The organism is Kribbella sp. CWNU-51 (genome assembly GCF_054073265.1).
Genome location: NZ_JBSXMZ010000057.1, coordinates 1 through 53,408, shown reverse-complemented (window position 1 = coordinate 53,408; position 53,408 = coordinate 1). Strand labels below are relative to the sequence as shown.

At 69.2% G+C, this 53,408-nt stretch carries 61 protein-coding genes; 24 read left to right on the top strand and 37 right to left on the bottom strand.

Annotation, left to right across the window (positions count from 1 at the left end):
- The first annotated feature begins 232 nt into the window (after positions 1-232).
- Together ACXC9Q_RS39245 and ACXC9Q_RS39240 are read left to right on the top strand one after the other, a co-directional pair.
- Positions 233-427, top strand: a complete 195-nt coding sequence (locus tag ACXC9Q_RS39245; RefSeq protein ID WP_328523292.1) for a hypothetical protein — start codon at positions 233-235, stop codon at positions 425-427.
- Between the two features lie 29 nt (positions 428-456).
- The gene (locus tag ACXC9Q_RS39240) at positions 457-642 is read left to right on the top strand and encodes a hypothetical protein (RefSeq protein WP_130383591.1); all 186 of its coding nucleotides are present in this window, start codon (positions 457-459) and stop codon (positions 640-642) included.
- A 228-nt stretch (positions 643-870) separates the two neighbouring features.
- Here ACXC9Q_RS39240 and ACXC9Q_RS39235 read toward each other — a convergent pair whose 3' ends face one another.
- Positions 871-1,104 (bottom strand): DUF397 domain-containing protein, encoded by a 234-nt coding sequence (locus tag ACXC9Q_RS39235; RefSeq protein WP_457061890.1) that lies wholly within the window; start codon positions 1,102-1,104, stop codon positions 871-873.
- A 298-nt stretch (positions 1,105-1,402) separates the two neighbouring features.
- Here ACXC9Q_RS39235 and ACXC9Q_RS39230 point away from each other — a divergent pair, with 298 nt between their 5' ends.
- Positions 1,403-2,251 carry a SigB/SigF/SigG family RNA polymerase sigma factor gene (locus ACXC9Q_RS39230; RefSeq protein WP_457061888.1) on the top strand — a complete coding sequence of 283 codons (849 nt, stop codon included), beginning with the start codon at positions 1,403-1,405 and terminating at the stop codon, positions 2,249-2,251.
- Here the strand turns inward: ACXC9Q_RS39230 and ACXC9Q_RS39225 are convergent.
- The gene (locus tag ACXC9Q_RS39225) at positions 2,248-2,619 is read right to left on the bottom strand and encodes a nuclear transport factor 2 family protein (RefSeq protein WP_457061886.1); all 372 of its coding nucleotides are present in this window, start codon (positions 2,617-2,619) and stop codon (positions 2,248-2,250) included. The two genes, ACXC9Q_RS39230 and ACXC9Q_RS39225, sit on opposite strands and share 4 nt — an antisense overlap.
- A 108-nt stretch (positions 2,620-2,727) precedes the next feature.
- Here ACXC9Q_RS39225 and ACXC9Q_RS39220 point away from each other — a divergent pair, with 108 nt between their 5' ends.
- The 8 genes from ACXC9Q_RS39220 (at position 2,728) to ACXC9Q_RS39185 (ending at position 8,475) form a co-directional block, all read left to right on the top strand.
- A complete protein-coding gene (locus tag ACXC9Q_RS39220; RefSeq protein WP_457061884.1) occupies positions 2,728-3,468 on the top strand; it encodes a hypothetical protein in 741 nt (246 codons plus the stop codon).
- Between the two features lie 41 nt (positions 3,469-3,509).
- Positions 3,510-4,628, top strand: coding sequence for an NAD(P)/FAD-dependent oxidoreductase (locus ACXC9Q_RS39215; RefSeq protein WP_457061882.1), 1,119 nt, complete (start codon positions 3,510-3,512; stop codon positions 4,626-4,628).
- Positions 4,629-4,718: 90 nt separating this feature from the next.
- Complete coding sequence (locus ACXC9Q_RS39210; RefSeq protein ID WP_457061881.1) at positions 4,719-5,087, top strand: YciI family protein; 369 nt, start codon at positions 4,719-4,721, stop codon at positions 5,085-5,087.
- A complete protein-coding gene (locus ACXC9Q_RS39205) occupies positions 5,084-5,926 on the top strand; it encodes an RNA polymerase sigma factor (RefSeq protein WP_457061879.1) in 843 nt (280 codons plus the stop codon). The genes ACXC9Q_RS39210 and ACXC9Q_RS39205 overlap by 4 nt, the downstream gene beginning before the upstream one ends.
- Positions 5,923-6,090, top strand: coding sequence for a hypothetical protein (locus tag ACXC9Q_RS39200; RefSeq protein ID WP_457061877.1), 168 nt, complete (start codon positions 5,923-5,925; stop codon positions 6,088-6,090). The genes ACXC9Q_RS39205 and ACXC9Q_RS39200 overlap by 4 nt, the downstream gene beginning before the upstream one ends.
- Positions 6,091-6,121: 31 nt before the next feature.
- Positions 6,122-7,138, top strand: a complete 1,017-nt coding sequence (locus ACXC9Q_RS39195) for a zinc-dependent alcohol dehydrogenase family protein (RefSeq protein WP_457061876.1) — start codon at positions 6,122-6,124, stop codon at positions 7,136-7,138.
- Positions 7,139-7,336: 198 nt separating this feature from the next.
- Entirely contained in the window at positions 7,337-7,600 is a 264-nt protein-coding gene (locus ACXC9Q_RS39190) for a hypothetical protein (protein WP_457061875.1), read from the top strand.
- A 56-nt stretch (positions 7,601-7,656) separates the two neighbouring features.
- A complete protein-coding gene (locus tag ACXC9Q_RS39185) occupies positions 7,657-8,475 on the top strand; it encodes a MerR family transcriptional regulator (RefSeq protein ID WP_457061874.1) in 819 nt (272 codons plus the stop codon).
- On the opposite strand, the gene ACXC9Q_RS39180 is transcribed toward ACXC9Q_RS39185, so the two are convergent.
- Positions 8,472-9,995 (bottom strand): alpha-N-arabinofuranosidase, encoded by a 1,524-nt coding sequence (locus ACXC9Q_RS39180; protein ID WP_457061872.1) that lies wholly within the window; start codon positions 9,993-9,995, stop codon positions 8,472-8,474. The genes ACXC9Q_RS39185 and ACXC9Q_RS39180 overlap by 4 nt on opposite strands.
- A gap of 33 nt (positions 9,996-10,028) precedes the next feature.
- Between ACXC9Q_RS39180 and ACXC9Q_RS39175 the strand changes: the two genes are divergently transcribed.
- Positions 10,029-11,078, top strand: a complete 1,050-nt coding sequence (locus tag ACXC9Q_RS39175; protein ID WP_457061871.1) for a LacI family DNA-binding transcriptional regulator — start codon at positions 10,029-10,031, stop codon at positions 11,076-11,078.
- Between the two features lie 106 nt (positions 11,079-11,184).
- Here ACXC9Q_RS39175 and ACXC9Q_RS39170 read toward each other — a convergent pair whose 3' ends face one another.
- The 3 genes from ACXC9Q_RS39170 to ACXC9Q_RS39160 all read right to left on the bottom strand — a co-directional run bounded on the left by ACXC9Q_RS39170 (position 11,185) and on the right by ACXC9Q_RS39160 (position 13,327).
- The gene (locus ACXC9Q_RS39170; RefSeq protein ID WP_457061869.1) at positions 11,185-12,162 is read right to left on the bottom strand and encodes an aldo/keto reductase; all 978 of its coding nucleotides are present in this window, start codon (positions 12,160-12,162) and stop codon (positions 11,185-11,187) included.
- Between the two features lie 77 nt (positions 12,163-12,239).
- Positions 12,240-12,758, bottom strand: a complete 519-nt coding sequence (locus tag ACXC9Q_RS39165) for an SRPBCC family protein (protein WP_457061868.1) — start codon at positions 12,756-12,758, stop codon at positions 12,240-12,242.
- Positions 12,755-13,327, bottom strand: a complete 573-nt coding sequence (locus tag ACXC9Q_RS39160; RefSeq protein WP_457061867.1) for a TetR/AcrR family transcriptional regulator — start codon at positions 13,325-13,327, stop codon at positions 12,755-12,757. Before ACXC9Q_RS39160 ends, ACXC9Q_RS39165 begins: the two co-directional genes overlap by 4 nt.
- 127 nt (positions 13,328-13,454) lie before the next feature.
- On the opposite strand from ACXC9Q_RS39160, the gene ACXC9Q_RS39155 reads away from it, so the two are divergent.
- The 3 genes from ACXC9Q_RS39155 to ACXC9Q_RS39145 are packed head-to-tail and all read left to right on the top strand — an operon-like array spanning position 13,455 to position 16,377.
- Entirely contained in the window at positions 13,455-14,759 is a 1,305-nt protein-coding gene (locus ACXC9Q_RS39155; protein WP_457061866.1) for an MFS transporter, read from the top strand.
- Entirely contained in the window at positions 14,708-15,136 is a 429-nt protein-coding gene (locus tag ACXC9Q_RS39150; RefSeq protein ID WP_457061865.1) for a MarR family winged helix-turn-helix transcriptional regulator, read from the top strand. Before ACXC9Q_RS39155 ends, ACXC9Q_RS39150 begins: the two co-directional genes overlap by 52 nt.
- Positions 15,133-16,377, top strand: a complete 1,245-nt coding sequence (locus ACXC9Q_RS39145; RefSeq protein WP_457061864.1) for an MFS transporter — start codon at positions 15,133-15,135, stop codon at positions 16,375-16,377. Before ACXC9Q_RS39150 ends, ACXC9Q_RS39145 begins: the two co-directional genes overlap by 4 nt.
- Here ACXC9Q_RS39145 and ACXC9Q_RS39140 read toward each other — a convergent pair.
- From ACXC9Q_RS39140 to ACXC9Q_RS39125, 4 genes are all read right to left on the bottom strand, one after another.
- Positions 16,374-17,324, bottom strand: coding sequence for a formylglycine-generating enzyme family protein (locus ACXC9Q_RS39140; RefSeq protein ID WP_457061862.1), 951 nt, complete (start codon positions 17,322-17,324; stop codon positions 16,374-16,376). The genes ACXC9Q_RS39145 and ACXC9Q_RS39140 overlap by 4 nt on opposite strands.
- Positions 17,325-17,429: 105 nt before the next feature.
- Positions 17,430-18,299 (bottom strand): LLM class flavin-dependent oxidoreductase, encoded by an 870-nt coding sequence (locus tag ACXC9Q_RS39135; RefSeq protein ID WP_457061860.1) that lies wholly within the window; start codon positions 18,297-18,299, stop codon positions 17,430-17,432.
- 70 nt (positions 18,300-18,369) lie between these two features.
- Positions 18,370-19,095, bottom strand: a complete 726-nt coding sequence (locus ACXC9Q_RS39130) for a phosphatase PAP2 family protein (protein ID WP_457061858.1) — start codon at positions 19,093-19,095, stop codon at positions 18,370-18,372.
- A 7-nt stretch (positions 19,096-19,102) separates the two neighbouring features.
- Positions 19,103-19,543: an N-acetyltransferase family protein gene (locus ACXC9Q_RS39125; RefSeq protein WP_457061857.1), complete on the bottom strand. Its 441-nt coding sequence runs from the start codon at positions 19,541-19,543 to the stop codon at positions 19,103-19,105.
- A gap of 25 nt (positions 19,544-19,568) precedes the next feature.
- Between ACXC9Q_RS39125 and ACXC9Q_RS39120 the strand changes: the two genes are divergently transcribed.
- Positions 19,569-20,207, top strand: a complete 639-nt coding sequence (locus ACXC9Q_RS39120) for a hypothetical protein (protein ID WP_457061856.1) — start codon at positions 19,569-19,571, stop codon at positions 20,205-20,207.
- A gap of 323 nt (positions 20,208-20,530) precedes the next feature.
- Here the strand turns inward: ACXC9Q_RS39120 and ACXC9Q_RS39115 are convergent, their stop codons facing one another.
- The 3 genes from ACXC9Q_RS39115 to ACXC9Q_RS39105 all read right to left on the bottom strand — a co-directional run bounded on the left by ACXC9Q_RS39115 (position 20,531) and on the right by ACXC9Q_RS39105 (position 22,465).
- Entirely contained in the window at positions 20,531-21,220 is a 690-nt protein-coding gene (locus tag ACXC9Q_RS39115; RefSeq protein ID WP_457061854.1) for a 2OG-Fe(II) oxygenase, read from the bottom strand.
- Between the two features lie 96 nt (positions 21,221-21,316).
- Positions 21,317-21,946 (bottom strand): HAD family hydrolase, encoded by a 630-nt coding sequence (locus ACXC9Q_RS39110; protein ID WP_457061853.1) that lies wholly within the window; start codon positions 21,944-21,946, stop codon positions 21,317-21,319.
- Positions 21,947-22,465, bottom strand: coding sequence for a dihydrofolate reductase family protein (locus ACXC9Q_RS39105; protein ID WP_457061852.1), 519 nt, complete (start codon positions 22,463-22,465; stop codon positions 21,947-21,949). It lies immediately after the preceding gene.
- A 94-nt stretch (positions 22,466-22,559) separates the two neighbouring features.
- On the opposite strand from ACXC9Q_RS39105, the gene ACXC9Q_RS39100 reads away from it, so the two are divergent.
- Both ACXC9Q_RS39100 and ACXC9Q_RS39095 read left to right on the top strand, forming a co-directional pair.
- Positions 22,560-23,456, top strand: coding sequence for a LysR family transcriptional regulator (locus ACXC9Q_RS39100; RefSeq protein WP_457061851.1), 897 nt, complete (start codon positions 22,560-22,562; stop codon positions 23,454-23,456).
- On the top strand, positions 23,441-24,106 hold the full coding sequence (locus ACXC9Q_RS39095; RefSeq protein WP_457061850.1) for a hypothetical protein: 666 nt from the start codon (positions 23,441-23,443) through the stop codon (positions 24,104-24,106). Before ACXC9Q_RS39100 ends, ACXC9Q_RS39095 begins: the two co-directional genes overlap by 16 nt.
- Before the next feature lie 40 nt (positions 24,107-24,146).
- Here the strand turns inward: ACXC9Q_RS39095 and ACXC9Q_RS39090 are convergent, their stop codons facing one another.
- The 3 genes from ACXC9Q_RS39090 to ACXC9Q_RS39080 are packed head-to-tail and all read right to left on the bottom strand — an operon-like array spanning position 24,147 to position 26,214.
- Positions 24,147-25,103 carry an alpha/beta hydrolase gene (locus tag ACXC9Q_RS39090; protein ID WP_457061849.1) on the bottom strand — a complete coding sequence of 319 codons (957 nt, stop codon included), beginning with the start codon at positions 25,101-25,103 and terminating at the stop codon, positions 24,147-24,149.
- A complete protein-coding gene (locus tag ACXC9Q_RS39085) occupies positions 25,100-25,633 on the bottom strand; it encodes a hypothetical protein (protein WP_457061848.1) in 534 nt (177 codons plus the stop codon). Before ACXC9Q_RS39085 ends, ACXC9Q_RS39090 begins: the two co-directional genes overlap by 4 nt.
- Before the next feature lie 53 nt (positions 25,634-25,686).
- Positions 25,687-26,214 (bottom strand): CGNR zinc finger domain-containing protein, encoded by a 528-nt coding sequence (locus ACXC9Q_RS39080; RefSeq protein WP_457061846.1) that lies wholly within the window; start codon positions 26,212-26,214, stop codon positions 25,687-25,689.
- A gap of 55 nt (positions 26,215-26,269) precedes the next feature.
- Here ACXC9Q_RS39080 and ACXC9Q_RS39075 point away from each other — a divergent pair, with 55 nt between their 5' ends.
- A complete protein-coding gene (locus tag ACXC9Q_RS39075) occupies positions 26,270-27,184 on the top strand; it encodes a 2-dehydropantoate 2-reductase (RefSeq protein ID WP_457061845.1) in 915 nt (304 codons plus the stop codon).
- On the opposite strand, the gene ACXC9Q_RS39070 is transcribed toward ACXC9Q_RS39075, so the two are convergent.
- Positions 27,178-27,795 (bottom strand): hypothetical protein, encoded by a 618-nt coding sequence (locus ACXC9Q_RS39070; RefSeq protein ID WP_457061843.1) that lies wholly within the window; start codon positions 27,793-27,795, stop codon positions 27,178-27,180. The two genes, ACXC9Q_RS39075 and ACXC9Q_RS39070, sit on opposite strands and share 7 nt — an antisense overlap.
- Positions 27,796-27,937: 142 nt before the next feature.
- Here ACXC9Q_RS39070 and ACXC9Q_RS39065 point away from each other — a divergent pair, with 142 nt between their 5' ends.
- Complete coding sequence (locus tag ACXC9Q_RS39065) at positions 27,938-29,899, top strand: histidine kinase (RefSeq protein WP_457061841.1); 1,962 nt, start codon at positions 27,938-27,940, stop codon at positions 29,897-29,899.
- A complete protein-coding gene (locus ACXC9Q_RS39060; RefSeq protein ID WP_457061840.1) occupies positions 29,887-30,546 on the top strand; it encodes a response regulator transcription factor in 660 nt (219 codons plus the stop codon). Before ACXC9Q_RS39065 ends, ACXC9Q_RS39060 begins: the two co-directional genes overlap by 13 nt.
- A 180-nt stretch (positions 30,547-30,726) precedes the next feature.
- Here the strand turns inward: ACXC9Q_RS39060 and ACXC9Q_RS39055 are convergent, their stop codons facing one another.
- Entirely contained in the window at positions 30,727-31,152 is a 426-nt protein-coding gene (locus tag ACXC9Q_RS39055; protein WP_329474636.1) for a MarR family winged helix-turn-helix transcriptional regulator, read from the bottom strand.
- Positions 31,153-31,240: 88 nt separating this feature from the next.
- On the opposite strand from ACXC9Q_RS39055, the gene ACXC9Q_RS39050 reads away from it, so the two are divergent.
- Both ACXC9Q_RS39050 and ACXC9Q_RS39045 read left to right on the top strand, forming a co-directional pair.
- Positions 31,241-33,133 carry an ABC transporter ATP-binding protein gene (locus tag ACXC9Q_RS39050; protein ID WP_457061838.1) on the top strand — a complete coding sequence of 631 codons (1,893 nt, stop codon included), beginning with the start codon at positions 31,241-31,243 and terminating at the stop codon, positions 33,131-33,133.
- 24 nt (positions 33,134-33,157) lie between these two features.
- Complete coding sequence (locus ACXC9Q_RS39045) at positions 33,158-34,648, top strand: FGGY-family carbohydrate kinase (protein ID WP_457061836.1); 1,491 nt, start codon at positions 33,158-33,160, stop codon at positions 34,646-34,648.
- On the opposite strand, the gene ACXC9Q_RS39040 is transcribed toward ACXC9Q_RS39045, so the two are convergent.
- Together ACXC9Q_RS39040 and ACXC9Q_RS39035 are read right to left on the bottom strand one after the other, a co-directional pair.
- Complete coding sequence (locus ACXC9Q_RS39040; protein WP_457061835.1) at positions 34,625-35,359, bottom strand: SDR family NAD(P)-dependent oxidoreductase; 735 nt, start codon at positions 35,357-35,359, stop codon at positions 34,625-34,627. The genes ACXC9Q_RS39045 and ACXC9Q_RS39040 overlap by 24 nt on opposite strands.
- 330 nt (positions 35,360-35,689) lie before the next feature.
- The gene (locus ACXC9Q_RS39035) at positions 35,690-36,454 is read right to left on the bottom strand and encodes a maleate cis-trans isomerase family protein (RefSeq protein ID WP_457061834.1); all 765 of its coding nucleotides are present in this window, start codon (positions 36,452-36,454) and stop codon (positions 35,690-35,692) included.
- A 79-nt stretch (positions 36,455-36,533) separates the two neighbouring features.
- Between ACXC9Q_RS39035 and ACXC9Q_RS39030 the strand changes: the two genes are divergently transcribed.
- Positions 36,534-37,364 carry a class I SAM-dependent methyltransferase gene (locus ACXC9Q_RS39030; protein ID WP_457061833.1) on the top strand — a complete coding sequence of 277 codons (831 nt, stop codon included), beginning with the start codon at positions 36,534-36,536 and terminating at the stop codon, positions 37,362-37,364.
- Positions 37,365-37,429: 65 nt separating this feature from the next.
- Here the strand turns inward: ACXC9Q_RS39030 and ACXC9Q_RS39025 are convergent, their stop codons facing one another.
- The 17 genes from ACXC9Q_RS39025 to ACXC9Q_RS38945 form a co-directional block, all read right to left on the bottom strand.
- Positions 37,430-38,563, bottom strand: a complete 1,134-nt coding sequence (locus ACXC9Q_RS39025) for an FAD-dependent oxidoreductase (protein ID WP_457061831.1) — start codon at positions 38,561-38,563, stop codon at positions 37,430-37,432.
- On the bottom strand, positions 38,556-38,732 hold the full coding sequence (locus ACXC9Q_RS39020; RefSeq protein ID WP_457061830.1) for a hypothetical protein: 177 nt from the start codon (positions 38,730-38,732) through the stop codon (positions 38,556-38,558). Before ACXC9Q_RS39020 ends, ACXC9Q_RS39025 begins: the two co-directional genes overlap by 8 nt.
- A 67-nt stretch (positions 38,733-38,799) precedes the next feature.
- On the bottom strand, positions 38,800-39,681 hold the full coding sequence (locus tag ACXC9Q_RS39015) for a TIGR03619 family F420-dependent LLM class oxidoreductase (RefSeq protein ID WP_457061828.1): 882 nt from the start codon (positions 39,679-39,681) through the stop codon (positions 38,800-38,802).
- Positions 39,678-40,139 (bottom strand): nucleoside deaminase, encoded by a 462-nt coding sequence (locus ACXC9Q_RS39010; RefSeq protein ID WP_457061827.1) that lies wholly within the window; start codon positions 40,137-40,139, stop codon positions 39,678-39,680. Before ACXC9Q_RS39010 ends, ACXC9Q_RS39015 begins: the two co-directional genes overlap by 4 nt.
- 91 nt (positions 40,140-40,230) lie before the next feature.
- A complete protein-coding gene (locus ACXC9Q_RS39005; protein ID WP_457061826.1) occupies positions 40,231-40,365 on the bottom strand; it encodes an Rv0909 family putative TA system antitoxin in 135 nt (44 codons plus the stop codon).
- Positions 40,355-41,110, bottom strand: coding sequence for an isocitrate lyase/PEP mutase family protein (locus ACXC9Q_RS39000; protein ID WP_457061825.1), 756 nt, complete (start codon positions 41,108-41,110; stop codon positions 40,355-40,357). Before ACXC9Q_RS39000 ends, ACXC9Q_RS39005 begins: the two co-directional genes overlap by 11 nt.
- Before the next feature lie 13 nt (positions 41,111-41,123).
- Complete coding sequence (locus tag ACXC9Q_RS38995; protein WP_457061824.1) at positions 41,124-42,071, bottom strand: sigma-70 family RNA polymerase sigma factor; 948 nt, start codon at positions 42,069-42,071, stop codon at positions 41,124-41,126.
- Positions 42,068-43,453 carry a DHA2 family efflux MFS transporter permease subunit gene (locus ACXC9Q_RS38990; RefSeq protein WP_457061822.1) on the bottom strand — a complete coding sequence of 462 codons (1,386 nt, stop codon included), beginning with the start codon at positions 43,451-43,453 and terminating at the stop codon, positions 42,068-42,070. The genes ACXC9Q_RS38995 and ACXC9Q_RS38990 overlap by 4 nt, the downstream gene beginning before the upstream one ends.
- A 94-nt stretch (positions 43,454-43,547) precedes the next feature.
- Positions 43,548-44,558: a zinc-binding dehydrogenase gene (locus ACXC9Q_RS38985; protein ID WP_457061820.1), complete on the bottom strand. Its 1,011-nt coding sequence runs from the start codon at positions 44,556-44,558 to the stop codon at positions 43,548-43,550.
- 8 nt (positions 44,559-44,566) lie between these two features.
- The gene (locus tag ACXC9Q_RS38980) at positions 44,567-45,289 is read right to left on the bottom strand and encodes an anti-sigma factor (RefSeq protein WP_457061818.1); all 723 of its coding nucleotides are present in this window, start codon (positions 45,287-45,289) and stop codon (positions 44,567-44,569) included.
- Positions 45,282-45,899 carry an ECF RNA polymerase sigma factor SigK gene (sigK, locus tag ACXC9Q_RS38975; protein WP_457061816.1) on the bottom strand — a complete coding sequence of 206 codons (618 nt, stop codon included), beginning with the start codon at positions 45,897-45,899 and terminating at the stop codon, positions 45,282-45,284. Before sigK ends, ACXC9Q_RS38980 begins: the two co-directional genes overlap by 8 nt.
- Before the next feature lie 2 nt (positions 45,900-45,901).
- A complete protein-coding gene (locus ACXC9Q_RS38970) occupies positions 45,902-46,549 on the bottom strand; it encodes a fasciclin domain-containing protein (RefSeq protein WP_457061815.1) in 648 nt (215 codons plus the stop codon).
- Between the two features lie 72 nt (positions 46,550-46,621).
- Positions 46,622-47,617, bottom strand: a complete 996-nt coding sequence (locus ACXC9Q_RS38965) for a hydroxyacid dehydrogenase (RefSeq protein WP_457061814.1) — start codon at positions 47,615-47,617, stop codon at positions 46,622-46,624.
- Positions 47,614-48,966, bottom strand: coding sequence for a glycoside hydrolase family 32 protein (locus ACXC9Q_RS38960; RefSeq protein WP_457061813.1), 1,353 nt, complete (start codon positions 48,964-48,966; stop codon positions 47,614-47,616). The genes ACXC9Q_RS38965 and ACXC9Q_RS38960 overlap by 4 nt, the downstream gene beginning before the upstream one ends.
- A 9-nt stretch (positions 48,967-48,975) precedes the next feature.
- Entirely contained in the window at positions 48,976-50,076 is a 1,101-nt protein-coding gene (locus ACXC9Q_RS38955) for a glycoside hydrolase family 172 protein (protein ID WP_457061811.1), read from the bottom strand.
- 88 nt (positions 50,077-50,164) lie between these two features.
- A complete protein-coding gene (locus ACXC9Q_RS38950; protein WP_457061810.1) occupies positions 50,165-52,084 on the bottom strand; it encodes a putative Ig domain-containing protein in 1,920 nt (639 codons plus the stop codon).
- A 34-nt stretch (positions 52,085-52,118) separates the two neighbouring features.
- Positions 52,119-53,246, bottom strand: coding sequence for a hypothetical protein (locus ACXC9Q_RS38945; RefSeq protein WP_457061808.1), 1,128 nt, complete (start codon positions 53,244-53,246; stop codon positions 52,119-52,121).
- Positions 53,247-53,408: the final 162 nt, after the last annotated feature.

Sequence of the window (53,408 nt, the reverse complement as noted above, 5' to 3'; positions counted from 1 at the left end):
TCGATCCAGCCCTCGGCAGGCGGAAACCGCGGCTTTGTGGTCTCGATATGGAAAACGTGCGGATGCACGTGCATCTGACGCTTGCATTCGAAGCGTGCTGACGCCATGATTGATTCATACACAGAAGGTGAGCCAGATCTCGCGATACGTAACATTGCGTGATCTGGCAGGCCGGTCCTACAGGCCGCCGACGGCCCTCCCGTTGGCTTGACTGGTTGGGGAACCCGAGTCGATGAACGACGACGACAGTGAAACAGCCGAGCGCACCGCCCAGCTGGCCGGCGGCCGCGCGCCCGACGAACTGACGGAGCGGGAGATCCAGGCACTGGTCGCGCGTTGCCCTGAGCAACAGCGCTGGGCCTTCGAGGGCTGGCTGCGCGGTGTCCGCCACCTCGACGGAGACCCGATCGTGAGTCTCGCCCCATGACCACCGACAGAGCAGTAGGAGGCCGAAAGATGGTGCGGATCTGGCTGGGAGACCACCTGATCGCCGAGTATGTCGCCGAGCCGGACCGCGCGTCGCGGTACCAGCGGGTGATGACGCCGAAGTTCACCGGATTGCGTATCACCGTTGACAATGCGGCCACCGGCAAGGCTTCCGAACTGCCCAGCGAACAACTCTGGCCGCTCACCGTCCAGTAGCCCGTTCGACCCCTCCCGGTAACACGAAGGCCGGCCCTCGTCCGAGGGTCGGCCTTCGTCGTTCCTTGGTGCGGCGTTCACCCGATGCCCGCCCGCTCGGGTGGGGCGGCCGGCCGCACGTGAGGTTTTGCTGCCGACCGCCGTACTCGGCTTTCGCCGTCGCAGCGGACAACGGAAGAGGCCCCTTCGTCACTCGCCTGGCGAAGGGGCCTCTTGCTTCCGGTTCCGTCAGGCGAGGTAGTCGAACTCGCCGTCGTGAACGCCGCCGAGGAACGCCTCGATCTCGGCCTTGGTGAACACCAGTGCCGGGCCGCCGGTGTGACGCGAGTTCCGCATCGCCACGCCACCGTCCGCCAGTTTCGCTACCTCGACACAGTTGCCGTTGGGGCCACTCCGCTGGCTCTTGCGCCAGATCAGCTCGCTGATCGAGTCGCCGGGCATGCCGTTGTAGACAGCAGTCATCAGCTGCACCTTCCGTACGTCTTTGGCATATGCACGTGCATTTGGCCTTGCATTTGCATCGTACACGTTTCGGGGCCGGGTGTCCGCCCCCTTACGTGTAGTGATCAGGACAGGCTCAAACGCGCGTTGCAAACCATCCCGAGGTCGCGATCGGTGACAGGAATCCCCGGTACGACGCCGGCTGGGCAGGCGGACCCGGGATGCATGGAATCGCCGCAGATGGGTACCAACCAGACGCAGGCATGACCGTGGTTCAGCGAAGTGCCACGCCGTGACAAGAGTCGCGAGGTCATACCAAATGAATACGAGCACCGTGTTGTTCGCCACCGCCCCGTCCCGGTCAGGACGGACCTCCACCAGCTGCACGACCCCGGCCGATCGGGCCGCCCGGGAAGCAGCCACCAGGGAACTGATGGAACGCAGGGCTACCTGCACCGACGAAGCCGAGCGGCAACGCCTGCTCGAGGAAGTCGTCGAACTCAACCTCGAGATGGCCCGGGGGATCGCGCGCCGGTTCCGCGGCCGCGGCGCCGAGGCCGACGATCTGGAGCAGGTCGCCTACCTGGGTCTGGTCAAGGCCGCGCATCACTACCGGCTCGACGCGGACACCCCGTTCATCGGGTTCGCCATTCCGACCATCCGCGGCGAGGTCAAGCGGTACTTCCGCGACTGCGCCTGGACGGTCCGGATCCCGCGCCGGCTGCAGGAGATGCAGGGCACGATCGCGACCAAGCTGCCGGAGCTCGAGCAGGAGCTGAACCGGGAGCCGACGCCGAGCGAGATCGCCGAGCACCTCGAGGTCGACGTCACCGAGGTCGAGCAGGCGCTCGCCGCCAAGGGCTGCTTCAACGTGCTCTCGCTGGACCGGCCGGCCGAGGTCGACGCCGAACTGACGCTGGCCGACGTGGTCGCCGATGTCGATGACGGAAGCATCGATCAGCTGGAGACGGTCGAGATGTTGCAGCCGGTGCTGGCAGATCTCGGTGAGCGCGAGCGGCGGATCCTGCAACTGCGCTTCGTCGAGGGCTGGACCCAGTCGGAGATCGGGAACGACATCGGCGTCAGCCAGATGCAGGTCTCCCGGGTGCTGCGCAAGATTCTCGACGACCTGCGCGACAAGCTCGCTCCGCTGCCGGCTGCCGCCTAACCGTTGCCCGAGGCGACATCTGCCGGAGTGCCTTGGTGGTAGTAGAGGCGCCAGGTGCCGTCGGTCCGCCGCCACAGTGAACTGCGGCGGACCGGGGTGCCGCCGGTACGGCGGGACACATAGGTGACGTGGACGAGGTCGTCGGCCAACTGGACGCCGGCGACCTCGGTCGCGTGGATCGGTTCGGGGTCGGTGATCTCACCGCTGCCGAGCGCGGCCACCATCGCCGCCCGGTCCCAGCGGCGACCGGACGCGCCCACCTCGACGAAATCCGGATCCAGCAACGCTTCGACCGCCTGCGCCGACGACCGGACGTCCGGCCGCAACAGACTCAGCTCCGCCTCGACAACCATCCCCACCTGGTCCATTCCACCCACCCTATGGCGACTCGCCCGCAGTGGATGGTTACCGAGGGTGCAGGGTAGCGGCACAATGGGGGAAAACGAGGGGATGAGTCGTTGTTCCTGGCGTTGCGGATGATCAGGACGGTGCCCGCGGACGCGGTCGCCGTGGTCCGCGCGTACCCGCGCATTGTGGTGTGCTTCGCGGCCGCCCTGACCGGCACCGCGCTGGTGTTCGACGTTTTCTATCTCGTTGCGAGTCCCGGTCTCACGTTGGCGCTGGTCTATACGGTGCCGGTTCTGGCGGGTCTGATCGCCGGGCTGGTGGCGGCGGCTGACGATGTCGGCCTCGACCGGGCAGTGCTGCTCCGCACGACCGGCCTGGCCGTTGCCCTCGGCATCACCAACGCGATCGTGGTCGCGATGATCGCCGCGATGCGTCGTACCGATCCGTCGAACTGGGCGTCCGGTGGTCAGTCGGTGCTGTTCGCCGGTTGCACGGTGTTGGCGGTCGCGGTGTCGATCGTTGCCTGCCGCAAGCTGATCGATGCGCTCGGCATCGAGTTGCGGACGAAGTTGCCGCGTCGCCCGGTCCGGGTCCCGATCGCCGCGGTGCGGGTGGCGGCGCCGGTGTCGCGCGCGAGCAAGGAGTCGGCGGCCCGGGCCAAGCCGGTCCAGGTGGTCGCGCCGCCGCCGGTCGATGAGGAGACCATCGAGGTCTTCGTCCCGCCGCCACCGCGGGTGGTCGATCTCGACGAGGCCCGCCCGGTCGGTTCGTTGGGTCAGTCCAGTGGTCACGCGGATCGGCCGGTCCCGCGCCCGCGCCGGACCGGCTCCCGCGGTCCCAACAAGCCAGGCAGGCGTCCCGGCAGCTAGCAGGTCGTGCCCGCTGCCACACTGGGAGGGATCTGCGGGAGGTGCCTGTGTGGGATCTGGTGGTCGTCGGAGCCGGCCCGGCGGGGGCTTCGGCTGCGCTCGGCGCGCTGGCGGCCGACCCGAGCCTCTCGGTGCTGATGCTCGATCGGCACGACTTCCCGCGGGACAAGGCCTGTGGTGACGGGATCGCTCCGCACGTGCTCGATCTACTGGCGGGAGTCGGCGTCACCGGCATCGTCGACGACTGGACGCCGGTACGACGGTTCGCCCTGACCCGGGGCGACGTCGGAGTCGACCGGGACATGGCCCGGCCGAACTGGGTGGTGCCACGGGCCGTCTTCGATCATCGACTGGCGGACGCGGCCCAGACAGCCGGTGCGCAGCTCGTCCGCCGACGGGTCCGTGGTCTCGAGATCCAAGGGCAGGCGGTGCTGGTGGATGGCGAGGTCGACGCCCGGTTCGTCGTCGGCGCTGATGGTGCGCATTCCGTCGTACGGCGGGATCTCGGAGTGAAGCCGGGTCCGGTGGCGCTGGCGATCCGCGGGTATGCGCCGACGCCGACTGCGCGGGAAGCGAGTCAGGTGATCGCGTACGGCCCGGGGCGGCAGCCGTCGTACGCGTGGTCCTTCGACCGTGGCGACGGCTGGTCGAACGTCGGGTACGGCGAACAGCTGACCAGCGACCGGCCCCGTCCGACCCGGGCCGACCTACTTGCGCACCTGGAAGCCCTGCTGCCAGGCGCGTCCGACGGCGGGAAGTCCTGGTGGGGACACCATCTACCACTGTCCGGATGGACCTGGCGTCCGACGGCGGGCCGGGTGATGCTGGCGGGCGACGCCGCCGGGTTGATCAACCCGATGACGGGCGAGGGCATCTACTACGCCGTCGCGACCGGTCTGCTTGCCGGCCGCGCGGTCGCCAATGCTCTGCGGGCAGACAGTGCCGATGCGGGTACGTCGTACCGTCGCCGAACGGCTCGCCTTCTCGCCAGGCATCTCCGGCACACCGCCCTCACCGCCCAACTCACCCGCTCCGGCCGGGTCCTCGACGCAGGCATCCGCGCGGCCGCCGCCGACCAGCGCATCTTCGACGACCTGGTCGAGCTGGGCCTGGCCGACGGCCTGATCACCCGCCGCCTGTTGCGCGGCCTGATGTCGTAGAAAAGAAGTCCGCGGATCATGTCGAAACGGCTCCGAGAGCTTCGAGGTGTCGGTGCAAGCAGGTGACCGACTACTGAAGGGAAGAGCGTCATGAAGTATCTGTTGCTGGCCTACACCAAGCAGGCCGACTGGGACACGGTGGACGTGACGAGCCCGGAGTTCCTGGCGGCGTGTGCGTTCTACGAGGAGCTGGGTGCCGAGCTGACCGCATCCGGTGAGCTGTTGTCGACCGAGGGCCTGGCCCATCCGGCCCTGTCGCACACCGTCCGCAGGGGTGTGGACGGGCCGATCGCCAGCGAGGGGCCGTTCGCCGAGTCCAAGGAGGTGCTGGTCAGCTTCGCGGTCGTGGACTGTGACAGCCACGACCGGGTGATGGCCATCGCCACCCGAATCACCGGCGCCGTCGGCGACGCCGTCGAGGTCCGGCCGATCATGGCAGGCCCGCCCGAACAACCATGATCGAGCAGATCTGGCGAGATCTGACCCCGCAGGTCCTGGGCGCGCTGGTGCGGCGGTACGGGCACTTCGAGTCCTGTGAGGACGCGGTCCAGGAGGCGTTGCTGGTGGCCGCCACGCAGTGGCCGGAGCAAGGTGTCCCGGATGAGCCGAAGACGTGGCTCATCCGGGTCGCCTCCCGGCGGCTGATCGACATCCTCCGCAACGAGGAAGCACGCCGGCACCGGGAGGACGCCGTACGCGTTCCGGATATCGCTCCCGAGCCGGCCGCGGGGCCGGACGACTCGCTGACCTTGCTGTTCCTGTGTTGCCATCCCACCTTGTCGACCGCGTCGCAGATCGCGCTGACGCTGCGCGCGGTCGGTGGTCTGACGACGACCGAGATCGCCGCCGCGTTGCTCACGCCGGAGGCAACGATGGGGCAGCGGATCAGCCGGGCCAAGCAGGAGGTCCGCGGTACGCCGTTCCGCTTGCCGGCCGAGTACGTCGAGCGGTTGGCCGCCGTACTCCAGGTGCTCTATCTGATCTTCAATGAGGGCTACACGGGTACGGCGGGGGAGCGGCTGAGCCGGGTCGAGTTGGCGCAGGAGGCGATCCGGCTGACCCGGATGCTGCACGCGATCCTGCCCGACGATGGCGAGGTCGCCGGTCTGCTCGCGCTGATGCTGCTGACCGATGCGCGGCGTGCTGCTCGTACGACGGCGGACGGGTTGCTGGTGCCGCTCGACGACCAGGACCGCGGGCTGTGGGATCAGCAGGCGATCGGGTCGCGGTCGCGAAGGTGCGCGGTCCGGCCGCGGGTCTCGCGTTGCTCGACACGTTGCGGGACGACGATCGCGTGACCCGGTCGCATCGCTATCCCGCCGTACGGGCGCATCTGCTCGATCTGCAGGGTGACGCCGACGCGGCGAAGGAGCTGTATTTGGCGGCCGCGAAGCTCGCCACGAATACCTCGGAGCAGCGCTATCTCAGGAATCGCGCAGCGCGTGGGGCTGCGTCGGGGTGAGGCGGCGCGCGTCGCCTGGGATGGTTGTTCTATGGGCGAGCTGATGGATGCATGGGCAGTGGAGCGGCCCGGCCCGATCGACGACGGGCCGTTGCGGAAGGTACGCCGTACCGTCCCGGAAGCCGGACCTGGTGAAGTGCTGGTGAAGGTGGAGGTCTGCGGGGTCTGCCGCACCGATCTGCACCTCTGCGAAGGCGACCTCGAGCCGCGGCGGCCCGGCGTCGTACCAGGGCATCAGGTCGTGGGTGCGGTGGTGGATCGCGGACCGCGGGCCGACCGGTTCGAGATCGGAGATCGGGTCGGGATCGCGTGGCTGCGGCGCACCTGTGGGGTCTGCGAGTTCTGCCGCGCCGGAGCCGAGAACCTCTGCCCGCTGTCGTCGTACACGGGCTGGGACGCGGACGGCGGATTCGCCGAGTACGCCGTCGTACCGCAGGACTACGCGTACGCGCTGCCGGCCGACCGTCCCGCGGAGGAACTCGCGCCGTTCCTGTGCGCCGGGATCATCGGCTACCGGTCACTCCTGCGGGCGAACCTCCCGCCGGGCGGCCGCCTCGGGATCTACGGCTTCGGCTCCAGCGCCCACCTCACCGCCCAGATCGCAACCGCCCAGGGCGCGGAGCTGTTCGTCATGACCCGCGGCGAACAGAACCGGGAGCTGGCCCGCTCCCTAGGTGCCGCGTACGTCGGGGAGACCGTCGACCGACCGCCCGTGCCACTGGACTCGGCGATCGTGTTCGCTCCGGCCGGCGACGTGGTCCCGTACGCCCTCGAAGCGCTCAAGCCTGGTGGAACTGTCGCGGTCGCCGGGATCTACCTGAGCGACGTACCGGTGCTGAACTACGAGCGCTATCTCTTCCACGAACGCGACCTGCGCAGCGTCACCTCCAACACCCGCCGCGACGGCGAGGAACTCTTCCGCCTCGTCGCCCGGCTGCCCGTCAGAGCCCACACCACCGCGGTGCCGTTCGGAGCGGTCGATCGGGCGCTGGCCGACGTCGCCCACGGCCGGGCCAGTGGTTCGCTGGTGGCTGTGCTCCCGGGGTGAACGGTTCCGGCCCGGAGATCGTTAGAACTGAGTGAAGATTCGATCGGGGGCCGGTTCCTGGCTTCAGCGGTAGCTGCTAGCTGCGTTAGATTTGATCAAATCTTGCCGAGCTACCAGGGAGCGTGAGTGCCGTATGCGGGATCTGACCAGGCAGGTGTGGTCGGTCCTTGCGGCTGGCGTCGCGCTGCGAGACGGGCAGTGCTGAGCAAGGTTCTCGGCGCAGTGGGTGTGGTCCTGCTGATCGCCGGGGCGGTGTTCGCCGTACGGCCGGTCCACGTCAACGGCGAGGCCTGCGGTTCGGTCTTCCAGCCCGAGAAGGGCATCACGCCGATGCAATGCGACGCCCGGCTGGGCAGTCGCAGCGACCTCGTCACCGGCCTCGGCGCCGGCGGCATCGCGGTCCTGCTCACCGGTTTCGCCGTCGTCGCCGTCCGCGACCGCCGGGCCCGCGTCACCTCCTGACCGTTCGCGGCAGGCAGGCTTGACCTTCACACAGTGTCAAGCCGGAAGGTGGGGGCATGTTCACCATCGGAGACTTCGCGGCGTTCGGGCAGGTATCGGCCCGGATGTTGCGGCACTACGACGCGATCGGACTGCTCCGGCCGGCGGTGGTCGACCCGGAGAGCGGGTACCGCTTCTACTCGGCCGACCAGCTGCGCAGGCTGAACCGGATCATCGCCCTGAAGGATCTGGGCTTCAGCCTGCAGCAGGTCGCGGAGATCGTCGACGCCAAGCTGTCCGCCGAGGAGTTGCGCGGCATGCTGCGATTGCGGCAGGCCCAGCTCGAGGCGGAGCTGGAGCGGAGCGCGTCGCGGTTGGTCAGTGTCGAGGCGAGGCTCCGGCTGATCGAGAAGGAAGGCCACATGCCCACTGACGACGTCGTTCTGAAACGCATCGCCCCGACCCGGGTCGCGGAGCTGTCCGCGATCTCACCCAGCTACGACGGCGAGGACATCGGACCGGTGCTGCAGCCGTTGTTCGGCCAGCTGTTCGAGCGCCTCGGCGAGGCCGGCGTGAACCCGTGCGGTTCGCCGGTCGCGTACTACGAGGACGCCGACGGGGACACGGTCCGTGTCCACGCCGCCGTACCCGTCGACACCGGGACAGCCGCCGGCGTCGACCTCGTCGATCTTCCCGAACTCACGCAGGCAGCGACCATCGTGCACAAGGGCGACATGATGGAGGCCGACCGCAGCATGCAGACGCTGGCCCGCTGGATCGAGGACAACGGCTACCGCAGTCAGGGGTACGCCCGGGAGGTCACACTCCAGTTCGACATGGACAACCCGGCCAACTGGGTGCACGAGTTCCAGATCCCGGTCACCAAGCCGAACTAGACGGCCGCACTGACCGTCGCGAAGGAGTGCGGCGGCAGCGTGACCCGCAGGCCGCGGGGCTCCGGTTCCACTCTGAGCCGAGCCGGAGCCACCGCGCCGGGTTCGCCGACCGTGTTGAAAGCCTGCGGCTTCGATGCCGTCAGCAACCGTCCGGACGGCTCCCGGATCTCGGCACCACGCAGATCCAGTACGACGTCCAGCGACGCAACTGGATCCAGATTGCTGATGGAGATCAGGGCCCGCCCGTCCTTCACCGAAGCCGAGGCCGACACCAACTCCATCGTCTCGCCATCCAGTTCGTACGGCGCCGGCTGCTCGACCACGTGCACCGGCACGGACACCGCGTCGTGGTGCCCCTTGTTCATCTCGAAGACGTGGTACGTCGGGGTCCGCACCAGACCGCCGTCGTCGTCGGTGAGGAGCATCGCCTGCAGCACGTTGACCGTCTGCGCGATGTTCGCCATCACCAGCCGCTCCGCGTGCCGGTGGAACACATCGAAGTGCAGGCTCGCCACCAGCGCGTCGCGCATCGCGTTCTGCTGGAACAGGAATCCGGGGTTCGTGCGCGGCTCGACATCCCACCAGGTGCCCCACTCGTCCAGCACCAGGCCGACCTTGCGCTCGGGGTCGTACGCGTCCATCACCGCGGAGTGGCCGCGGATGACCCGCTCGATGTCCTGCGCCTTGATGATGGTCCGGTAGTAGTCGGCGAGGTCGAAGTCGGTGGCGCTGCCCTTGTGCTCCCAGGTCCCGGCCACGGTGTAGTAGTGGAACGAGATCGCCTGGAAGATGTTCTTCGGGTCACGCCTGCAGCCCAGGCAGCTGATTGCCTTCATCAACGTTTCGGTCCACGCGAGGTTGTCATCGGCCGCACCCGCCGCGATGCGGTAGAGCTTGTTGTCGCCGTGGTCCCGGCAGAACGTCGCGTACCTTCGGGCGAGATCGGCGTACGCCTCGGCGCGCATGTTCCCGCCGCAGCCCCAGGCCTCGTTGCCGATACCCCAGAACGGGACCCTCCACGGTTCGTCGCGACCGTTGGCCTTGCGCCGGCGGACCATCGGGCTGTCGCCGTCGCGGGTCAGGTACTCGACCCACTCGCTCATCTCCTGCACGGTCCCACTGCCGACGTTCCCGTTCACGTACGGATCCGCGCCGAGCAACTCGCACAGGGCCATGAACTCATGGGTGCCGAAGTGGTTGTTCTCCTCGACGTTGCCCCAGTGGGTGTTGATCATCGACGGCCGCTCCGCCTTCGGCCCGATCCCGTCCTGCCAGTGGTATTCATCGGCGAAGCAGCCGCCCGGCCAGCGCAGGTTCGGGATCTGCAACGCCCGCAGCGCCTCGACCACGTCGAGCCGGATGCCGCCCTCGTGCGGGAGCTCTGAATCCTCACCGACGTAAAAGCCGCCGTAGATGCACCGGCCGAGGTGCTCGGCAAAGTGCCCGTACAGATGCCGGCTGATGGTCGGTCCTGGTACGTCGAGGTCGATCACGACGCGGGTCGACGATGTCGTGGACAAGGCTCAGCTCCTCGGTCTGTTTACAGTGTCGGCATGAAGCGAGCTTCCGCCGTGGTGACGATGGCCGATGTGGCGCGGTCCGCGGGGGTGTCCACGATGACCGTGTCGAACGTGATCAACGGGCGGCCGCGGGTCGGTGCGGCGACCCGGGAGCGGGTGCTGGCCACGATCAGCGACCTCGGGTACCAGGTCAACCTGGCCGCCCGGCACCTGCGCGCCGGCCGCACCGGCGTGGTCGGCCTCGCGGTCCCCGAGCTCGAGCGCCCGTACTTCGCCCAGCTGGCCGCGCGGCTCGCTGACCGGTTCGAGGGGCACGGGCTGCGGATCGTGATGGAGCGCACCGGCGCCAGCCGCGAGGGCGAGCTGGACGCGGTCGCCTTCTCCCGGCTGCGGATGTACGACGGCCTCATCCTCAGCGTGGTCGACATCGACCCGGCCGAGCTGGCCCAGATCCGCACCGACGCACCGGTGGTGATGATCGGCGAGCGGGCGCAGCCGTCGCGCTTCGACCACGTGATGATGGACAACGTCGACGGCGCTCGGCAGGCGACCGCGCACCTGCTCGCCACCGGCGCCCGGCGGGTCGCCATGCTCGGCGGCAACCCCGACTCGACCGCGAACATGCCGGCCCTGCGGGCCGAGGGCTACGCGCTCGCGCACACCGAGGCCGGCGTACCGATGGATCCGGAGCTGACGGTCCGGTGCCAGTTCACGCTTGAAGCGGGGTACGGCGCGATCGGGTCGTTGCTCGATCGCGGCATCACTTTCGATGCCGTCTTCGCGCTGACCGACGTGACCGCGATGGGTGCGCTCCGGGCGCTGGCCGATGCCGGGCTGCGGGTGCCGGACGAGGTCCAGGTGGTGGGTTTCGACGACATCGACGAAGCGCCGTACCTGGTCCCGTCGCTGTCCAGCATCAATCCCGGCCACGAGGAGATGGCCGACGCGATCGTCGCACTGCTGATCGCTCAGCTCGGCGACGACCCGACCGGCGACTCGGGCGGTGGCGCGACCGGCGATCCGACCGAGCTGGTCGTGCCGGCCCGCCTGGTATTGCGCGGCACGACCAAACCCGCCGACTGACACCCGCGGCCCACCCATGTGGGTAGGTATATCGATAAACTCGGTCGACGACAAGACCTCGGCGCGACACCGTGGCCTGGACGGTGTCGCGCCGAGGGGTTCGGACCTAGGCCGCCAGCAGCTTGGCGATGTCGGTCATCTGGTCATCACTGAGCGGGCCGAGCTCCATCGCACCGGCGTTCTCCTCGGCCTGCGCGACCGTGCGGAAGCCCGGGATCGGCACCGTCCGCGGGCTCCGCGCCCACAGCCAGGCCAGCGCGCCCTGCGCCAGCGTCCGCCCGTCGCTCTCCAGTACGTCGCGGATCGCCGACACCTTGTCCCACCACTCCGGCGCCGGTACGCCGCCCTCGTCGAAGAACCGGAGCCACGACGGCGGCAGCGTGCGGATGTCCGCACCGGTCGCCGGCCGGTCCGCGGTCCGCCGACCGAGGATACCCATCCCCAACGGCGTCCGGTTGACGCTCGCCAGGTCGGCCTGCTCGCACAGCGCGAAGAAGTCCGAAGCGTCGTGCAGAACGCTGGCCTCGTGCTGGACCGCCGAGCAGTGCTCGCCTGCGGCGAAGAGCTCCGCGCTGTGCAGGGTATCGGTGCTCCAGGCGTAGCTGCGGATCAGTCCTTCGCGGACGAGGTCTTCACAGGCCTCGCGCAACGGCAGCGCGATCTCGTCGGCGGTGTCGAAGTGCAACTGGTAGAGATCGAGGTAGTCGGTGCCGAGCCGGTCCAGGGAGGCCCGGACGGCCTTGTGGACGTACTCGACCGAGGTGTCCTGGTGGTGCATGACCCGGGTCGACTCGTCGAACGTGTTGCCCCACTTGGTCGCGATGACCACCTGGTCACGGATCCCGGCCAGTGCCTTGCCGAGCACGCGTTCGCTGTGGCCGGCGCCGTACACATCAGCGGTGTCGAAGAACGTCACCCCGAGCTCGACGGCCCGCCGGATCGCCCGCACCGACTCGTCGTCGTCGACCTCGCCCCATCCCAACGGCTCGCCGGCCGGATTGCTGAACGGACCGCCGATCGCCCAGCACCCGAATCCGACCGGGCTGACCTCGATCCCTACTCGTCCCAACGTGCGCATCTCCATGCCCCAACCCAACCAGCGACTCGCTCATCCGTCCAATGCATCTTTCACCGGCATTCGATGCGTACGGCGTATGAGCTTCAGTAGCCGGTGGCACGGGCGGCCAGGGCGTGGTTCATCGCGACGAACTGCGGCTCGATGGTCTTGGTGAGCCACGACCGCGTGAACGGGATCGCCACGCCGCGGAACTTCTCCTCCTGGATCAGGCGGGTGTGGCCGTCCGGGAGCGCCTCGAGGCGGAAGGAATGCTCACCGTCGAAGATCCCGCCGGGCGGGACCTTACCGATCCAGCGGAGCTCCTTGTTCGGCTCGACCGCGAGCAACTTGGGGCTGAAGGTGGTCTCCGAGCCCTTCGTGTCGCGGAGCACGTTGGTGATCGTGCCGCCCTGGGTCAGGTCGCCGGTCGAGGAGACGATGAACGGATTCCACTCCGGGTAGGCCTGCCGGTCGGCGAGCACCTTCCAGACCTGCTCGGGGGTCGCGTCGACGACGAGCTCGGTGTGCAGGACGAGCGGCCGGACGATCGTGACGACCGTATAGCCGGCCAGCAGCACCACGAAGGTGCCGAGGGCAATGAAAAGCTTCTTTCTCTTCTTCATGACTGCTCCAGATCGGGGCCGAGGACGCTGTCGACCAGCTCCCTCGCGTAGACGGACGTGATCGGCTCGCCGGTGACGAGGAGTCGGTAGTACAGCGGCCCGATGAGCTGGTCGACCAGCACGGCGGGCGACGCGTGGCTGCGGACACGGCCGTCCGCCTGGGCCTGCGCAAGGACCGCGGTGACGGCGCGATGCCGCTCGGTCCAGAGGGCCCGGACACTCTCTCCGACTCGCGGCTCCCGGGCCGCGGCGGCGACGAGGTCGGCGATGAGTGTGACCGGCAGCGCGGTGAGGGTTGCGACGATCGCGGTGACCAGATCGGTCAGGTCGCGCCGCGTGTCCGCGGTCGGCTCGAACGGCACGGTGTCACGCAGACCGGCGATCATCGCGATCACCAGCTCGGCTTTGGTCGGCCAGCGCCGGTAGATCGTGGTCTTCGCCACCCCGGCCCGCTCCGCGACCCGGTCGACCGACATCCCGTCGTACCCGCGGGCCCGCATCTCGGCCATGGCGGCCTGCAGCACTCGTCCCTCCACCCCGGCATCCCGCGGCCGCCCTCGTCCCACCATCGCCGTCCTCTTTTCGCTACTGCGGTGTCGGAAAGAACGGTAGCGCGGGCGGGCGGATTTACGCAACTGCGGTAGCGGAAGGAAATCGCTGACATGGATTGTCAGTGTTCGCTGCGACCGTGGTGGGATGCGCAGACACAAGCTGCTGTTGCCGGCAGCCTTCATCACGTCCCTCGGAAACAACATCCAGCTGATCGGCGCCGCGCTGCTGCTCGTCCGCGCGCAGGGATCGATGCTGGACGTCGGCTGGCTGTTCATCGCGGTCGCGGTGCCGCAGGCGGTGCTCTCGCCGTACTTCGGTCGGCTCGCGGACCGGTTCGATCGGCGCCGGCTGTGGATCGGGTGTGATGTGGTGAGTGCCGTCGCGGCGCTGTGTCTGCCGGTCGGGTTGGCGGTCGGTGGACCGCAGCAGGTGCTCGTGTACGGGAGCAACTTCGCGCTCGCGGTCGTTGCCGCGCTGTTCGTGCCGACGAGTGCGGCGCTGGTGCGGGAGCGCGTGCCGGTGGCGGACTTGCGGCGGTTCAACGGGAACTACGAGATCGCGCTGCAGAGCGGGATGTTGCTGTCGGCATCGGTTGGCGGTTTCGCCTTGCAGTACTTCGGTTCTACGCCGCTGTTCGTGTTCAACGGGATCACGTTCGTTGCCTCCGCGCTGTTTGTCGCCGCTGTCGGCGGGCGCCGCCGGCCCGTGGCGGACGCCGGCGGTGATCCTGTCCCGACTGTGCGGTCCGTGGGGGGAACGGTTCTGCCGCTCGGTCCGCTGGCCCTGCTCTTCGGGCAACGGCTTGTGGTGGTCACGGTGTTCAACGCGTTGCTGCCGGTGCTCCTCGTCGGTGAGTGGCATCGTGGTCCGGCCGTCCTTGGTGTTGTGGACGCGCTCGGGGGTGCCGGGTTCCTGCTCGCCGCGGTCGCCTATCGGCGGTCCGCCGTACGGTTCGGTGATCTTCGGGTTGCCGTGGTGGGGTTCCTGGCCTGCAACGCGTTACTCGTCCTGCAGCCGCTGTTCGGGGTCGGTGCGCTGATGGGGTTGGTGCTGGTCGGCGCGTTCGTGTTCGGGCAGGCGCGGATCGCGGCCCGGTCCTTGCTGATGACATCGGTCGACGAGTCGCGGGTCGGGCACGCGTTCGGGGTCGCCAACGGCTACGGTCTCGCGGCCACCGTCGTCGTCATGCTGGTGACCTCGATCGTCACCGGACGCACCGACACCCGGTACGGCTTCGCGACCCTCGTCACCATCAGCGTGTTGGCCGCCGTACTGGCCCTCGGCTGGATCCGCCGAGCCCAGCTCGACAGGACTTATATAAGTACTGTTATGATTTTGCCATGGACGATCCGACGGAGCAGAGTCAGTGGCGAGGCCTGCACCAGTTGCAGACCCGGATGGACGCCGACATCGGGCGCATCTACACCGACCGGCAGATCAAGGGGCTGAAGCCGAGCTTCGTGATGGAGCTGCTGCGGCTGCACGCCAAGGGCCCGATGACGATCACCGAGCTGGCCGAGTCGGTCGGGCGGACGCATTCCGCGCTCAGTCAGAAGGTGTCGGCGATGCGGACCGCGGGGCTGGTGCGGACCGTGCCGGGGACCGATGCCCGGAGCAAGAAGGTCGCGCTGACCGCGAAGGCGAAGAAGATCGTCGAGCTGCTGGCGGCCGAGTGGCGGGCAACCGAGGCCGCGATCACTGAGCTGGAGGCAGAGCTTCCGTATCCGATGACGCAGGTGGTCCGGGATGTCGAGGAAGCCCTGGCCCGCAAGAGCTTCCACGACCGGATCGCGGCGAAGCTCGACCGCGTCGAGCCGGAGCGGTGAGCGTCAAGCAGGCGCTGATCGACCTGGAGCCATTGCGAGCCGCTCCGGTGTTCCGGCGGTTGTGGGTCGGGCAGCTGTTGTCGACGTTCGGCGGCCAGTTGGCGTTCGTCGCGGTGATGTTCCAGGTGTGGGATCAGACGCAGAGTACGGCGTGGACCGGTGCGGTCGGGTTGTCGCAGGCGTTGCCGTTGATCCTGCTCGGCCTGTTCGCGGGTGCGCTCGTCGATAGGGTCGAGCGGCGGCGGTTCTATCTGATCACCACGTGCGGGCAGTTGATCACCTCGGCCGTGATGGCGAGCCAATTGGTGATCGGTGCGGTGCCGGTCGGCGTACTGCTCGGGCTCGTCGCGGCGCAGGCGTCGTTCGCGGCCGCGGCCGGGCCGGTGGCGCGGACCGTCCTGCCGCAGTTGCTGCCCCGGGAGCTCCTCGCCGCCGGGATCGCCCTCAACCGGATCGCCTTCCAGGCAGCGATGCTGCTCGGTCCCGCCATCGGCGGTGTGGTGGTGAGTGCCTGGGGCGCGGGGGCCTGCTACCTGATCGACTGTCTCAGTTTCCTGGCCGCGCTGTACGGCGTACTCGGACTCCCCCGCCTGCGGGTCGAGGCGGTCGCCAAGCCGGGGCTGCGGGGAGTGCGGGACGGGCTGGCGTTCGTCGTCGCGACGCCGGTGATCCGTGGTGCGTTGATCACCGATCTCGCGGCGACCGTGCTGTCGATGCCGATCAGCCTGTTCCCGGTGATCAACGCGGAGCGATTCGGCAACGATCCGCGGACGCTCGGCCTGTTCCTGACCGCGATCGCGGTGGGCGGCGTCACCGCGTCCGTGCTGTCCGGTGCGTTCACCCGGTTGCCGCGACACGGCGTGGTCATGCTCGCTGGATCGGCTGGGTGGGGGATCGCGCTTGTCTTGTTCACGTTCTCGCCGGTGCCGTGGCTGGCGTTGGTGTTCCTCGCGGTGGCCGGCGCCGCGGACACGGTGGCGGTCGTCTCCCGGAGCACGATCATCCAGCTTCACACGCCGAGCGAACTCCTCGGCCGGGTGAGCGCCGCCGAGCAGATCGTCGGTCAGGCCGGCCCCGATCTGGGCAACCTCCGCGGCGGTCTGGTCGCCCAGATCACCTCGCCGGTCACCGCTCTCGCCTCAGGTGCCTTGCTCTGCATCGCCGCCGTCGCCGCCGTAGCAGTCACCACCCCAGGCCTCAGGTCTGCCGAGGTGTCTAACACCAGGGATGTCTGTCCTTAGCTGCCGATCGAGGCGACGGTGCGGAAGCCGGTGTTGCCCATCGACGACTCGGGGGTGTTGGAGGAGCGGGCGGAGTTGCGGTAGCGGTTGCAGTACGAGTCGTGGCACAGGTACGAGCCACCGCGCATGACCCGGGCCGCGCCGAGCGACGGGCCCTGCGGGTCCGCGTCGGGGGAGAACTTGTAGTAGCGCGGGCCGAACCAGTCGGCGCACCACTCCCAGACGTTGCCGACCGTCTGCCACAGGCCGAATCCGTTCGGCTCGAAGCTGCGGACAGGCGCAGTGGTGAGGTAGCCGTCGTCTTCTGTGTTCACGCCCGGGAACTGGCCCTGCCAGATGTTGCAGCGCCAAACCCCGTCGTCACGAAGGTCGTTGCCCCACGGATACCGCGCGCCCTCGAGCCCGCCGCGGGACGCGAACTCCCACTCGGCCTCTGTCGGCAGGCGGCGACCGGCCCACCGGCAGTACGCGACGGCGTCGTTCCAGCTCACGTGTACGACGGGATGGTCGTCGAGTCCGTCGAGATCGGACCGGGACCCACCCGGGTGACGCCAGTCCGCGCCCCGCACCCCGGCCCACCACGGTGTACCCGCGGCCGGCCCCATCACCTCGTCCGGCTCGGCCGCCAACGCGAGGTGGAAGACGGCGGAGAAGCCGAAGATCTCCGCCTCCGTCCGATAGCCGGTCGCCTCGACGAATCGGTCGAAGTCAGCATTCGTCACGCTCGACGCATCGATGCTGTACGGCGCCAGCCGGACCCGATGAACCGGTGTCTCGCCATCTCCGGCGTTCCCGTCCCCGGTCCCGTCACCCATGGCGAACTCGCCACCTTCGACCACAACCTGTTCCACTCCGTGCTGCCCGGTCTCCGAAGACACGGGCGGCGGAGTGGAGGCCTCGGTCACCGGTCGCGGTGGCGCACAACAGGACGGATGCTCGTCGCTCATACCTCCAGGATCTCTCACGTCACGCTGACGCGAGTGACCGCAGGTCCTGGTGGTTGAGGTAGACGACGATCCGCCAGTCGCAGGGCCTGGCGTGATGCCGGTAGGTCATCCGAGGCTGGGCGGGCCCTGCTCGATGCGGCGGAGGACCGGCTCCAGGCGGTAGAAGTCGGTCCCGGTGATCAGTTGGCGTTCGTCCCACCACGTCGCGCCGGCTTCCGCGAGCGGCTCGACCAGCGCCCGGGACTTCGCAGGGTTGCCCGGACTGATGCCGCCGACGATCACGTCGTACGGCGTACTCCGGGCGACACCCTGGTCACGGAGAAAGCCGACGAGGTCACGCAGTTCGTCGACCGGCGGAGCCTCGCCGTGGTTGGCATTCTGGAACAGCGGTACGGCGCCGTCCCACCGCGCGGCCCGGCGCATCGGTGCCTTCCGCGGCCAGTAGCCCGCGATCCACACCGGCGGCCGCGGCCGCTGAACCGTGGCCGGCAGCAACGTCACGTCGTCGACCCGATAATGCTTGCCGGTGTGATTCACGGTGTCACCGGACCAGTACGCCGCCAGCAGGTCGAGCCCTTCGTCGAGCTTCTCGGCCAGCACCTTCGGATCGGTCACGTCCCCGAAGCTGCCGAACTCGTCCGCGATCGGCCCACCGAGCCCCGCGCTGAAGATGACCCGTCCACCGCTGAGCGCATCCAGCGTCGCCACCTGGCGCGCCAGCTGCTCCGGCCGCCGCCGCGCCACCGGCGTCACCAACGGCCCCACCGTGATCCGCGACGTCGCCAGCGCGGCCGCGGTCAGCAACATCCACGGATCGCCGAACGCCTGCCCCCGCCGCTGCTCCTTGCTGTGCACGACGTGATCCCACACGAACAGCCCGTCCCACCCCGCCTCCTCAGCCGCGGCAGCCACCCGCGCGACCGTACGAGCGTCGGCGAAGTCCCCAAAGTTCGGCACATTGATCGAAAAGCGCACCCCAGCATCCTCACCCATCGCGCCGGGCCCGGGCAATCGACTTGCCACCGCGGGAGCCGGGCGACTGCGGTCAGTGTGGGGGTGAACCTTCCGCCGTGGGCGCAGGCCCGTCGCGGCGTTGGTCGAGACGGTTGCGGATGAAGGCGGCGGCATTCAGGACGATCACCAGCCAGACGATCGCGACGGTCCAGCCGGCGACTACGTCGGTGGCCCAGTGGTAGCCGAGGTAGACACGGCTCAGGCCGATGCCGATGCTCAGCACCACCGCGGCCGCGAGAATCGCCGTCCGGGTCCGGCGTGACCTGATTCTCGTGCAGACCAGGGCGGCCAGGGTGAGGTAGAAGACCGTGGAGTTCAGGGTGTGACCGGACGGGAACGCGAACGTCTCGGAGACGGGACCCAGTACGTCCACGGCATCCGGTCGAGCACGCCCGATCAGCGACTTCAACACACTCGTCAAGATTGTCGAGCCGATCATCGCCACGAGCAGCACGACCGGGGCTCGCAACGATCGGGTCCAACGCCACAGGACCAGCGCTGCGACAACCGTCAGGGGCACGAGGACCACCGCGCTGCCGATGAAGGTCAACACGCGGGCGATCGCCGTGAGGACGGTCGTCCGGTGTGACACCGCGTCTGCCGTCAGCTCGGGATCGAACGCCGCCAACCCGTCGGATTCGGTCGCCGCGTCGGCCAGGACGATCAACCCGAGCGTGCCGGCCACGACCACGGCCGCGCTCGCGGCGAGCACGCCGTACCGGTGTCCGGTCTCGCTGGTCCTGCCGCTTGACGTCATTTCACACTCAGGCGAGGTGGAGTTCGATGAACGGGATCGTGTCGCCGGGCAGGAGGTAGGTCTCGACCTCGGTGAAGCCGTGGGACTTGGCGAACCGCAGGCCGTCCTCGTTGGTGGCGAGGATGTGGGTCTCGATGCCCTTCCCGCCGAGCTCTCGGCCCTTCGCGAGACAGTGTTGGTAGAGCGTCTCGCCGTACCCCTTCCTCCGGTGCTCGGGCAGGATGCGGGCGATCACCGTGACAGCCTCGGTCTCCTCCGAGGGTGGCCGCACTGTCGAGCAGCCGACCAGTACGTCGCCGTCGTACGCGACCTCGAGCACGTTGCGGCTGGCGCGCTCGCGGATGTCGTCCACCGACAGCGGCGCGGTCGGGATGATCTCGTTGTGCACCCGCTGCCAGTCCAGCACCGCCGCGTCGTCCGTCACCGGCACGATCCGAAGTTCAGTCACTTCCCCAGCGTAGTAGCGTCCGGGTGTGCGGATTCTCTTTGTCGGTAACAGCTTCACGGCCCGGAACAACCTGCCCGGCCTGCTCAAGGGTCTGGCCGGCGCCCGGGGGATCGATCTCGAGCACAAGCTGATCTCGGCCGGCGGTGCGTCCCTGCGTCAGCACCTCAACGCCGGGAAGGCCCTCGAGGCGATCGCGACCGGCGACTTCGACACCGTCGTACTGCAGGAGCAGAGCACGCTCCCGATCAAGAGCCCGGCGCGTTTCCGGGAGGGCGCCCGCGACTTCCACACCGCGATCTCGGCCGCCGGCGCCCGGACCGCGCTCTACCAGACCTGGGCGAGGCGGAACGCCCCCGAGACCCAACAGGCCCTCACCGACGCGTATGCCGCTAGCGCGGTGGAGCTGGGTGCGACGCTCGTACCGGTCGGGATGGTCTGGCAACGCTTCCTGGCGCAGTACGACGAACCCGTCCTCCACGACGCTGACAACAGTCACCCCGCACTCGCCGGCAGCTACCTCGCGGCCTGCGTCTTCCTCATCGCCTTGCTGAACGAGGACCCAGTCGGCACCGACGTACCAGTCAAGGGCCTGCCCGCTGACACAGCAGCCCTCCTCCGCCGATCCGCCTGGAACATCTGCGAACAACTGGCCTCCGCCGAGTAGAAGGACACCGCCTTCGCAGCGTCAAGCAAGGTTGGGGGAATCCGGAGTGCCACCCGCCCCGGAGCCGGCCCCGGCGGCCAGATCAGGGGTTCACCCCTGATCTGGCCCCTTCACCACGGGGATGCGGGGGGTAGAAGGGTGCAGCTGCGAGGTTCTCCCCTGAAGTTGCCCCACCGGCTGGCTCTGCCCAGCGCAGGCCCGCCGGTGCGGAAGCTAAGCGCGGTGATGCCCTCAACCGTTCTTGGCGAGGCACTGGCTTTGTCGTCAGGTGCTCGCATCTGCGTTCGCGCCCCCACAGCACGCGCTGCCGGGGGTGGTGTTGTCTACTTCGCGTCGTGGAAGACGAGGCCGAGGGTGTGGCGGTGGCCGGTGCGGATGGTGGAGACGCCGTGGCGGACGGGGGAGGCGGACCAGCCTCGGGTTGAGGGGACGGGGCGGTCTCGGGTGGTGAAGACGAGGCCGTGGCCTTGGGGGATCAGGGTGGAGGTGCCGCGGGACTGGGCCCGGGGGCGTTGTTCGACCAGCAGGAATTCGCCGCCGGTGTGGTCGACGCCGGGGTCGTTGAGGTTGATCACGACCTGGAGTGGGAACACCTTGTCGCCGTACAGGTCCCGATGCAGTGCGTTCCAGTCGCCCGCGCCGTACCGCAGGAGGATCGGCGTGGGGCGTGTCTGGCCGGCGCGGTGACACATGTCGAGCCACTCGTCGAGCGTGTCCGGCCACTCCGCGTCGCGGCCGAGCTTGGCGTACCAATCGCGTGCTATCGGCAACAATCGTGGGTAGAGCGCCTGCCGCAACGCCTCGATCGCCTCGGGGAACGGGCGATCGAAGTACCGGTACTGTCCCTCGCCGAAGCGATGCCGGGCCATGTCGATCGTGGCCCGGAACCGGCTCACGTCGTCATAGAGCCGGGCGATGCCGGCCGCCTCGGTGGGCGTGAGCAGCCGGGGCAGCAGCGCGCACCCGAGATCGTTCACCTCGGTGGTCACGGCGTCCCAGTCGGCTTTCGCCACTCGCTGCGCGTATCTGTCCATACCCAGGGAACGCGCCGGCCCCCAACTGTGTGAGTCCACCCCGCGAGACAGACGCCGTCGCCCGCACGCTGGGGGTCAGCCGTGCGCGAGCAGAAGTTTGAGCAGCTCCGGCATGTTGCGGGCACCGGCCACGTCGAGGTCGGGAGCCGGATTGGCGGCGGTGTCCTCGCTGTGGAAGAGAACAGGACACAACCCCGCGGCCCGGGCTGCGGCGAGGTTGGTCGGCCGGTCGTCGACCATGACCGTGTGCGCCGGGTCGAGGCCGGGGTGCGCCAGTACGGCGTCGTACGCGGCCGGGTCGGGTTTGCGGGCACCGATCTCGGCGCTGACGTACCAGTGGTCGACGTACGGCTCGAGGTCGAAGCGTCGCCGCAGGTGGGCGGACCATGGCCCGGCATCGTTGGTGAGCACCAACACCGTGACACCGGCTTCGTGGAGACCCCGCAGCATGTCGACTGTGCCGACCGTCAACTGGTGGTTGCGGCAGTAGTCGCTGTCGGACGCTGTCCGGCCGACGCCTACCGCCGCCCAGAAGTCGTCGGTGGACAGTTGGCCGAGGGTGCAACGGCGGTACGCGTCGCGGATCTGGGCCTCGGTGCACGGGCAGTCGTGCCTCCGGAGGTAGGGGAGGAGGACGCCGCTCACCACGTTGCCGTGCCGGTACAGGACGCCCATGGCATCGAGGACGACGAAGCGCTGGGCCATCTACTTGATCACCTCGAAGCGGAAGTTGGTGCGTTCGGTGGTCAGGACCTTGAGGCTGGCCGGATGGACGCCGGGGCTGTCGTAGAAGCGGACGCCTTCGCCGAGGAGGACGGGGACGATGTGCAGGACGATCTCGTCGACCAGGCCGGCGTCCAGGGTCAGGCGGGGTACGGCTCCGCCGGTGACGACGAGGTTCTTGCCGTCGGCGGCTTTCAGGCCGTTCGCGATGACGTCGCGGATGTCGCCGGAGACGTAGGTGAACTCCGGGACCGGATTGGTCGCCGGGTCCTTGTGGGTGTAGATGAGGACCGGGCCTGTCCACGCACCGCCGTACGGTCGGTTGTCGCCGACCGCGTCGACGAGTCGCCCGCCGCACAGGAACGCGCCCGTGGTCCGGATGACCTCGGCCGCCAGCTCGGACGGCTCGTTCACGCCGAAGCTCCAGTCCAGCTTGTCGTCCCGGTCGCCGATGAAGCCGTCGAGGGACATCGTCATGTGCCAGACAACCTTGCCGGTCATGCTGTTCTCCTCTCGTTCGGCCACCACCCTGCCGGTCCGGAAGTGCATGCGTCTAATGCCAATCCCGGCGCGAAAGCATAGATAGCATCGATCCATGCTCGATCTCGTCCGGCTGCGCGTGCTGGCCGCGGTCGCCGCCCACGGATCGGTGACCGCGGCGGCCGAGGCCTTGCACTACACCCAGCCCACCGTCAGCCATCACCTCGCCCGGCTGGAGGCCGCGACCGGCGCGAAACTGGTCCAGCGGGTCGGCCGTGGCATCCGGCTCACGCCCGAAGGCGAGGTGCTCGCGCGCCGGGCCGCCGAGATCGTCGGCCGGGTCGATGCGGCCGACGCGGAGCTCGCCGCGTTGGTCGGTCTGCAGTCCGGGCGCGTCCGGGTCGGGGCGTTCTCCTCGGCGCTCAGCGTCCTGGTGCCGCCGGCCGCCGCGGAGCTGCGCCGCGAGCATCCGAACCTCGAGCTCGAGCTGGCCGACGCCCACCCGGTCGTCGCGGCGCGACAGCTGCGCGCGGGCGACATCGACCTTGCGATCTTGTTTCGGTACGACGACGACATCCCGGACGACGGACTTCGGTACACCTATCTCCTCGACGATCCTGTGCAGCTGCTGAGTCGCCGGACGGGGGAGACCCTCACCGACCACCGGGACTCGGATTGGATCGCGGGGTGCGTGAACTGCCGGCAGGAACTGCTCCAGCACTGCGCGGACGCCGGGTTCACGCCGCGCATCGCCTACACCAGTGACGACATCATCGTGAAGCAGGCCTTCGTCGCGGCTGGTCTCGGAGTCACCACGATGCCTGGCCTGGCGCTGCGTTCACACCATCTGGACGGAGTGCGGGCGACCGAGCTGTCCGTCGTACGCCGGATCTACCTCGCGACGTACGGCGAACCACCGGACCCGCCGGCCACCACGGCCTTCGTCGGGGCGTTGCAGGGCGTGTTGAGATCCGGTGCAGTGGGCACTGGGTCCGCATGCGGGAGCGCCTAGCGTCGCGTTACGACCGGATCTGGCGAGCGGCCGTCGTGTTGCTGGCCACGATCGGGCTGGCCTCGGCGATCGTGTTCGTCGGCCTGTCGACCAACCTGGTGGCCTTCCTGGTCGCGGCCGCCGTGGCTGGGGCCGCCGCTCTGCAGGTCGGCCTCGCGCGGGAGTTGCCGTCGGCGGATTTGATCCGATCGACACCTCGTTTGGCCGTTCTCGGCGGTCTGCTGGTGCTGGCGATCTGTGGGTTCGCCGCGGCGGTGGGCCTGGAGACGCTGGTCCTGGTCGGGCTGATCATCACCTTGTCGCCGCCGGTGCTCGCCCGGCTGCGGCCTGCCGCCCGCCAGCCGGCCGAGCCGATGCGTCAGCCGCAGGATGTGCCTCCACCATCGCTACCCACACCTCGCTATCTGTCCGCGGTGGCGCGCAGCCTGTGCGAGCTGAGTGACGAGGAGATCTGCCTGGCGTGGCGGCGGAGCTTCACCCGGCTGCAGACTTCCTCGACCGCCGAGCATCGGTCCGCGATGGCCGACGTCCGCCGCGCGTACCTCGACGAGCTCGAGCGACGGAGTCCGGAGGCGTTCGCCGCCTGGATCCACTCCGGCGCCCGAGCCGCCGGCGATCCGGCCAGGTTCTTCATCCCGCACACCAGCTGAGGTGGGGCGCTCGCCCTTGCGGCCCCGGCGATCGGCAGGCTCATGGGCGGGGTCCGCTGAACGTCGTCCGGAGGTCGGCGCCGATCAGCTCGACTGCGTGCCGACCGGCCGACAGGGCCGCGGGAAAGTTGAGGAACGCGTGCATCGTGTCCGCGTACTCGACCAGCCGCGCCGGTACGCCGTCCTGCCCGAGCCGGCTCGCGTAGGTGCGCGCGTCGTCGCGCAGCGGATCACGTCCGGCGGCGAGGACGAGCGCGGGCGGCAGGCCGGCGAGCGTGGCTGCCCGTAGCGGTACGGCCGCGGCGGGGAGGTCGCCGTCGGGGAAGTATTGCGTCGACGACCAACTACCCGGCGCGATGCTCAGAAATGTGCCGTCGAACGAACGGTACGACTCGGTGTCCTGGTCCAGGTCGAGGGATGGGTAGCAGAGTATCTGGCGGTCGGGGAGGGGAGTGCCCTCGTCGCGCGCGAGCAGGCAGGCGCCGGCGGCGAGCGCGGCACCAGCACTCTGGCCGCCAATCACGATCCTGCCGTCACCGTTGAGCTCTGCCTTGTACTCGCGGAGCCAATCGAGACTGTCGCGAACATCGTGAAGCCCCGCTGGATAAGGGTCTTCGGGCGCGAGTCGGTAGTTGAGCGAGACAACGATAACGTTGCCTGCGGCAGCGATCCCCGAGGTTGCGTACTCGATGTCGCGGAGATCCCCACCGATGAAACCACCACCATGCAACCAGAGCACAACTGGCCTCGGCCCGGAGGTGAGCGGACGATAGACGCGCGCCTGGAGGCGGCGGTCCGGCAAGGTGATGGTGAGGTCTTCGGGGTGAGTCCGCGGATCGCACTCGCCGGCCAGCTCCGGGTCCGGGAGTTCCTCGCGATCGAGCAACAGGGCCTGATAGGGGTCGAGGTCGGGGCCTTCGGGCTGGTTCGCGAAGAATTTCAGCAGCTGGTCGGTCTCGGCCGCGAACTGCGGACTGTCGACGATCTCGGCCTTCATGCGGAGACCGCCGCGGGCTGGAGGTGGCGGGCGGCGTGGCCGAACACGATGCCGTCGGGCGGAGTGGAGGCGTACTCGGCCAGCGCGCCGATGCCACCGTCGAACCCGCCGCCCGTCGACGGGTCCGACCACGACTTCTCGTCGTACTGCTCGATCTCGGCGACGAGTGCCGCGCCGACGCTGTCGAAGCGGTGCCGGAGCAGGTCGGACGGGATGTGGCGACCGGCCTCGACGCCGCCGACGTTGAGAGCGCTGCCGACCTCGGCCGTCTCCCAGCGCGGGTCGATGCTCCAGTGCAGGCGGCCGGCCTTGGCGTCCCGGAGTACGGCGAGGGTGATCTCGTCCCACATCAGGATGTGCGCGACCAGGTCGTGCAACGAGTCGCAGAAGTGGCCGAGCGGACCGGCCGTCACCCGGTACGGCGCTCGCAGCTCAGCCTCGGTCCGTCCGTCGATGCGGGTCAGCAGGAGCTCCTGGTCGGTTCGGAGCAGATGTGCCGCCTCGACCGGAGAAGTCTTCGGTGTACGCATGCGCCCACTGAACCATGCCGCGGGTTGTCTACCAGTTGGACTGCAGAATGTCTTCAATCCACCCGGCCCGCGCGATAGTGCGCCATCTTCGCGCGGGCGCCGCAAGAGTTCATCGAGCACCAGCGCCGTCGGCCGGCCCGGCTCTCGTCGACGAAGAGCAGCGAGCAATCGTCGGCGGCGCAGGTGTGGATCCGGTCCGCAAGCGGTCCGGTCAGCAGGTCGACCGCGTCCCGCGCGAGCACACTGAGGAGACCGGCCGCGTCCGTCGTGATCCTCTCGGCCTGACGGTCCCGGGTGAGCCGAGGGCCGGGGATCGGCCGGGCGCTCCAGCGGTTGACCAGGTCGACGTCCGCGGCGAGCGTCGTACCGGTGAAGAGGCGGTAGAAGGCTTCGCGCAGCGCCAGGGCCTGGGGGAAGGTGCGGGGAGACACGGCGACGGGGCGATCGGCGAGGCCGGCGTCGTGGAACCAGCGGCCCAGGTCGGCCGCGGCCGGGATCCGCTCGAACGGGGTCTGCAGGCGCTTGCCGAGGGTCGCGGTGAAGTCGACCGACGGCCGGCCGCCCACCCAGGTGAAACTCATGCGACTAGTCTATCCTCGGTGTTACCAGTTGAACAGGTAACAGAGGAGTGGGGCTGTGAAGATCGCGATCGTCGGAGCGGGTGGCGTCGGCGGGTACTTCGGTGCCCGGCTGGCCGCGGCCGGGCAGGACGTCAGTTTTGTTGCGCGCGGCAAACACCTGGAGGCGCTGCAGTCCACTGGGCTCGTCGTGCGGAGTCCGGCCGGTGACCTGGAGCTCTCGCCCGTGCGAGCGACCGCGGACCCGGCTGAGCTCGGCGAGGCCGACTATGTGCTCGTCTGTGTGAAGACCTGGCAACTGGCCGAGGTGATCACGGCGATCGCACCGCTCGTCGGCGATGCGACGGCGATCGTCACCGTGCAGAACGGCGTCGAGGCGCCGGACCAGGTTGCGGCGGTCTACGGCCGCGAGGCGGTCCTGCCAGGTGCTGCGGAGGTGATCGCGTACGTCGACGGTCCGGGGATCATCCGCCACCTTGGCAACGGGAAGCTGACCTTCGGCGAGTGGGACAACCAGCCGACAGTCCGCACCGGCCGGCTGCGGGAAGCCTTCGTCGACGCCGGCCTGCAAGCGACCGTCCCGGACGACATCTGGGCGGGCCTGTGGACCAAGTTCCTTTCCGTCGTGCCGAGCGGCGGCCTCGGTACGGCGACCGGCGCCGGGTACGGCGTCCTCCGGACGAGACCTGGTACCCGCCGGCTGCTCACCGAGGCGACCACGGAGATCCGCGACGTCGCCCTGGCACGCGGGGTCGCTCTCGCGGCGGACGTCGTACCCAGAACTCTCGCCTTGATCGACCAGTTGCCGGCTGACGGCACCACGTCTCTCCAACGGGACCTGATCGCCGGCCGGCCCTCCGAGTTGGAGGCGTGGACCGGAGCGGTAGTACGCCTTGGACGCGAGTCCGGCGTTCCCACTCCGGTCAACACCTTCCTCTACGAACTCGCCGCCGCTCGGACGACCCCTCAGTGATCGATCCGGGCCCGCACGCGGGGTTCGGCTGAGACAGCCTGGCGCGGGTAGACGGCTGCGAACAGCACGCACAGGGTGACTCCGTAGATGGCGACGCCCAGTGCGAGGGCGCTGGTCACGCTCACGCCGATCAACAGGAAGGCCCAGATGCCCGCGGCCAGCGGCGCGTAACGACGCCACCCCGTCCAGTCACCTGAGCGCAGGACCGCCACGCCCGCGATGAGCAACCCGACCGCGGTGAGCGCTACCCCGAGGCCGAACACCGGGCCGACGATCTTGGGCCCGGTGTCGTCCATCCGCTGGTCGGCGATCGGGATCGACGCGAGCTCCGCGACGAGCAGGACGAACGTCCCCGCCACCGCGAGCATCGCGCCGATCCGGCCGCCGCGGCTCCCCATCGCGCGGACGACGGCCAGCATGCCGAGCAGAACGAGCAGGTGGAACCCGGCGTACAGGACGGAGACACCGAGGATGGCGTCACTGCTCCAGGGGTAGCTCCACATCGTGTCGGAGACGTCGGAGGCCGGCTTCACCAGCACCTCCACGGCGATGCCGGACAGCGTCGTCAGGACGGCGCCGACGAGACCGAAGACTGCGAGTTTGCGGTTCATGATTCCCACCTTTCGAAGTGTGCTTCGACGCTAGGTTTCGGCGGTTGCCCGGCGCATCGGCGTCAGTACGCCGATCGGCGCGCGAAACCGCGTCAGTGCCAGCACTGTTGGCGGGATCATCCGGCGCTGCCACGATGGTGGCGTGGGTGGGCGCCGGCCGTTACCGACCGTGTTGTTCGGAGTGACCGTGGTCGCGGAGATCGCCGCGATCGCCCTGTCGTGGCGGCTCGAACCCGTCTACGACACGCTGCTGTACGGTGCGTTCGCGCTCACCACCGTCGGCGCGGGAGCGTTGATCGCCCGGCGGCATCCGGAGAACGCGATCGGCTGGCTGTTCTGCGGCTTCGGACTGCTCAACGCACTCGCCGCGGATCTCGCCCAGGGCTGGGGACTCCGGGCCGCCGCCGAAGGCTGGGCCGGCGGTCCGATCGGCGAGGGGATCTCCGCTGTCAGCTGGTTGCCGAGCGGCTTCGGCTGGACACTCACCTTCCTGCTCTTCCCGACCGGCCATCTGCCGAGCCGGCGCTGGCGTCCGCTGCCGTGGATCGCCGCGGCCGGTCTGGTGCTCAGCATGCTCGCCTGGTCGCTGAGTCCGGCCAGGGGCCGGGACTTCAGCAGTGGCCACAACCCGTGGGCGGTCGAGTCGCTGCCGACCGGTGCCCTTCTCGCCATCGGCATGCCGCTGTTCCTCGGCGCGCTGATCGGCGCCGTCGTCTCACTTGCCGTCCGCTTCCGGCGCTCGGCCGGCCTGGAACGCCAGCAACTCAAGTGGTTCGTGCTCGCCGCGTCCGTCGCCGGCGTGGCTCTGCCGACGAGCTTCCTGCTCTGGTACGTCACTCCAGCGGCCGGTGTCATCGCCGCCGTCGCGCTCTCGGGCTTGCCGATCGCCGCCGGTGCCGCGATCCTGCGCTACCGGCTCTACGACATCGATCTGTTCATCAGCCGGACCGTCGCCTACGCGGGCCTGACGGTCTTGCTGATTTCGGCGTACGCCGTCGTGACCGTTGCCCTGGGCGCCTTTCTCGGCCGGGGTTCGGCCTGGACCACAGCCATCGCGACCCTGGTGTGCGCCGTGCTGTTCCGCCCGTTGCGTGGCCGCGTCCAGGACGCCGTCGACCGCCGCTTCAACCGGGCCCGGTACGACGCGCTGCAGCGGATGGCCGGCTTCCTCGAAGACGTCCGCTCGGGCCGCCGCGCACCGGAGGACGTCCAAGTCGTCCTGCGCGAGATCCTCGGCGACCCCGGCCTCGACCTCCTTGTCTTCCTGCCGGAGAGCCGCCGGTACGTCGACCTGGCCGGCACGACCCGCGCCGACACCGACGGCCGGCACCGGATCGCCATCGAACGCGGCGACCAGCCGATCGGCGTGGTCCTGTACGACGCCACCGGCGGGATCGGCCCGGACCTGCTGCGCCGGGTCGTCGAGGACGGTGGTCTCGCCGTCGAGGTCGCACGGCTCCGCGCCGAGCTCAACGTCCAACTCGTCGAGGTGAAGGCCTCCCGGGCCCGGATCGTTGCCGCCGGGCACGCCGAGCGCCGCCGGATCGAACGCGATCTGCACGACGGCGCCCAGCAGCGGCTGGTGTCCATCGGCCTCGCGCTCCGCCACGCGCAGCACCAACTCGGAGCGGCGCCACCCGCGGACGTGCGGGTCACGCTGGACGGCGCGGTCGCCGAGGCGACGGTGGCGATCGGTGAGCTCCGCGAGTTGGCCCGCGGTCTGCCGCCCGCCCAACTGGACGCCGGTCTCGCCCCAGCCTGTCAGGAACTCGCGCGTCGTGCTCCGCTGCCGGTGTCGGTGCGGATGCCCGACCAGCGCTTCGACACCGGCATCGAGGCCGCGGCGTACTTCATCTGCTGTGAAGGCCTCACCAACGCGGTCAAGCATGCCAGCGCCACGCGGGTCGATCTGATCGCCGACCAGGACCGCGAGCGGCTGGTCGTGCGCGTGGTCGACGACGGCGTGGGTGGAGCCGCGGCCCGTAGCGGCACCGGGCTCACCGGCCTCGCCGATCGGGTCGCGGCGCTCGGCGGCACCTTCCACATCCAGAGCCGGCCCGGCACCGGTACGACGCTCGTCGCGGAGCTGCCATGCGGATCGTGATCGCCGAGGACCAGGTCCTGCTCCGGGAAGGGCTGAAGATGCTCTTCGTCGACGGTGGGCACGAGGTGGTGGCGACCGTCGGCGACACGGACGGGCTGCTCGCGGCGGTGACGTCGTACCGGCCGGATCTCGTCGTGGCGGACATCCGGATGCCGCCCGACTTCGGCGACGAGGGTGCCCGGGCGGCTCAGGCGGTGAAGAGTGCGCACCCGGAGATCGGCGTACTGCTGCTGTCCCAGCACATCGAGACGCATCACGTGGTCGAGCTCGTATCGCTCGGTGGGTTCGGGTATCTGCTGAAGGATCGGGTGCTCGACGTGGGCGAGTTCCTGGCCGCGGCCGAGCGGGTCGCGCGGGGTGGGTCGGCGCTGGATCCGCAAATGGTGGCGGGGTTGGTGGCCCGGCGTGGGGCCGGCGATCCGCTGGCGATGCTGACGGATCGCGAGCGCGACGTACTCGAGCTGATGGCCGAAGGCTTGACGAACAATGGCATCGCCAAGCGGCTCTACCTCAGCGAGCGAACGGTCGAGGCACACGTCCGGCACGTGTTCACCAAGCTGTCGTTACCCGAGACCGAGGACGGTCACCGCCGGGTGCTCGCCGTACTGACTCACCTCAGCGCGGCCACTCCAGACCGAGGCCGCTGAGCATGCGGATCTGCGGGACCTGGGTCACCACCCACACATTGAGCAGGAGACCCGGTTATCCCCACTGACGTTCAGTCGGCGGGCGGTGTCGGGCTGTGAAGGCGTGTCGGACCGGTGTGGCTTCGGGAAAGCGCGCGGTCCCGGGGCTGCGCTGCCTGCTGATGGCTTCGGGGATGTCCGTCAGTCGTCGGTGAGGCGTTGGAGGAGGTGGATGAGGGTGGATTGTTCGGTGGGGGTGAGGCGGGTGAGTTGGGTGGCCATGGCTTCGCGGCGGTTGTGGCGCAGGGTGGTGAGGATCTGGGTGCCGGCCGGCGTGAGGGTGACGAGGGTGGCGCGGCGGTCGTTGGGGTCGGGGTGCCGGGCGACCAGGCCGGCGGCCTCGAGGTCGTCGACGACCGAGGTGGCCGAGCGAGGGACGATGCCGAGTTGTGCGGCCAGTTCGCTCAGGCGGAGCGCGCGGTCGGCGCGGTCGAGGGTGCGGAGCACGCGGAACTGGCCATGGGTGACGCTCTCGCCGAGCCCTTCCCGGGACGCGCGCCGCTGCCGGCGGACGATGCCGTCGAGCAGGGCCGCGATCTGTTCCGCGGAGTCATCCGGAGCGTGCACGACCAGAGCCTAGTGGTTGAGGATCTTGTGAGGTTAGCTCATAGTGAGGTAAGCTCAGTATATCTGGTCCCCGACCGAAAGGATCTGCATGTCACAGATCTCTGGACTCCCGGGTGGGGGAGGCGGTGGCGGTCGCGCGATGCGATCGCTGATGAAGGACTCCTCCGTCCGGCACCACAAGCTCACCGCGGGCACCCTCCGCCGCATCCTCGGCTTCGCCCGCCCCTACCGCGGCTACCTGGCCTTTTTCCTCGTCCTCGTTGCCCTCGACGCCGGCACCGGCGCCGTCACCCCCTTGCTGTTCCGCGCGATCATCGACGACGGCATCGTCCCGGGCCGCGCCGACGTGGTCGTGTGGCTGGCCCTTGTCGTCGCGCTGCTCGCGGTCGTCAACAGCGCGGTCACGCTGGGCGAGCGCTGGTTCTCCGCGCGGATCGGCGAAGGACTCGTCTACGATCTGCGCACCGCCGTGTTCGACCACGTGCAGCAGATGCCGGTCGCGTTCTTCAGCCGCACCCAGACCGGCGCGCTCATCCAGCGCCTGAACGGCGATGTCCTCGGCGCCCAGCAGGCCTTCACCTCGACCCTGTCGAACGTGGTCAGCAACTTGCTCAGCGTCACTCTCGTGCTCGGCGCGATGTTCGTGATGTCGTGGCAGATCACCCTGCTCGCGCTCGTGGTCCTGCCGCTGTTCATCGTCCCCGCTCGGCTGATGGCCGGGAAGTTGCGCGAGTTGACCGCCGAGACCTACAAGCTCAACGCGACCATGGCGCAGACGATGACCGAGCGCTTCAACGTCGCCGGCGCCGTCCTGGCCAAGGTCTTCGGCCGCACGCAGGACTCCTCGAAGGAGTTCGCCGGCAAGGCTGCTCGGGTCCGTGACATCGGCGTCACCACCGCGATGTACGCGAGTATCTTCCGCGTCTCGCTCACCCTGGTCGCCGCGCTGGCCGTTGCCCTCGTGTACGGCGTCGGCGGCGTGTTCGCGGTCGGAGGAACACTCGGGATCGGCACGGTCGTCGCGCTGACGGCGTACCTCAACCGGCTCTACGGACCGCTCACCGCGCTGTCCAACATCCAGGTCGACGTGATGACGACGCTGGTCAGCTTCGAGCGGGTGCTCGAGGTGCTCGACCTCCCGCCGATGGTTGCCGACCGCAAGGACGCGAAGGAGCTGCCGGCCAACGCCGAGCCGTCGATCGAGTTCGACCACGTGTCGTTCCACTACCCGTCCGCCGAGGAGGTGTCGCTCGCCTCGCTGGAGTCGGTCGCGACCCTGTCGGCCGAGACCGGCGAGGACGTCCTCAAGGACGTCAGCTTCACCGTCGAGCCCGGACAGTTGGTCGCTGTCGTCGGCCCGTCTGGCGCCGGCAAGACGACCCTGTCTTCGCTGGTCTCCCGGATGTACGACGTGACCGGTGGCGCCGTACTCGTCGGCGGCCGCGATGTCCGCGAGGTCACCCAGCGCTCATTGCGAGAGGTGATCGGCGTGGTCACGCAGGACTCGCACATGTACCACGACACGATCCGCTCCAACCTGCTGCTCGCTAACCCGGAAGCGACCGACGCCGAGCTGCACGAAGCACTCGTGGCCGCGCAGATCGCGACCCTGGTCGGCAGCCTGCCCGATGGTCTCGACACCGTCGTCGGCGATCGCGGTTACCGGTTGTCCGGTGGCGAGCGTCAGCGGCTCGCGATCGCGCGGCTGCTGCTCAAGTCGCCGTCGATCGTGATCCTCGACGAGGCCACCGCGCACCTGGACTCCGAGTCCGAGGCCGCCGTCCAGGCAGCACTCGCCAACGCGCTCGTCGGCCGTACGTCGCTCGTGATCGCGCACCGGTTGTCGACCGTCCGCAACGCCGACGTCATCCTCGTCCTGGACGAGGGCCGCATCCGCGAACGCGGCACCCACGAGGAGCTCCTCGCCAAGGGCGGCCTGTACGCCGACCTCTACTCCACCCAGTTCGAGAAGGCAGCCTGAGAGGCGAGACTCTAGGGTTGGCGGATGAGCTTCGTGATCGGGGTCGACATCGGCACGGGCAGTACCAAGGCTGTTCTGACCACGCTCGACGGCACGGTGCGGGCGGTCGCTCGGCGCGACCACGCGCCGAGCCTGCCGCAGCCGGGCTGGGCCGAGATGGATGCGGATCGCGACTGGTGGGGTGATGTCGTGGACGTCCTCGCCGAGCTGACGTCCACGCATCCGGACGCGGAGATCGCCGCCGTCTGTGTCTCGGGCCTCGGACCATGCGTCGTACAGGCCGATGCCGAGCTGCGGCCGCGGCGGCCGGCGATCCTGTACGGCGTTGACACCCGTGCGACCCGGGAGATCGAGGAGATCACCACGCAACTCGGCGCGGACGCGATCCTCGAACGCTGTGGCAAAGACCTGTCCAGCCAGGCGATCGGACCGAAACTGGCCTGGTTGCGGCGGGAGGCAGGGGAGGACTGGCAGCCGCAGGATCGATGGTTCAGCGCGCACACGTACGTCGTGGCCCGGCTGACCGGTGAGTGGGTGCTCGATCATCACACCGCGAGCCAGTGCGATCCCTTCTACGACATCCGCGCGCAGGACTGGGCCAGGGACTGGGTTGAAGCGGTGCTGCCGGGTCTGGCGCTGCCACGGTTGGTGTGGCCGTCCGAGCAGGTCGGCGTGGTGCGAGGTGTCGCGGCTGCGGAGACCGGACTGGCCGAGGGGACTCCAGTGGTTGCGGGCACGGTCGACGCCTGGGCGGAAGCCTTCAGTGTCGGGGTGCGGCGTCCTGGCGACCTGATGCTGATGTACGGCTCGACGATGTTCTTCGTCCAGGTGCTGACCGCACCGACCAGTGTCAGTGGGCTCTGGACGACGTCAGGCGTCGAGCCCTCGTCCCACACCTTGGCGGCCGGGATGGCGACGTCCGGGACGATCACCACGTGGTTGCAGGATCTGACCGGTGGAGTGCCGTTCGAGACGCTGGTCGCGGAGGCGGCCGCCGTTCCGGCCGGTGGTGAGGGGCTGGTGCTGCTGCCGTACTTCAGCGGTGAGCGTACGCCGATCTACGATCCGCTGGCCCGTGGTGTGATCGCCGGACTTACCCTGCGGCACGGGCGTGGTCACCTGCTGCGAGCGGCGTACGAAGGAATCGCTTGTGGCGTGCGGCAGATCATCGGCGCTCTCGAGGAAGCGGCCGGGCGGCCGGAGCGGATCGTTGCCGTCGGCGGCGGTACGCAAGGCGGGCTGTGGACTCAGATCGTGAGTGACGTGTGCGGGCTGGAGCAGCAGGTACCCGCGCAGACGATCGGAGCGTCGTACGGCGATGCCCTGCTGGCGGCGATCGGGATCGGTCTGGTGCCGCCGGACACCGACTGGGCCCGACCCGATCACGTGGTCCGTCCCGATCCGTCGACGGCCTCGACGTACGCGGAGCTCTTCCAGACCTACACGGAGCTGTATCCGGCGACTCGCGTGCAGATCCACCGGCTGGCGCGCTCAGGTCAGATCGCGGATGTGTAGGACGCTGCCGTTGTCGAGGTCGCGGTCGAGCGTCGACCAGATCGTGCGGGCGATGTCCTCCGCCTTGGACAGCAGGCCTTCGGCGTCCATCTCGCGGAAGCGGCTGGACTCCGGCACCTGGTCGTCGCTACAGGCGCGCAGCTCGGCTTGCATGCCGGTGTCGACCGCGCCGGGTGATATCGAGATCACCCGGCAGCCGGGATCCCGCCGGCGTTGCTCGAGCCCGGCCGTGCGGACCCACTGGTCGATCGCGGCCTTGGCGGCGCAGTAGCTCGACTCACCTTCGTGCGGTCGGCTGGCGGCACCGGACGACATCATGATCAGGTGCTGCTCGCAGTCGCGGCCGGAGACCGCGCTGAGGAACGCCTGGCCGAGCACCAGGGCCGCGGCCGAGTTCAGCAGCACGTTGCGCGTGTACTGCGCGGTGTCGACCCGGTCGGCCGGCCCCAGCGGTGTGAGCGAGCCGGCGTTGTGGACGAAGACCACCATCTCCGGGGAGTACGTGTCCAGTCGCTGCCTGAAGTCCGTCGCGACCACCGGCCAAGAGTCCGGGTCGGCCAGATCGACCGCGACGTGGTGGGCTCCCGGCGTACCACCGCGGCGAGAGATGTCGACGAGTTCCGCGTCGAACGGGAGTGTCGCCGCCAGTGCGGCGCCGAGCCCGGCCGAGGCTCCGGAGATCCACACCAGAATCCGTCGCAACGGAATCATCGCATGCACCAGCCGAAAGGCAGGCAAAAGTCCAGCATCATGCAGTTCCCCCCTGCAACGCCCCACCGTTCCCCGATGCAGGAGCAGCCTACGTCGTGAAGTGCTCAGATCGAACCCCTGTCGGCGTTTCTGACCCCTCGCAATCCCCTGACCACACACGGAGTTCTCAGCAGACACTCAGAGTCGGAGGCTGTTACAGGACACTTGTGTCAGCATCGGTCCATGCATGTACCGACGGCTGCTGAGATCGCGAGCGCCTTCGGGTTGGGGGAGCCGGCTGGGGAGTTGGTCCTGGTACGGCGAGGCGACACCGACGCGCGGGCTCTCGCGTCAGAGCGCGAACAGCCTGCCGTAGTTCGTCGGGCGGGCGGACGTGCGGGCGGCATGGAGGAGAGCCCAGAGCAGGACTGAGTTGGCGGTCAGGACCGGGCGCTGCAGGTCCGCTTCCAAGGTGGAGATCACGCCGACCGTGCGGAAGCCGTTGCCGCCGATGAAGACGGCTTCGGCGTTGTCGGGTGTGTGGGCAACGATCCACGCGAACAGGTCGGCCGGGCTGATGCTCCGCTGATTGCTCGGCAGCTCGCAGGGTCCGTGCAGGACGACGTCCAGGTCCAGCGAGGTGAAGTACCCGGCACCGAGCCGGTCCAGCTCAGCGTCGAACCAGGGCGGGTTGAAGAGCGCGATCCGCTGCACGTTCAGCGTCCGCAGTCCGGCCACCGCCGCGGCGCACGTGGACACCACCGGGATACCGGCGCTGTGCTCCATCAGCCGCTCGACGACCTTGCGTTCACCGTCGGCGCCGATCACGTACGCCGAACTGGTGAATCCGATGCCGATGGCACCCAGTGGCGCGGCGGCCAGCAGGGCCGTGGCTTCGTCGATGTCCGGCGGTTCGACGAACGCCTGCACCGGCGCCAAGGGGATCGTCGGGTCCATCTGGCCGCCCGTCCTGATCCCGCCGAACGGCACACGGGTCGCATGCACCCGAACACCCTCCGGAGCCATCGCCTGGAGTTCCGACTCGGGGCCGACGTCACCGTGCGGCGTCAGTACGCCGATCCGTGCCCGCACATCCCATCCATCCGGCTGCCACATGACGCACTCCTTCCCCACCTCGAGTGTGCGCCGGAAATTCGGTCGACGGCAGACCAGCAGCCGTCGATAGCATCGCGGGATGGACTCGACCGAGTGGAACTGGCAGTGGGATCCGAGCCTGTACGCCGGAAGCGCCGAGCACTACGCGGTCGGGCGGATGGCCTACCCGGCTGCGTTGGCGAACGCCGTACGGGACGAGCTCGGGCTCGACGGGAGCGGGCGGTTGCTGGACGTGGGCTGTGGTCCGGGGTCGCTGACGCTCTTGCTCGCGCCTTTGTTCGCGGAAGCGGTCGGGGTGGACGCGGACGCCGGGATGCTCGAGGTGGCCGCGAGTCGGTCGGAGTTGACCAACGTGCGGTGGCGGCAGTTGCGAGCCGAAGAGTTGCCGGCCGATCTCGGGACCTTCCGGGTGGTTACGTTCGCGCAGTCCTTCCACTGGATGGATCAGGCGCTCGTCGCCGACCGGGTTCGCGGCATGCTGACGCCGGACGGTGCGTGGGTGCATGTCGGTGCCACCACTCATCGCGGCGTCGAGGGCACCGACGAGCTCCCGCATCCACGCCCACCCTGGGACGACATCGACAAGCTCGTCGTCCGTTACCTCGGCCCGGTCCGCCGCGCCGGTCGGAGCGTGCTGCCGACCGGCACCCGCGGGGGCGAAGAGGAGGTCATGCGCGCGGCCGGCTACCACGGCCCGACCCGGATCGTCGTCGGCGGCAACGAGATAGAGGACCGCAGCGTCGACGACATCGTCGCGTCCGTGTTCTCGCTGTCCAGCTCGACCCCACACCTGCTCGGCCCGGACCTCGCCGCCTTCGAGGCCGACCTTCGCGACCTGCTGACCAAGGCCGCCGGCAACGGCTTGTTCTCCGAACGCCGCCGGGAGATCGAAGCCGTCATCTGGCGCTAACCCTCAAACGGCGGGGCGGGAGGTGCGCGGGCCGGGTCGTCGGGTGGGGCCGCGTCACCGGCATCTCAGCGCATCATGTCGGTGATGGCGATGCGGGCGGCCGACGGGCACCCCTTGGTGAATCCGTAGAAGGGGCCGAAGTCGCGGGTCGACGCGAAACCTGTCATGTACAGCCCGGCCAGGGACGTCTCGAGGCCCTCGGTCAGGTCGGGGAACCCCTCGGTCAGCGAGACCCGATCCACGACACCGCCGAGATAAGGCACGTGAGCAAGGTCAGCCCGGTAACCGGAAGCGAAGACCACATGATCGGCTGTCAGCGCCTTGCCATCGGAGAGCGTCAGCGTCACGTCGTGTTCGCCGACTGCCGTGTCGACCACCGCACACTCAGGATGACTGGTCACGACGGTGTCAGGGATCCGCGGCACGAGCCAGGGTTCCAGGGTGAGACGCCCGACCTGCCAGAACTCGGCGGCGATTGCTCGCTGCCGATCGACCGAGAGTCCTCGCCACCATCCCCGGTGCGCCAGCGTCTGGTCGACGTACTGGTCGACGAATCCCCAGCTCACCTTGGCGAACCTGGGCGTGCTGTGGCGATGCACCACGTCCACATGCTCGGCGTCGTGGTCACACAGCAACGCTGCCCATTCGTAGGCGCTCTGCCGGCCGCCGATGATCACGACCCGGGCACCGGCGAGCGAATCGAAGGAGACCAGTTCACAGGTATGCGAGCGGCGAGGCGCGGGGATGTCGGCGTACCACTCCGGCAGGTTGAGGAAGTAGCCGATGCCGGGGGCGGCGAGTACCTTGTCCGCGGTGATCGTCGCACCGTCGTCCATCGTTGCCACGAAGCCTGCGTTCGACGTGGTCAGGCCGGTCAGAAGGCGCTCGTCGACGTCGAGCCGCTTGCGCTCGCGGAACCACTCCGTGTAGTCGAGGAAGACCGAGATCGGGATCGGGTCGAAGTCTGCGGGTCGCAGTCCCCGGTCCTCGAAGAATGCCTCGAACGTGTACTCGCCGTTTCCGTCGAGATGCCAGTCGGGACCTGAGCGCAGGAACATCTCTGCCGGCATGTGCTTCCGCCAGAAACCCATCGGGTGGCCGACGATGCGGGTCTCGATGCCGTTGTCGCGGGCGAAGGCGGCCGCAGAGTAGGCATAAGGGCCTGCGCCGACGACCAGCAGATCCGTCCGGTCAGGCATCGTGTTGCGGATCAACGGGAGCGGACAGGGTGGAGCCGTCTGGCCACGCACAGATGCACACGCGGTTTCCGGCGGGGTCCGCGAGGATCCAGCTCGCCCCGCCGTGCAACACGACCCAGTCGTCAACGCCTTCCGCGGCGTGGAACTCCCGCCAGCCCTGCTCGCTCATGCTCGCCTCCTACACCGAAGGTAAACCCAAGCCCACCGGTCCCGGCAGCGATACCCATCCGCGCAAGCTAGGGCTTGAGGGCGGCCACCTGCTCGAGGATGCGCCAGTCCTCCTCGGCGGTGCGCCGCACGTCGGGGCTGATGTAGGTGTCCAGTACGACGTACTCCGCACCCAGCTCGGCGAGACCTTCCAGATCGGCACGGATCTGGTCGAGTGTTCCCTCGCCGAGCACGCGGTCGTCGTCGGCGAGCTTCGTCGTCGGATGAGCCCGGATGCGCGGACAGAGCGCCGGTACGGCGACTCCCGCATCGGCTGCGGCGGACCGCAGGGCCGGCACGCCCTTGTCACGCAGCCAGAGCGGATGCGGGTTGATGGGATGCCAGGCGTCGCCGTACTGGATCGCCCGCCGGATCGCGGCCCGGCCGGCCCCGCCGACCCAGATCGGCGGACGGTGCGCCGAGGGCGGTCCGGTGTGGATCGCGTCGTACGGCGCATAAGGACCGGGGGACGACGTGATGTCGTGAGTCCAGGCGTGCGTGATCGCGGCCAGGTACTCGTCGGTGATGGGGCCGCGGCGGTCGAACGGTACGCCGAGTGCGGCGTACTCCTGCTGGGACCAGCCCGAACCGACGCCGAGGACGAACCGGCCGTGGCTGAGGTCGGCGAGGTTGGCGCCGACGCGCGCGGTCTGCAACGGGTGCCGGTAGGGGAGGACGGAGACCGAGGTGCCGAGCCGGAGCCGCGTGGTGTGCGCGGCGAGCCACGTGATCGCGGTGAACGGCTCGTAGAACGGGACCGGGTAGAGCGCCTGCACCTCGGGCGCCATGGCGACGTGGTCCGACATCATCGCGAGCGCGAACCCGGACTCCTCGGCGAACCGTGCCCACGCCAGCAGCAGCTCGGGCGTGGTGTCGGGGCCGTAGTTGAGCAGGTTCAGCCCGAGCTTCACCTGAGCTGCTCGAGATAGACGGCGAACGGCTCACGCGCCTCGGGCAACTCCAGCTGCTCGATCCGTCCGGGGTCGAGCTCACGCGCAGCAGCCTGGATCTCGGTGAGAATCGGCGCGTACGGCGTACGCAGGTCCGGCACCCACTCCTTCGGCGCGGCGTAGACGACGCGGTCCACCTCCCCCACGATCGCGACGGTGTGACAGATCGGGCACGGTTCACAGCTGGAGTAGAGCGTCGTACCGGCCAGGGTGATCGCGCCCAGCTCCCGGCACGCGGCACGAATCGCCACCACTTCGCCATGAGCCGTCGGGTCGTTGTCGCGGAGCGAAGTGTTCACGCCTGTCGCGACGACATCCTCGCCGTTCACGATGACCGCGCCGAACGGCAACTGTCCCGCGGCGCCGTTCACCCGCGCAAGCTCCACCGCCTGCCGCAAGAATCCAACATCGTCAGCCATAGCCTGACGCTACTGCCCCATCGGCTCGAATGCCGCGAGCGGCCGCGGGCGGGAAGCCTGCGGCCGCTCGGCGTCGGTGGTCGGGGTCCGGCTACTCGATGTCGTCGTCCTGGCCGTCGAGGTTGTCGAGCTGGTCCTTGGCCATGTCGGTGCCCTGGTCGATCTTGTCGCCGTACTGGCCGCCGGTCTTTCCCGTGGGCGTGTTGTTCCAGCGTTCATTCAGCAAAGGGATTCCGGTCGGCGGCGACGGCCGGGAGGAATGTTCCGGCCAGCTTGCCGTACAGGTGGCGCTGGACCATCGGGCCGAAACTAATCCGGGCGACGCCCTGCGCTGCGTAGTCGGCGAGCGTGTTGGCACCCTGGCCGTAGCCGACGTTCACCGGGCCGCCGATCTCCTTCACCAGCGTCCCGATCAGGTCGAGATCGCCGACTCCGATCGGATAGACGCAGTCCGCACCCGCCGCCAGGTAGCGGGCGGCCCGGTCGAGTGCGGTCCGGAGCTGTTCGTCGGGCGAACCGGCTTTGCGCAGGAACGCGTCGATCCGGGCGTTGATCACCAGTTCGGTCCCGGCCGCGGCGCGGATCGCGGCCAGGAAGTCCGCCTGTTCGGCCGGATCGACCAGGCCGCCGGTGGCCGGATCCGAGTCCTCCAGGTTGAGGCCGACGGCGCCGGTCGCGGTGAAGCGTTCGACGAGTTCGGCCGGCGGGAGCCGGTAGCCGCGCTCGAAGTCGATCGTGACCGGGACGGACACCGAGCGGGCGACCTGGGCCGCCGCCGCGAGGACCTCGTCGACCGGTGCCTGTTCGCCGTCGTCGTACCCGAGGATCGCGGCGGTCGCATTGCTGCTGGTCGCGACGGCGGGGAAGCCGGCCCGTTCGACCATCCGGGCCGAGGCCGCGTCCCAGGCGTTGGGCAGGACCAAGGGTGAGCCGGGCACGTGCAAGGCGCGGAGTGTGGTTGCGAGTGACATGGGTGTCTCCGTCTTAGCGGGATTGAACGATGGGCAGCCCGAACGCCGGGAACAGCGCGGGCTGGTGGAAGGACAGAACGGCCGAGATACCGGCCTTGGTCACGGTCAGGACCTTGACGGAATGCGCGTGGTACAGCGCGTCCTCGCCCCGGATGTAGAGCGCGAACGCCGGCTGCCCGTTCGCCGAGGTCTCGACCAGGATCCGTCGGTCCGGACCGGACAGCAGTTTCGCGTCCAGGAGCCGCAGTACGTCGCTGCGTCCGCTGAACCAGGTCGGGATCGGCGGCATCTCCCACCGGGTGTCCGCGGTGAACAGTCCCTCCAACGTGACCAGATCCTTGCTCTCCATGGCAGCCGAGAACTGATCGAGCACCGCCCGCCGGACTGGTTCGTCCGGCTCGCTGAAGTCCTCTTCGCTCGGCCGGAGCCGCGCCAGCTCGGCCCGCGCGCGCTGCAACGAGCTGTTGACGGCCGCGGTCGTGGTGTCGAGCAAGGTCGCGACCTCGGCCGCCGGCCAGGTCAGCACCTCACGCAGGATCAGTACGGCGCGCTGGCGCGGTGGAAGGTGCTGCATCGCGGCGACCATCGCCAGCCGGAGGCTCTGCCGATCGCCGACCACCGTGGCCGGGTCGGCGCCGAGCAACTGGTCCGGGAACGGCTCCAGCCACGGCACCTCGAGTGCCTGTGGATGCAGCTCGTTCGGATCGTTGCCGGGGGCACCGAGCGCGGACGGGACCAGGCGCCTACTGCTGTGCTGCAGGAAGTTGAGGCAGACATTGGTGGCGATCCGGTAGAGCCAGGTCCGGACGGTCGAACGGTGCTCGAAGTCCGCGTGTCCGCGCCAGGCCCGCAGGTACGTCTCCTGCACCGCGTCCTCGGCGTCGTACAGCGACCCGAGCATCCGGTAGCAGTGCGCGACCAGACCACCCCGATGCAGTGCGAACTCCTCCTCCAGGTTCATCCGACTCCCTCCACCACCTTCGTGGCGACCAGCTCGCCGGTACGGCGCCGTGCGGCGATGCCGAGACCCGACAGTGCCCCGAGCAACGACAGTACGCCGCACCCCGCGAGTGCCCGGGTGAAGCCGTGACCGGCGTACCCACCGGCCGACACGAACACCGACCCGAGGACGGCGACACCGGCCGCGCCACCGAGTTGCCGGGTCATGCTGTAGACCCCGGAGGCGATCCCGACCGCCTCCCGCGGCAGCGCACCGACGCTCGCACTCTGCGCGGCCGGCATCGCCAGCGAGATCCCGCAGCCGGTGACCACGAGCGGTACGACGAGTTCGTAGTACTGACCCGTGCTTCGGCTGATCCAGAACATGCCGACGGTCTGGAGCGCCAGCCCGATGACCACCAGTGGGCGCTCGCCGATGCGATCGATCAGCCGGCCGGCGAGCGGACCGACCAGGAAGAGCGTGGCCGTCCACGGCAGCAGTTGCAGACCGGCCTTCAACGGGGCCGACCCGAACACCACCTGCATGTACTGGGACAAGAAGAAGACAGCGCTGAAGAGTGCCGCGCTGAGGAAGAAGCCGGCCGAGTTCGCCGCGGTGAAGGTCCGGTTCCGGAAGAAGGCGAGCGGGATCATCGGGTGCGCCGACCGTCCCTCCCAGACTCCGAAGGCGGCGAGCAGGACGACCCCGGCCGCGAACGAGCCGAGCACCTCGGCGCTCGACCAGCCGGCGGTCTCACCGTGGACGACACCCCAGACCAGACCGAGTACGGCCAGGCTGATCAGGACCGCACCGATCAGGTCGAGCGGGCGCGACGGACCGGTGCTCTCGGGGATCTTCCGCAGTACCAGGGCGATCGCGATCACGCCGATCGGCACGTTGATCCAGAAGATCCACTGCCAGGACAGCCCCTCCGTCACCGCTCCGCCGATCATCGGCCCGCCCAGTACGGCGAGACCGGTCAGTCCACTGAACACACCGGTCGCCCAGCCTCGCCGCTCCGGCGGGAACGCCGCACCCAGCAGGCCGATCGCCAACGGCATCACCGCGGCGGCGCCGGCGCCTTGGACGGCTCGCGCCGCGATCAACCACGGCAGCGAAGTGGCCAGCGCACAGGCCACCGACGCCACCGTGAACAGCGCCAACCCACCGGCATAGGTCCGTCGCCGGCCCAGGCGGTCACCGATCGCGGCGGCCGTCATCAGAAGCATCGCGAAGCTCAGGGCGTACGCGTTCACCGTCCACTCGAGCTGCTCGGCCGAGGCGCCGAGATCCGCCCGGATGGTGGTCAGGGCGGCCGCGACCACCAGCACATCCAGCGCCACCATGACCGACCCGATCGAGGCCAGCCCCAGCACCCATCGTTGTTCACTTGTCGTCCGCACAGGTTCCTCCAGGAAATTGCTCTCACCTGTACAGACCAGCGGCGGCAGCCGAACTCATCGCTGCGATGAGCACCAATTTCAGCAGGGTGCGTTTCTAGGACCAGAGGGAGATCAGGACCTTGCCGGAGGTGTTCGAGTCGGCGGCGGTGGCGAACGCTCGGCCGGCCTGCTCGGCCGGGAAGTCGTGGGTGATCACCTGCTCGAGCCGCGGATCGGCGTCGAGGAGCTGGACCGCGCGGTCGATCTCGTCGTTGAAGCGGAGGGTGCCGCGGAGCTGGAGTTCACGGGAGACCAACGGGGAGAGGTTCACGCCGCGCGGCTCGTTGGGTGGGACGCCGACGAGGACGACGATGCCGGCCCGGCGGGCTGCGTCGAGCGCGGCGGTGATGGCCGCGGGCACGCCGGTGCACTCGAGGACGACGTCGAAGTACTCCGACGGGATCTCGTCGGTGCCGACCTGGATCGTGCCGTGGACGCCGAGCTCGCGGGCCCGCCGGAGCGGACCTGGGAGAACGTCGGTCGACACCACTTCGGTCGCGCCCGCGGAGAGCGCCGAAGCCGCCGCCAGCAGGCCGATCGCGCCCGAACCCGAGACCAGCACCCGCCGCCCTTCGACGCCACCGGCGATGTGGACGGCGTGCAGGGCCACGCCCAGTGGTTCCGCGAGCGTGGCACGGCGCAATGGCAGGGTCGCGGGCAGCGTGCGGACCATGTGCTTGCCCACGACAACGAATTCGCTCATGCCGCCCTGGGTGTGCGGCCAGGTGCCCGCGCTGCCGAGGTAGGCGCCGTCCGGCCACAGATGCGGGCGATCCTCGATACCCGGCGCCGGGGTGCCGAAGGTGGCCGGGTGGATGGTTACCGGAGTGCCGGGCGCCAGCTCGCCGGAGGGGTCGAGGTCGACGGTGCCCGAGAGTTCGTGTCCGGGCACGAGCGGTTCGCGGACGACGTACGCGCCGTTCGCGCCGTCGTTGTAGTAATGCAGGTCCGAGCCGCAGATCCCGCCGTACGCCATCCGCAGCCGGACCTGGCCGGCCTGTGGGACCGGAGTGGGCAGCTCGGCCTCGACGAGCTCGAGCTTGCCTTTGATGACGATCGCCCGCATGGTTCTCCTCAGGTCATCGGGATCAGCGCTGCGACGGGGAGGGTCGGCTTGGTCGAGCCGCCGGCCGGTTCGACGGTGAGGCCGAAGGCGACCATGCCGGTGACGTCGCCGTTGAGGACCTGCGCCTCGTCACCGGATGCCAGACCGACGGAGTGGGCGGTCTGCGACGGATCGATCATCCAGAGCTGCCAGGTGCGGTTGCCGGATAGCTTCGGCAGATCCCGCAGTACGACGACTGCCGCGTCGGCCTGCGCGGACGCGACGACCGTGGCCTGACCGCCGCCGGCGACCGGACCGCGGACGGTGCGTGCGTCGGGCTGCGTGAGTACGGCGGCCATCCGTTCGTTGGCCTGGACGGCGTCGGTCTTCTCGCGGTACTGGTCGATGGCGACACCACCGGCGCCGGCGACCGCGAGAGCCGCCGCGGCCAGCGCCAGCACGGATCGACGGCTGAACCGGCGCTGGACGACCGGGGTCGGGGACTGGCCGGGGACGAGCGGGGGCAGTTGGCGGGTGTGCTCGATCGCGGCCAGCACGTTCGTCTTGAGGGCGGGCGGTGGCGGAGTCGCGACCGGGGTGGCGAGCTTGACGGCGGCCTCGCGCAGTTCGGCGACCTCCGTGGTGCAGAACGCGCACTCGGCGAGGTGCGCCTCGAAGTCGGCTCGTTCGTCCTCCGGCAACGCGTCGAGGACGTAAGGCCCGGTGAGAGTGTGTACGTCGGGATCAGTCATGGCGTACGCCCCCTTCGGTGGTTCCGAGGCAGTCGCGGAGCCGGATCAGGCCGTCGCGCATTCTCGCCTTCACGGTCGGCAGTTTCGCCCCGAGCCGCTGGGCGACCTCGGGGTAGGTGTAGCCGTTGTAGTACGCCAGCTCGATCGACTCCCGCTGGAGCTCGGTCAGCGCGCCGAGGCAGCGCCGTACCTGCTCCGCCTCGAGCCGCGTGCTGACCGTGTCGGCGACCTGGTCGAAGTCGACCTCGGCGGACCGGATGCCGGCGAGTTCGGTGCGATCGGCCGCGGCCTGTTCGGAGCGGACGCGGTCGACGGCCCGGCGGTGGGCGATGGTGAGGATCCACGAGTGCGCCGAGCCGCGGGCGGCGTCGTACCTGGTCGCGGTGCGCCACACATCGACCATCACCTCCTGCGTCACCTCCTCCGATTGGGCCGGGTTGCGCAGGATCCGGCGGACCAGGCCGAACACCGAGGGCGTGACCCGGTCGTAGAGGGCGCTGAACGCGGCGGTGTCGCCACCGGCGGTCATCACCAGCAGGTCGCCGTCCGAGACCTCACCGGGTCGCTGGTGCGACCCGGTGGGCCAAGGCAGTGAAGTCGGATCGGTCACGGTCAGTTCGCCGGCGGCATCAGGACAGAGTCGATGAGATACACAGTAGCGTTCGCGGTCTTCACACCCCCACAGATGACGTTGGCGCCGTTGACCTTGAGGCCGTCGCCGGACCCGGTCACGGTGACGTCCTGCTTCTCCACGGTCGGGTGCGTGCCGACCACGGCCGCGGGGTCGAGCTGGCCGGCGACCACGTGGTAGGTGAGGATCTTGGTGAGCAGTGCGTCATTCGTCTTCAGCGTGGTGACAGTGGCGGCCGGGACCTTCTGGAACGCCGTGTCGACCGGGGCGAAGACGGTGAACTCGCCGCCGTTCAGGGTGGAGACCAGGTCGACCTTCGGGTTCAGCTTCCCGGACACGGCGGAGACCAGGGTGGTCAGCAACGGGTTGCCGGACGCGGCGGTGGCCACCGGCGCGGCGGCCATGCCGGCGATCGAACCGGCGCCGCTCGGATTGGCCTTCGCGTAGTCGGCGCAGCCCGGGCCGACGAGCCCGGCCGCGGCGGCGTCCATCGAAGGAGCGGCGCTCGTGGTCGTGGACGGGGCGGAGCCGGCGGAGGCGGTCTTGTCGTCGCTGTTACACGCCGACGTCGCGAGGACGAGGGCCAGTGCGGACACGGCGAGGCCGACGCGGACAAGGTTCTTGGGCATGACGAGTTCGCTTTCTCGAAGGGGCTGCTGACAACAACCCTTCGGAGCCGCGACGTCACCGGATGGGTGGGATCAGGCCATGCGGGCGAGCGCGGCCTCGGTCAGTTCGTACTGCAACGACGCGCCGGAGACGTAGCGCTCGATCTCGGATGCGACGATCTCGCCCATCTCGAGGTAGCACTCGACCGTTCCGGCGGCGCGGTGCGGGGTGAGCAGGACGTTGGGCAGACCGCGGAGTGGGCTGTCCGACGGCAGCGGCTCTTCGTCGAAGACGTCGAGCGCGGCGTCGATCCGGCCGGTCTGGAGTTCGGCCAGCAATGCGTCCGAGTCGACCAGCCAGGATCGGGCGGTGTTGACGAGCGACGACCCGTCCGGCATCAGCGCCAGCTCGTGCGCACCGATCAGCTCGTGGGTCTCCGGCAGCGTCGGTGCGTGCAGGGCGACGACGGCGCTGGTCCGTAGCAGTTCGTCCAGGGCGATCCGTCGTACGCCGAGCTCCGCCGCGCGCTCCTCGGTCAGGTAGGGGTCGTAGACAACGACATCGGCGCCGAGGGCAACGATCATCGCGATGTACTCGACGCCCGTCCGGGAGGCGCCGACCACCCCGATCCGGGAACCGGCGATACCGTGCTGCGGTGGCGCGCCGATCGCGTCCCGCCACGCGGCCCCGCGGTGCAGCGCGTGGTCGAACCGATGGATCCGGTGCAGCATCGCCAACGTGAACGCCAGCGAAACCTCGGCCACCGGCCGGGCCATCGCCTGTCCGGCCTGGGTGATCCGGATGCCGCGCCGGAACACCTCGTCGGTGACGAAATGCTTCACCGACGAGGCACTGTGCGCGATCAACCGCAGCCGGTCCGCGTGATCCAGCACCTCGGCAGTGAGCGGCGTCGCACCCCAGGACGTGATCAGTACGTCGGTCCCCGGTAGCGCGGCCATCAGCGTGCCGGCATCCGCCGGATCGTCGAGTACGACGAGCTCCCCGAGACGCTCCAGCCGCGCCACACTCCGCGCGGAGAACACCGTCCCCCGGAACGACGGCGCCGCCACCAGCAGAGTTCGGGTCATGGCGCGACTGTATCGGCCGGCCAGATGGAGGCGAGATGATGAAGGGTGAGGGATGTCAGTTGAAGGGGAGTGGTGGTGACGAGTTGGACACCGTCTCCGGTGGCGGTCGTGTCGAAGTCGACGTTGTAGCAGGCGTAGTACGCGCCGTCGGCGGCGAAGACGGCGAGCTGACCGCGGTCGACCAGGAGCCGGATCGTGAGGGTGCCATCGGGTGCCGGCAGCGGCAGGCCGTCGAGCAGTCCGGCTCCGATGTCGTAGACGACGTCACGAGCGGACGATCCGTCGGCGCCGGTCCGAAGGCGGAAGACGAGTGTGCCAGTCTCAGGACGGTCGAAGGTTGCTTCGAGTTCGTAGCTCGTGGCGGCGTCGTCGAGGACGAGAGCGGACTCAGGGGTGAGTTCCTCGGGGCCCCACGACTTCGTCGACTCGCGCAAAGACGCCAGCTCGTCGACCGGCAGGCTGAACAGCCGCGGACCGTCCGGCGTCGAGACCAACCGCTGCTGCACCGGGAAGCTCGCGTTGCCGGTCCAGGTCGAGCCACGGTTGAGCCCCTGCCACGCCATCGTGACCACGCGGCCGTCCGGCATGTTGTCGAAGGACTGCGCGGCGTAGTAGTGACCGGCCGCTCCACCCGGGTTCATGGTGACCGTGCGCGGCTCCGGCCACGACGTACGGAACTCCCGGCCGTCGAAGTCGCCGACGACGTACGATCCGCATCCGTCGCGCAGGACCCAGACCGGCGTCCCGTCGAGATCCATCGGCGTGAGGTCCGGGCACTCGAACACCCAGTCCGCGGCGTACCGGTCGGTCCGCTCCCACGTGCACAGATCGGGCGACACGAAGAAATCCGCCCCGTTCCCGTTGTCGTCCGACCACACCACCATCGCCCAGGTCTGCGAGGGTTCGTGCCAGACCACCTTCGGGTCCCGGCTCTCGTGACCGCTCGGCTGCGCGATCACCCGGCCCTCGTCGTACGCCGTGAACGTCATGCCACCGTCGAGGCTGTAGAACATCCGGACGCCCTGCGTGCCGGTGAACACCGCGATCGGGTCGTGGTCCCCGTCCTTGAGCCCGGAGGTGTTGCCGGCGTCGACCACACCACCGCCCGACCACAGCTCACCCGGATGTACGGCGGGATCGAGGGCGATCGGTTGCTCCGTCCAGTGGACCATGTCGGGGCTGGTGGCGTGCCCCCAGTGCATCGTGTCCCAGACCAGGCTGCCGGGGGCGTGCTGGAAGTAGAAGTGGTAGGTGCCGCGGTAGTGCAGCATCCCGTTCGGGTCGTTCATCCACCCATGCCGGGGACTGAAGTGGAACTGACCGCGGTTGGTCTCGTGGTAGTCGGTCACGGAAGCCTCTCAACGGGGACGGCGATACTCGCGCAACGGCAGGGCGGGCAGGTCGTTGCCGCCGCCGGGCAGTTGATACCAGTACGCGACGCTGGAGATGTCGTCGCTGCGTTCGAAGTGCCCGTGATCCCAGGCGCCGATCTGCTGCAGCGTGATCCGCAGTCGCTGATGGAAGATCACCGGATCGGGCAGATGCCACCGATACATGCCATGCGACTGCAGCGTGGCGGTGACGAACGGCGAATGCCCGGTGCGATCCTCCGCCGAGTAGAACGGATACCCGCAGTACGGCGCACTGAAGGTCAACGGCACCGGTGACGGGTTGACGCGCAACGCATCCTGGAAGGCCCACGCACCACCGGCGTAGTCCTCGAGTCCGGTGCTGCACTGTGTCGGGTACTCCTCGTCGTCGTCGAGGTAGAACTTGACCTCACCCTCGCCCCACCAGAACCGCTCCAGCGCGGTCAGTCCGATGTAGGTGCCGACATAGTTGCCGCTGCCAACGATCCCGTCGAGGATCACATGGTCCTCACCCAACGCTGTCGAGGCGTTGCTGCGTCGCCAGTGCGCGTGGAACAGGGCGGTGTCGTCGGCCACTTCGTCGTCCACCGTGTAATCGAGCTGGTAGTAGATCCCCCCGACCGGGCCGGGGTGATCGTTGGTCAGCTCGATGCGGGCGTGCCGCCGGAACGGCATGGGGAAGTAGCAGTTCAGCCCGCCGGTCGGCGCGACCACGATCGGCTCCGAGGTGACGAGCGCCCGCTGGCCGAACCCGTTGCAGAAGAAGTCGCCGAGCGGTACTTCGACGGCCGGCCGCTCGTCGTCGTCCCACCACATCCGCAGGACGAGGTCGCGCAGTACCCAAGGCCCCGCGGACGTCTTGTCCGGAACGGTTATCCAGATGTGCCGGATCACGCCCGGACCGTCGATATCGGCCAGCGTCGCGGTCTCGCCCGAGTCAAGGGAGATGGCCGGGCGGCCCTTGCGAGAGGGGCCGAGCGCCGACGCGGTCGTGGCGGCCTGGCCGCGTGCGCCGGTCGGGTTCTCGGCGTTGATCGAGCGGCTCCGGCGCCGGCCGGGAGATCGAGTCAGTGCTGCCCAGTCAGTCATGTGGTCCTTCCCGAGATCTACTCGAGCGAGCCGACGCGAAGATGAACAGTACCCTGTGATGCTGATGCAGACTGCCGGAGAACAGCTGTCAGCGCGCGACGCTGATGTCGTCCAGCAGGAAGGTCGTCGGGGTCGCGTCGTCCTCGGTGCTCGTCCACGCCAGCGTGACCGTCCGGCCGCGGTACGGCGTGAGGTCCACGGCCTGATCGCCGTACGACGACCTGCTCTGGGCAGCCGTGTACGTGCGGACCGGGTGGCCGTCGATGGTCAACCGGAGTACGTCGTGGTTCGCAGCCGAGGTGTCGTCACTCGCGATCCGCAGGGCGAAGCGCAGACCGGGATGTCCGACGGAAGGGACGCTGACCCGCTGGCTCAGCGAGTCGGTGTGGGTCGTTCCGGTGCCGCCGAGCCAGGCGTAGCCCAGACCGTCGTGGCTGTACTGGCCGTCGGCGCGGATCACGTCCGCGGTCTGCGTCCAGCCGCCCGTACCGGACTCGAAGTCGCCGTTGACCATGCCACGCGCGCCCTTGCGAGTGCTGACGACCCAGCTGATCACGGTGTTGCCCCGCGCCTTGGTCGAGTCGGTCGCGGTGACCGTGACCGAGTGGGTACCCGGCTGAGTCGGCCGGCCGTGGATGATGCCGGTCGACCCATCGAGCCGCAGTCCGGCCGGCAGGTCCGTCGCGGTGAACCGGACCGGGCGCCGGCCGGAGTCCGTGGCGCGCGCCCGGAGTACGACGACGTCGCCGACGGCACTGGCCTGCTGTGCCGGTGCGTCGACCGTGATCCGGTTCGCGCTCGTCGGCGACTTCAGGGCCTGGGTGCCGTTCGGCGTACCGAGGCCGGTCGGGCCGTCCCAGCCGGTTTGCGCCGTACACAGCGGTGCGGGGGTGCACTCGCCGTTGTTGCCTTGGACAACATCGTTGAGGTTGCCGGTGACGCCGTACGGATAGCTCGCCGGACGGGAGGCGGGGTCCGGGTCACCGGCAAGTGCGTAGATCGCAGCGACGATCGGAGCCGCTGCGCTGGTCCCGCCGTACACGGCCCAGCCGGCGCCACCGGTGGTCTGGTAGACGGCGACGCCGGTCGCGGGGTCGGCCACCGCGGAGACATCGGCGACGGCGCGCTGCGGGCAGACCGCGACCGGGATGACCGACTGCCAGCTCGGCTTGGCCATCAGGCTGGAGCATCCCGAGCCGGTGCCGTTGCCGGGGAAGCTGTTCCAGACCGTCTCGGTCCAGCCGCGCGCCGAGTCGTCTCTTGTGAGCGTCGTACCGCCGACCGCCGTGGTGGCCTCCGAGCTTGCGGGATACGAGACACCGGCGTCGTAGTCGCTGTCGCCGGTGGATGCCGCGTAGACGACGCCGCGAGGGTTGAAGTACGTGCTGTCGAGCTCGGCGAGGTCGGCCGACTCCGGTCCGCCCCAGCTCAGCGAGACGAACTTGGCGCCCAGCCGGTCCGCGGTCTTGGTGGCCGCGAGCAGATCGGTACTGGCGGAGTCCGCCTCGATCAGCGTGATGCCGCAGTGCGGGCAGACCGCGGACACCGAATCGAGGTCGAGCGAGATCTCACCCGACCAGGAGCGCGACGGCGCCGGCAGCGGGCTCGGCAGGCCGTCCTGGTTGAGCTTCTGGAAGCAGCCGTTCGCGGTCGTGCACGGCGGCAGGCCGAACTGCTGACGGTAGACGGCCAGGTCCGCCTCGGCGGTCGGGTCGTCGTACGCGTCGACGATGTAGACCCGTTGTCCTTGTCCAGAAGATGCCGATGGCAACTTGTACGCCGCCTGCAGGTCGGCCGGACCGTAGCCGGCCGGCGCACCGGCGACGCGGGTCCGGAAGCCCAGGTCGGCGCGGCGTTGCGCGAAGCAGGTGAAGTGTCCGGGCTCGACCTTCTGGTCGCAGCTGGCCACGACCTTCGGGGACTCCTGGACGTCCGCGGCCGCCACCGTGGTGGTGGCGCCGACGAGGACGAGGGCGAGCGGGATCGCCAACCGGCGCAGTGAGATCACAGGTGTACTCCGATGATTCGAGAGTGGATCGGCGTCACGCCGGGACGACGGTGGCCTGCTGCCAGCTCTTGCCGGCATCGCGGGTCACCCAGAGCTTGGTGTCCGGGGTGTACGCCGCATCGCGCTCGACGAGCCACGCGGTCGTGCCGGACTGGAAGACCAGGTCGTGGATGTGCTCGCTGTTCTCGAGCCAGGTCGAGTCGATGCGCCACGACTTCGACAGCGCCGGCCGGTTGTAGACCAGGCTCGCGGTCAGCGTGCTGAGCATGACCGCGCCATCCGGCGCGACCGCGAGCTGGCCGGCCAGGCCGAGTCCGCCGGGGATGGCGTCGTACCGGAAGGTCTTGCCGCCGTCGCCCGAGACCAGGAGCGTCTTGTCGGAGTGGCCGCGGCCGTAGTTCGCCATGCAGAGCACGAAGAGACGGTTCGGGCCGTTCGTCGCGAGGTCGGTGATGGCGGCGTCGTCCGGGTCCGCACAGCTGACCGTGCTGGTCGGGCGAACCGTGCCGTTGCGCAGGGTGGACAGCCGGCCCGGTCCGTTGAACCCTGCCGTGAGCGCGTAGACCGTCGAGCCCTCGGCGGCCCAGGTGACGTGGTCATCGGCCCCGACCGCGAGGTCGAGCTGCATCCAGCCGGTGGACTTCCCGGCCGGTGCGCGCCAGACCTTAAGTGGCCGGTCGTCGCAGATCCCGGTTCCGATCGCGCAGCCCGACGTGATGACGTACGTGCCGTCGGGGGCGGCCAGCAGGTTGAGGACCTTGGCGTCGCCGCCGGGCACCGGGACCTGGGTCCAGGACTTGCCGCCGTCCCGGGTGACCTCGAGGAACGGGTCGTAGGCCCAGCCGAACTTCTGGTCCGCGAACTGCAGGCTGGTCAGCCCCGGCTCACCGCTCATCGCCAGCCCGTTGTGCGTGCGGCCTGCGGTCGTCCAGGTCTTGCCGCCGTCGTGGGTGGCCTTGACCGCGGCCGGGCAGGGCGCCGTCCCACACTGGACGCCGCCCAGCAGGTAACCGTCGTTCTGCGTCGGCCAGACGATCGACTGCGGTGCGAAGGCGGGTTCGTTGGGTTGCGCGGTCGCCACGCCGGCGCCGGAGCCGACGAGAACGGCGGTCGCAACCGCACCGGCCAGGGCGATCGCGGAACGGCCAGCATGTAAACGCACAGTTCACTCCTCGGACAAGGGCGCTTCCTGGGGACACGCTAAGCGCTGGTTGGGCCGGTTTGACGCCGGATCCGGCCAAACGCCGATTCCGGCCAACTAGTAGATCGTCGCACCTAATGTGTGGGGTATAGGTGGCGGAGTTTGGTGCGTGCGTCGTGGGTG

Excerpts from the sequence above, each read along its gene's own strand:
- ACXC9Q_RS39000 (WP_457061825.1), bottom strand. The coding sequence starts at position 41,110 with ATGTCACTCGCAACCACACTCCGCGCCTTGCACGTGCCCGGCTCACCC.
- ACXC9Q_RS39240 (WP_130383591.1), top strand. The coding sequence starts at position 457 with ATGGTGCGGATCTGGCTGGGAGACCACCTGATCGCCGAGTATGTCGCC.
- ACXC9Q_RS39105 (WP_457061852.1), bottom strand. The coding sequence starts at position 22,465 with ATGACCGGCAAGGTTGTCTGGCACATGACGATGTCCCTCGACGGCTTC.
- ACXC9Q_RS39050 (WP_457061838.1), top strand. The coding sequence starts at position 31,241 with ATGTCACAGATCTCTGGACTCCCGGGTGGGGGAGGCGGTGGCGGTCGC.
- ACXC9Q_RS39205 (WP_457061879.1), top strand. The coding sequence starts at position 5,084 with ATGATCGAGCAGATCTGGCGAGATCTGACCCCGCAGGTCCTGGGCGCG.
- ACXC9Q_RS39110 (WP_457061853.1), bottom strand. The coding sequence starts at position 21,946 with ATGGCCCAGCGCTTCGTCGTCCTCGATGCCATGGGCGTCCTGTACCGG.
- ACXC9Q_RS39080 (WP_457061846.1), bottom strand. The coding sequence starts at position 26,214 with ATGAGTTTCACCTGGGTGGGCGGCCGGCCGTCGGTCGACTTCACCGCG.
- ACXC9Q_RS39035 (WP_457061834.1), bottom strand. The coding sequence starts at position 36,454 with ATGTGGCAGCCGGATGGATGGGATGTGCGGGCACGGATCGGCGTACTG.
- ACXC9Q_RS39230 (WP_457061888.1), top strand. The coding sequence starts at position 1,403 with ATGAATACGAGCACCGTGTTGTTCGCCACCGCCCCGTCCCGGTCAGGA.
- ACXC9Q_RS39070 (WP_457061843.1), bottom strand. The coding sequence starts at position 27,795 with ATGAACCGCAAACTCGCAGTCTTCGGTCTCGTCGGCGCCGTCCTGACG.
- ACXC9Q_RS39220 (WP_457061884.1), top strand. The coding sequence starts at position 2,728 with ATGATCAGGACGGTGCCCGCGGACGCGGTCGCCGTGGTCCGCGCGTAC.
- ACXC9Q_RS39025 (WP_457061831.1), bottom strand. The coding sequence starts at position 38,563 with ATGCCTGACCGGACGGATCTGCTGGTCGTCGGCGCAGGCCCTTATGCC.
- ACXC9Q_RS39165 (WP_457061868.1), bottom strand. The coding sequence starts at position 12,758 with ATGAAGAAGAGAAAGAAGCTTTTCATTGCCCTCGGCACCTTCGTGGTG.
- ACXC9Q_RS39175 (WP_457061871.1), top strand. The coding sequence starts at position 10,029 with ATGAAGCGAGCTTCCGCCGTGGTGACGATGGCCGATGTGGCGCGGTCC.
- ACXC9Q_RS39060 (WP_457061840.1), top strand. The coding sequence starts at position 29,887 with ATGCGGATCGTGATCGCCGAGGACCAGGTCCTGCTCCGGGAAGGGCTG.
- ACXC9Q_RS38965 (WP_457061814.1), bottom strand. The coding sequence starts at position 47,617 with ATGACCCGAACTCTGCTGGTGGCGGCGCCGTCGTTCCGGGGGACGGTG.
- ACXC9Q_RS39160 (WP_457061867.1), bottom strand. The coding sequence starts at position 13,327 with ATGGTGGGACGAGGGCGGCCGCGGGATGCCGGGGTGGAGGGACGAGTG.
- ACXC9Q_RS39150 (WP_457061865.1), top strand. The coding sequence starts at position 14,708 with ATGGACGCCGACATCGGGCGCATCTACACCGACCGGCAGATCAAGGGG.
- ACXC9Q_RS39155 (WP_457061866.1), top strand. The coding sequence starts at position 13,455 with ATGCGCAGACACAAGCTGCTGTTGCCGGCAGCCTTCATCACGTCCCTC.
- ACXC9Q_RS39085 (WP_457061848.1), bottom strand. The coding sequence starts at position 25,633 with ATGCGTACACCGAAGACTTCTCCGGTCGAGGCGGCACATCTGCTCCGA.
- ACXC9Q_RS39185 (WP_457061874.1), top strand. The coding sequence starts at position 7,657 with ATGTTCACCATCGGAGACTTCGCGGCGTTCGGGCAGGTATCGGCCCGG.
- ACXC9Q_RS39100 (WP_457061851.1), top strand. The coding sequence starts at position 22,560 with ATGCTCGATCTCGTCCGGCTGCGCGTGCTGGCCGCGGTCGCCGCCCAC.
- ACXC9Q_RS39245 (WP_328523292.1), top strand. The coding sequence starts at position 233 with ATGAACGACGACGACAGTGAAACAGCCGAGCGCACCGCCCAGCTGGCC.
- ACXC9Q_RS39090 (WP_457061849.1), bottom strand. The coding sequence starts at position 25,103 with ATGAAGGCCGAGATCGTCGACAGTCCGCAGTTCGCGGCCGAGACCGAC.
- ACXC9Q_RS39235 (WP_457061890.1), bottom strand. The coding sequence starts at position 1,104 with ATGACTGCTGTCTACAACGGCATGCCCGGCGACTCGATCAGCGAGCTG.
- ACXC9Q_RS39195 (WP_457061876.1), top strand. The coding sequence starts at position 6,122 with ATGGGCGAGCTGATGGATGCATGGGCAGTGGAGCGGCCCGGCCCGATC.
- ACXC9Q_RS38970 (WP_457061815.1), bottom strand. The coding sequence starts at position 46,549 with ATGCCCAAGAACCTTGTCCGCGTCGGCCTCGCCGTGTCCGCACTGGCC.
- ACXC9Q_RS39045 (WP_457061836.1), top strand. The coding sequence starts at position 33,158 with ATGAGCTTCGTGATCGGGGTCGACATCGGCACGGGCAGTACCAAGGCT.
- ACXC9Q_RS38995 (WP_457061824.1), bottom strand. The coding sequence starts at position 42,071 with ATGAACCTGGAGGAGGAGTTCGCACTGCATCGGGGTGGTCTGGTCGCG.
- ACXC9Q_RS38955 (WP_457061811.1), bottom strand. The coding sequence starts at position 50,076 with ATGACTGACTGGGCAGCACTGACTCGATCTCCCGGCCGGCGCCGGAGC.
- ACXC9Q_RS39140 (WP_457061862.1), bottom strand. The coding sequence starts at position 17,324 with ATGAGCGACGAGCATCCGTCCTGTTGTGCGCCACCGCGACCGGTGACC.
- ACXC9Q_RS39170 (WP_457061869.1), bottom strand. The coding sequence starts at position 12,162 with ATGGAGATGCGCACGTTGGGACGAGTAGGGATCGAGGTCAGCCCGGTC.
- ACXC9Q_RS39030 (WP_457061833.1), top strand. The coding sequence starts at position 36,534 with ATGGACTCGACCGAGTGGAACTGGCAGTGGGATCCGAGCCTGTACGCC.
- ACXC9Q_RS39040 (WP_457061835.1), bottom strand. The coding sequence starts at position 35,359 with ATGATTCCGTTGCGACGGATTCTGGTGTGGATCTCCGGAGCCTCGGCC.
- ACXC9Q_RS38985 (WP_457061820.1), bottom strand. The coding sequence starts at position 44,558 with ATGCGGGCGATCGTCATCAAAGGCAAGCTCGAGCTCGTCGAGGCCGAG.
- ACXC9Q_RS39130 (WP_457061858.1), bottom strand. The coding sequence starts at position 19,095 with ATGACGTCAAGCGGCAGGACCAGCGAGACCGGACACCGGTACGGCGTG.
- ACXC9Q_RS39210 (WP_457061881.1), top strand. The coding sequence starts at position 4,719 with ATGAAGTATCTGTTGCTGGCCTACACCAAGCAGGCCGACTGGGACACG.
- ACXC9Q_RS39095 (WP_457061850.1), top strand. The coding sequence starts at position 23,441 with ATGCGGGAGCGCCTAGCGTCGCGTTACGACCGGATCTGGCGAGCGGCC.
- ACXC9Q_RS38980 (WP_457061818.1), bottom strand. The coding sequence starts at position 45,289 with ATGACTGATCCCGACGTACACACTCTCACCGGGCCTTACGTCCTCGAC.
- ACXC9Q_RS39010 (WP_457061827.1), bottom strand. The coding sequence starts at position 40,139 with ATGGCTGACGATGTTGGATTCTTGCGGCAGGCGGTGGAGCTTGCGCGG.
- ACXC9Q_RS39225 (WP_457061886.1), bottom strand. The coding sequence starts at position 2,619 with ATGGACCAGGTGGGGATGGTTGTCGAGGCGGAGCTGAGTCTGTTGCGG.
- ACXC9Q_RS39020 (WP_457061830.1), bottom strand. The coding sequence starts at position 38,732 with ATGAGCGAGCAGGGCTGGCGGGAGTTCCACGCCGCGGAAGGCGTTGAC.